The sequence below is a fragment of the uncultured Winogradskyella sp. genome, assembly GCF_947501905.1.
Classification (GTDB): domain Bacteria; phylum Bacteroidota; class Bacteroidia; order Flavobacteriales; family Flavobacteriaceae; genus Winogradskyella.
Genome location: NZ_CANMXL010000002.1, coordinates 519043 through 576713 on the forward strand (window position 1 = coordinate 519043; position 57671 = coordinate 576713).

Annotated in this window: 47 protein-coding genes (2 of these 47 only partly in view); 24 read left to right on the forward strand and 23 right to left on the reverse strand. The window is 33.8% G+C overall.

Annotation, left to right across the window (positions count from 1 at the left end):
* Together Q0770_RS06030 and truA are read right to left on the reverse strand one after the other, a co-directional pair.
* Window positions 1–1045: the 5' portion of an ABC transporter ATP-binding protein gene (locus tag Q0770_RS06030; RefSeq protein WP_299115355.1), read on the reverse strand. It extends 725 nt beyond the left edge of the window; only the first 1045 of its 1770 coding nucleotides appear in the window; its start codon is at window positions 1043–1045; the stop codon falls past the left edge of the window.
* A gap of 33 nt (window positions 1046–1078) precedes the next feature.
* Window positions 1079–1822, reverse strand: coding sequence for a tRNA pseudouridine(38-40) synthase TruA (gene truA, locus Q0770_RS06035; RefSeq protein WP_299115076.1), 744 nt, complete (start codon window positions 1820–1822; stop codon window positions 1079–1081).
* Between the two features lie 103 nt (window positions 1823–1925).
* On the opposite strand from truA, the gene Q0770_RS06040 reads away from it, so the two are divergent.
* The gene (locus Q0770_RS06040; RefSeq protein ID WP_299115077.1) at window positions 1926–2420 is read left to right on the forward strand and encodes a metallophosphoesterase; all 495 of its coding nucleotides are present in this window, start codon (window positions 1926–1928) and stop codon (window positions 2418–2420) included.
* Window positions 2421–2494: 74 nt separating this feature from the next.
* Here the strand turns inward: Q0770_RS06040 and Q0770_RS06045 are convergent, their stop codons facing one another.
* Entirely contained in the window at window positions 2495–2905 is a 411-nt protein-coding gene (locus Q0770_RS06045; RefSeq protein ID WP_299115079.1) for a DUF4293 domain-containing protein, read from the reverse strand.
* Between the two features lie 214 nt (window positions 2906–3119).
* On the opposite strand from Q0770_RS06045, the gene rho reads away from it, so the two are divergent.
* Window positions 3120–4769, forward strand: coding sequence for a transcription termination factor Rho (gene rho, locus Q0770_RS06050; protein WP_299115081.1), 1650 nt, complete (start codon window positions 3120–3122; stop codon window positions 4767–4769).
* A 79-nt stretch (window positions 4770–4848) separates the two neighbouring features.
* On the opposite strand, the gene Q0770_RS06055 is transcribed toward rho, so the two are convergent.
* The 3 genes from Q0770_RS06055 to Q0770_RS06065 form a co-directional block, all read right to left on the reverse strand.
* Window positions 4849–10047 carry a T9SS type B sorting domain-containing protein gene (locus tag Q0770_RS06055; protein WP_299115083.1) on the reverse strand — a complete coding sequence of 1733 codons (5199 nt, stop codon included), beginning with the start codon at window positions 10045–10047 and terminating at the stop codon, window positions 4849–4851.
* Window positions 10048–10058: 11 nt separating this feature from the next.
* Window positions 10059–10514, reverse strand: coding sequence for a hypothetical protein (locus Q0770_RS06060; protein WP_299115085.1), 456 nt, complete (start codon window positions 10512–10514; stop codon window positions 10059–10061).
* Window positions 10515–10706: 192 nt separating this feature from the next.
* Window positions 10707–15086, reverse strand: a complete 4380-nt coding sequence (locus tag Q0770_RS06065; protein ID WP_299115087.1) for a T9SS type B sorting domain-containing protein — start codon at window positions 15084–15086, stop codon at window positions 10707–10709.
* 181 nt (window positions 15087–15267) lie between these two features.
* Here Q0770_RS06065 and folE point away from each other — a divergent pair, with 181 nt between their 5' ends.
* From folE to Q0770_RS06095, 6 genes are all read left to right on the forward strand, one after another.
* On the forward strand, window positions 15268–15942 hold the full coding sequence (gene folE, locus Q0770_RS06070; RefSeq protein WP_299115089.1) for a GTP cyclohydrolase I FolE: 675 nt from the start codon (window positions 15268–15270) through the stop codon (window positions 15940–15942).
* 38 nt (window positions 15943–15980) lie between these two features.
* Window positions 15981–17462, forward strand: coding sequence for a cysteine--tRNA ligase (cysS, locus tag Q0770_RS06075; protein WP_299115091.1), 1482 nt, complete (start codon window positions 15981–15983; stop codon window positions 17460–17462).
* Between the two features lie 3 nt (window positions 17463–17465).
* On the forward strand, window positions 17466–17702 hold the full coding sequence (gene yidD, locus Q0770_RS06080; protein ID WP_370454714.1) for a membrane protein insertion efficiency factor YidD: 237 nt from the start codon (window positions 17466–17468) through the stop codon (window positions 17700–17702).
* A gap of 68 nt (window positions 17703–17770) precedes the next feature.
* Window positions 17771–18595, forward strand: coding sequence for a prolipoprotein diacylglyceryl transferase (lgt, locus tag Q0770_RS06085; RefSeq protein WP_299115093.1), 825 nt, complete (start codon window positions 17771–17773; stop codon window positions 18593–18595).
* Window positions 18595–19092 (forward strand): DUF192 domain-containing protein, encoded by a 498-nt coding sequence (locus Q0770_RS06090; protein WP_299115095.1) that lies wholly within the window; start codon window positions 18595–18597, stop codon window positions 19090–19092. The genes lgt and Q0770_RS06090 overlap by 1 nt, the downstream gene beginning before the upstream one ends.
* Window positions 19093–19170: 78 nt before the next feature.
* Window positions 19171–19599: a hypothetical protein gene (locus Q0770_RS06095; RefSeq protein ID WP_299115097.1), complete on the forward strand. Its 429-nt coding sequence runs from the start codon at window positions 19171–19173 to the stop codon at window positions 19597–19599.
* 51 nt (window positions 19600–19650) lie between these two features.
* Here Q0770_RS06095 and secDF read toward each other — a convergent pair whose 3' ends face one another.
* From secDF to asnB, 9 genes are all read right to left on the reverse strand, one after another.
* Window positions 19651–22665 carry a protein translocase subunit SecDF gene (gene secDF, locus Q0770_RS06100; protein WP_299115098.1) on the reverse strand — a complete coding sequence of 1005 codons (3015 nt, stop codon included), beginning with the start codon at window positions 22663–22665 and terminating at the stop codon, window positions 19651–19653.
* Between the two features lie 176 nt (window positions 22666–22841).
* The gene (locus tag Q0770_RS06105; protein ID WP_299115100.1) at window positions 22842–23438 is read right to left on the reverse strand and encodes a hypothetical protein; all 597 of its coding nucleotides are present in this window, start codon (window positions 23436–23438) and stop codon (window positions 22842–22844) included.
* A 69-nt stretch (window positions 23439–23507) separates the two neighbouring features.
* Window positions 23508–24158 carry a hypothetical protein gene (locus Q0770_RS06110; protein WP_299115102.1) on the reverse strand — a complete coding sequence of 217 codons (651 nt, stop codon included), beginning with the start codon at window positions 24156–24158 and terminating at the stop codon, window positions 23508–23510.
* 73 nt (window positions 24159–24231) lie between these two features.
* The gene (locus Q0770_RS06115) at window positions 24232–25158 is read right to left on the reverse strand and encodes a malate dehydrogenase (RefSeq protein ID WP_299115104.1); all 927 of its coding nucleotides are present in this window, start codon (window positions 25156–25158) and stop codon (window positions 24232–24234) included.
* Between the two features lie 134 nt (window positions 25159–25292).
* Window positions 25293–27242: a DNA topoisomerase (ATP-hydrolyzing) subunit B gene (gene gyrB / locus Q0770_RS06120; RefSeq protein WP_299115106.1), complete on the reverse strand. Its 1950-nt coding sequence runs from the start codon at window positions 27240–27242 to the stop codon at window positions 25293–25295.
* Window positions 27243–27511: 269 nt separating this feature from the next.
* Window positions 27512–28315 (reverse strand): CPBP family intramembrane glutamic endopeptidase, encoded by an 804-nt coding sequence (locus tag Q0770_RS06125; RefSeq protein ID WP_299115108.1) that lies wholly within the window; start codon window positions 28313–28315, stop codon window positions 27512–27514.
* A gap of 30 nt (window positions 28316–28345) precedes the next feature.
* A complete protein-coding gene (locus Q0770_RS06130) occupies window positions 28346–28915 on the reverse strand; it encodes a helix-turn-helix domain-containing protein (RefSeq protein ID WP_299115110.1) in 570 nt (189 codons plus the stop codon).
* A 116-nt stretch (window positions 28916–29031) separates the two neighbouring features.
* Window positions 29032–30444 (reverse strand): amidohydrolase family protein, encoded by a 1413-nt coding sequence (locus Q0770_RS06135; protein WP_299115112.1) that lies wholly within the window; start codon window positions 30442–30444, stop codon window positions 29032–29034.
* A gap of 230 nt (window positions 30445–30674) precedes the next feature.
* Window positions 30675–32336 carry an asparagine synthase B gene (gene asnB, locus Q0770_RS06140; RefSeq protein ID WP_299115114.1) on the reverse strand — a complete coding sequence of 554 codons (1662 nt, stop codon included), beginning with the start codon at window positions 32334–32336 and terminating at the stop codon, window positions 30675–30677.
* A 237-nt stretch (window positions 32337–32573) separates the two neighbouring features.
* Between asnB and Q0770_RS06145 the strand changes: the two genes are divergently transcribed.
* Complete coding sequence (locus tag Q0770_RS06145; RefSeq protein WP_299115116.1) at window positions 32574–33113, forward strand: DUF2911 domain-containing protein; 540 nt, start codon at window positions 32574–32576, stop codon at window positions 33111–33113.
* 49 nt (window positions 33114–33162) lie between these two features.
* Here the strand turns inward: Q0770_RS06145 and Q0770_RS06150 are convergent, their stop codons facing one another.
* Both Q0770_RS06150 and Q0770_RS06155 read right to left on the reverse strand, forming a co-directional pair.
* Entirely contained in the window at window positions 33163–33795 is a 633-nt protein-coding gene (locus Q0770_RS06150) for a 7-carboxy-7-deazaguanine synthase QueE (RefSeq protein ID WP_299115118.1), read from the reverse strand.
* A 51-nt stretch (window positions 33796–33846) separates the two neighbouring features.
* Window positions 33847–34293: a Rid family detoxifying hydrolase gene (locus Q0770_RS06155; protein WP_299115120.1), complete on the reverse strand. Its 447-nt coding sequence runs from the start codon at window positions 34291–34293 to the stop codon at window positions 33847–33849.
* A gap of 57 nt (window positions 34294–34350) precedes the next feature.
* Between Q0770_RS06155 and Q0770_RS06160 the strand changes: the two genes are divergently transcribed.
* From Q0770_RS06160 to Q0770_RS06195, 8 genes are all read left to right on the forward strand, one after another.
* Window positions 34351–35886 carry a helicase HerA-like domain-containing protein gene (locus tag Q0770_RS06160; RefSeq protein WP_299115122.1) on the forward strand — a complete coding sequence of 512 codons (1536 nt, stop codon included), beginning with the start codon at window positions 34351–34353 and terminating at the stop codon, window positions 35884–35886.
* Window positions 35887–35912: 26 nt separating this feature from the next.
* Window positions 35913–36470 carry a hypothetical protein gene (locus tag Q0770_RS06165; RefSeq protein ID WP_299115124.1) on the forward strand — a complete coding sequence of 186 codons (558 nt, stop codon included), beginning with the start codon at window positions 35913–35915 and terminating at the stop codon, window positions 36468–36470.
* A 10-nt stretch (window positions 36471–36480) separates the two neighbouring features.
* Window positions 36481–36849 (forward strand): cupin domain-containing protein, encoded by a 369-nt coding sequence (locus Q0770_RS06170; RefSeq protein WP_188375137.1) that lies wholly within the window; start codon window positions 36481–36483, stop codon window positions 36847–36849.
* Window position 36850: 1 nt separating this feature from the next.
* Complete coding sequence (locus Q0770_RS06175) at window positions 36851–37678, forward strand: alpha/beta fold hydrolase (RefSeq protein ID WP_299115128.1); 828 nt, start codon at window positions 36851–36853, stop codon at window positions 37676–37678.
* 21 nt (window positions 37679–37699) lie between these two features.
* Window positions 37700–38467, forward strand: a complete 768-nt coding sequence (gene rluF, locus Q0770_RS06180) for a 23S rRNA pseudouridine(2604) synthase RluF (protein WP_299115130.1) — start codon at window positions 37700–37702, stop codon at window positions 38465–38467.
* Window positions 38468–38470: 3 nt separating this feature from the next.
* Entirely contained in the window at window positions 38471–39349 is an 879-nt protein-coding gene (locus tag Q0770_RS06185) for a LytTR family DNA-binding domain-containing protein (RefSeq protein ID WP_299115132.1), read from the forward strand.
* A 104-nt stretch (window positions 39350–39453) separates the two neighbouring features.
* Window positions 39454–40029: a hypothetical protein gene (locus Q0770_RS06190; protein WP_299115133.1), complete on the forward strand. Its 576-nt coding sequence runs from the start codon at window positions 39454–39456 to the stop codon at window positions 40027–40029.
* A 38-nt stretch (window positions 40030–40067) separates the two neighbouring features.
* Entirely contained in the window at window positions 40068–40490 is a 423-nt protein-coding gene (locus Q0770_RS06195; protein ID WP_299115134.1) for a VOC family protein, read from the forward strand.
* On the opposite strand, the gene Q0770_RS06200 is transcribed toward Q0770_RS06195, so the two are convergent.
* From Q0770_RS06200 to Q0770_RS06215, 4 genes are all read right to left on the reverse strand, one after another.
* Window positions 40491–41201: a TIGR02206 family membrane protein gene (locus tag Q0770_RS06200; RefSeq protein ID WP_299115135.1), complete on the reverse strand. Its 711-nt coding sequence runs from the start codon at window positions 41199–41201 to the stop codon at window positions 40491–40493.
* An 8-nt stretch (window positions 41202–41209) separates the two neighbouring features.
* Window positions 41210–42091, reverse strand: coding sequence for a bifunctional 5,10-methylenetetrahydrofolate dehydrogenase/5,10-methenyltetrahydrofolate cyclohydrolase (locus Q0770_RS06205; protein ID WP_299115137.1), 882 nt, complete (start codon window positions 42089–42091; stop codon window positions 41210–41212).
* A gap of 26 nt (window positions 42092–42117) precedes the next feature.
* Window positions 42118–43449 (reverse strand): signal recognition particle protein, encoded by a 1332-nt coding sequence (gene ffh / locus Q0770_RS06210; protein WP_188375145.1) that lies wholly within the window; start codon window positions 43447–43449, stop codon window positions 42118–42120.
* Window positions 43450–43622: 173 nt separating this feature from the next.
* Complete coding sequence (locus Q0770_RS06215; RefSeq protein ID WP_299115140.1) at window positions 43623–45899, reverse strand: hypothetical protein; 2277 nt, start codon at window positions 45897–45899, stop codon at window positions 43623–43625.
* Window positions 45900–45998: 99 nt separating this feature from the next.
* On the opposite strand from Q0770_RS06215, the gene Q0770_RS06220 reads away from it, so the two are divergent.
* The 4 genes from Q0770_RS06220 to Q0770_RS06235 all read left to right on the forward strand — a co-directional run bounded on the left by Q0770_RS06220 (window position 45999) and on the right by Q0770_RS06235 (window position 50558).
* Window positions 45999–46514: an RNA polymerase sigma factor gene (locus Q0770_RS06220; protein WP_299115142.1), complete on the forward strand. Its 516-nt coding sequence runs from the start codon at window positions 45999–46001 to the stop codon at window positions 46512–46514.
* A 51-nt stretch (window positions 46515–46565) separates the two neighbouring features.
* Window positions 46566–47453, forward strand: coding sequence for a FecR family protein (locus Q0770_RS06225; RefSeq protein ID WP_299115144.1), 888 nt, complete (start codon window positions 46566–46568; stop codon window positions 47451–47453).
* A complete protein-coding gene (locus Q0770_RS06230; protein WP_299115146.1) occupies window positions 47443–49746 on the forward strand; it encodes a FecR domain-containing protein in 2304 nt (767 codons plus the stop codon). Before Q0770_RS06225 ends, Q0770_RS06230 begins: the two co-directional genes overlap by 11 nt.
* Window positions 49747–50015: 269 nt before the next feature.
* Window positions 50016–50558: a YfiT family bacillithiol transferase gene (locus Q0770_RS06235; protein ID WP_299115148.1), complete on the forward strand. Its 543-nt coding sequence runs from the start codon at window positions 50016–50018 to the stop codon at window positions 50556–50558.
* Between the two features lie 4 nt (window positions 50559–50562).
* Here Q0770_RS06235 and argS read toward each other — a convergent pair whose 3' ends face one another.
* On the reverse strand, window positions 50563–52365 hold the full coding sequence (gene argS, locus Q0770_RS06240; RefSeq protein ID WP_299115150.1) for an arginine--tRNA ligase: 1803 nt from the start codon (window positions 52363–52365) through the stop codon (window positions 50563–50565).
* A 459-nt stretch (window positions 52366–52824) separates the two neighbouring features.
* Between argS and Q0770_RS06245 the strand changes: the two genes are divergently transcribed.
* A complete protein-coding gene (locus Q0770_RS06245) occupies window positions 52825–54867 on the forward strand; it encodes an ATP-binding protein (RefSeq protein WP_299115152.1) in 2043 nt (680 codons plus the stop codon).
* A gap of 40 nt (window positions 54868–54907) precedes the next feature.
* On the forward strand, window positions 54908–55549 hold the full coding sequence (locus tag Q0770_RS06250) for a chromophore lyase CpcT/CpeT (RefSeq protein ID WP_299115154.1): 642 nt from the start codon (window positions 54908–54910) through the stop codon (window positions 55547–55549).
* Here the strand turns inward: Q0770_RS06250 and ctlX are convergent.
* Window positions 55546–56478 (reverse strand): citrulline utilization hydrolase CtlX, encoded by a 933-nt coding sequence (ctlX, locus tag Q0770_RS06255; protein WP_299115359.1) that lies wholly within the window; start codon window positions 56476–56478, stop codon window positions 55546–55548. The genes Q0770_RS06250 and ctlX overlap by 4 nt on opposite strands.
* Window positions 56479–56590: 112 nt before the next feature.
* Between ctlX and Q0770_RS06260 the strand changes: the two genes are divergently transcribed.
* Window positions 56591–57671: the 5' portion of a M14 family metallopeptidase gene (locus Q0770_RS06260; protein ID WP_299115156.1), read on the forward strand. Its footprint extends 656 nt past the window's final position; only the first 1081 of its 1737 coding nucleotides appear in the window; the start codon lies at window positions 56591–56593; the stop codon falls past the right edge of the window.

Genomic DNA, 57671 nt, shown 5'->3' on the forward strand with positions numbered 1-57671 from the left:
TAAGCGAAATAGCACCTTTAAAATTTTTAGCTTCAAGCTTACCATCATCATTAATTTGAGATTCTGTATCTAATACCTTAAACACACGGTCAGCTGCAACCATACCCATTTGCAACGTATTAAACTTGTTTGCTATTTGGTTTAATGGTCTAAATAGCATAGGTATAAACATAGTAAATGACACGAGCTGACCTATTGTTGTCATCGAACTTTCTGCAACAATATTATAACCACCAACAAGAATTATTGTAGCTAATGTTACAGATGATAAAAATTCTGCAATTGGGAAAAAAATAGAATTATACCATACTGTTTTTAACCATCCTTTTTTATGACGCTCATTAATTTTTGTGAAGTTTTTATATTCTGTTTTCTCTCTTGTAAAAAGTTGAAGGATTTTCATACCCGTAACACGCTCTTGTACAAAAGAATTAAGATTTGATACTTCTGTACGCACATCTTCAAAAGCACGTTTCATATATCTTTGAAAAATCTTAGTAGCAAAAACAATTACTGGTAATGTTACAAAAACAATCAGACTCAATTTAGTATTTATGTAAAGCATCACACCTGCTACCACAGCCATCTTAAGAATATCGCTAAAAATCATGAACAGACCTTGACCAAAAATATCAGCAATGCGCTCCATATCTGTCACAGCTCTTGTAATTAAAACACCTACAGAAGAGTTATCATAGTAAGTCATTTTAAATTTAAGCATGTGCTTAAACAATTTGACTCTAATATCTTTTACAACAGATTGTCCTAACCAACTTGCATAATATATAAATAGTAATTGGCAAATAACTTCAAGGACAAGAAGCCCAAGCATCAAGACAATATAAAACAAAAAGCCATCGTACTTTTTAAGTGAAATTTGAGTGTCTATAGCCTCTTTTAACACATAAGGTCTTGTAGCTCCAAAGACAGCCAAACCAATAACGCAAATTAAAGACACAATGAAAATCAAACGATACGGCTTAATGTAATTAAGCAATCGTTTGAATAAACTTATATCAAATATTTTCTTTTGGTTGTCTGCCATGTTTACTTTTCTCAAAAGCGGAAATCTTTTTATTTACATTACTATACCATTTGGATAAAGAACTTCAGTCAAATATAAGCCTTTTGCTGGCACAGAAAATCCTGCCTCTCCTCTATTTTTTGACGCAATAATTTTATGCATATCATTGACTTCACACTTTCCCAAACCTATAGTTATTAATGTGCCCACAATTGCTCTTACCATGTTTCTTAAAAAACGGTCTGCACTTATGGTAAAAATGAGCATATCATCTTCTTGTTTCCATTGTGCATATTCAATCTTACAATTATACGTTTTTACGTCAGTGTTACTTTTTGAAAAACATTGAAAATCTGTATACTCAAGCAATATGTTCGCAGCTTCATTCATTCTATCAACATCAAAATCTTGATGCAAATAGTAAGCGTAATCAAACTGAAACACATCTTTTTTCAAAGCAATCTTATACTCATAACTTCGTTTTATAGCATGAAATCTTGCATGTGCATCATCATTAACCTGAAAAACAGATTGTATAGCTATATCTTTTGGCAAAAAAGAATTGAGTTTGAATCTCAAGGTATCCGTATCAATAGTTTCATCAATATCAAAATGCGCAAACATTTGTGACGCATGCACACCTGTATCTGTTCTTCCAGCACCAGTAATACTTAATTTAGTATTCAATAATTTTGAAAGCGCATCTTGTAGGGTTTCCTGAATAGTAACTGCATTAGGCTGTATCTGCCAACCATGGTAAGCACTTCCGTTATATGACAATTGAATAAAATACCTCAAAAACCTTATTTTTGCTTTTAAAAGCAACAAAGATAACTGTTTTTACTGCTAAAGAAATCCTAAATATTTTTAATTCAATTTCTGATATTTTCAAAATATAGTCATGAAAAAAATCCTACTCCTATCTGACACCCATAGTTACATTGATAAAAACATTTTAAAACATGTAAAACAAGCTGATGAAGTTTGGCATGCAGGTGACATAGGTGACTTAAAAGTGACGGATGAAATTAAAAAGCTAAAACCGCTACGATCAGTTTACGGTAATATTGATAATGCAGAAGCCAGAGCTGAATTCCCAGAACACAATCGTTTTATGTGTGAAAATGTCGATGTTTGGATAACTCATATAGGCGGTTATCCTCCTAATTATAATATTAGAGTAAGAGAAGAATTACGATTAAATCCACCAAGACTTTTTATTTGTGGGCACTCGCATATTTTAAAAGTAATGCCAGATAAAAAATTAAATGTTTTGCATATGAATCCTGGAGCTGTTGGCACACATGGCTTTCATAAAGTGAGAACCATGTTAAGATTTACAATTGATGGAAAGAAAATTGACAATCTCGAAGTTATTGAGTTTCCAAGAAGGTAAAGGCTAAATAAAATAAAAAGCCCGAAGTAAAAACTTCGGGCTTTTCGCACTAATACTACTAAGATTTTAGGTGTTTATCGTAATCTATCTACAGATTTTACAAGATCTTCGTCCTTTTTAATTGCCTTATTTGCTAAGACTAAAAACACGATAGAAAAAATAGGAAGAATCAACCCAATACCTTTCTCAGAAACCAAAGTTTCTCCAGATAAATTTAGAGACTGATACACGAACACTCCTAGTAAAATAAAGTTTAATATTATATTAAGTCGTCCCAAAACAAACTGAGACTTTCTATTTTTAAAACTAAATATCGAAATCAAAGATAACAAAGCTGAACCTAAAAACAAGCCTAAATACATGTAGTTATCTTTAGCAAATACAAGTACTTGATTTTTATCGGTATACAAATCGAACACAAAAATTAACCCCGCAGAAATTGCTACTGCGACTAATAAATAAAGTGTCTGTATGCGTTGAATCATTACTATTCTTTATAATTGAAGCACAAAATTAGTAGTTTATTTTTAAATGATATACCTATTTTTAAATAAAAATTGTATTATTGCACTAGTGCTATGGAAATCAAAATATTCAAAAGCACTTCTTCCGATTTAATTTCTCATTTTCTTTTATTTTATTTCATTAGAAAATTTTAATTAATCAAAGCCATTATTATAATTCTATACACACATATTAATGTTTGAAATTTCACAGTTAAAAGCAAAAAAACTACCTGAATTACAGGAGATTGCAAAACAACTTAAAGTCCCAAAGTATCGTTCTTTAAAGAAGCTAGATTTGGTATATCAAATCTTGGACTATCAAGCTGCAAATCCAAGTGCAGTAAAGGCTGTTGCAAAAGAAGACAATAAACCTTCTGAAGAGAAAAACACACAAAACAAGCCACAACAACGCCAAAAAAGAGAGCGTGTACAAAAACCTCAGCAAGAGAAAAAAGAGCAACAAAAGATAGATTTTGATAACAAATCTTCAGAAACTAAAACTGAAGACAAATCCAATCCTAAGTCTCAACAACACTCTAACGATTCTAGAAAAGACCAAAAGCAACCTCAAAGAAAGGATGATAACCGTCGTAACCAGAATCAAAAAAACGATAACAAACGTGGTAACGATAACAACCACAACAAAAACAATCAGAACAAAAATCAGAATCAAAAAAACAATGGTAATAAGGATAACAGAAACCGTTACCGTGAACCAGATTTTGAATTTGATGCTATTATAGAAAGTGAAGGTGTCTTAGACATTATGCAAGATGGCTATGGTTTTTTAAGATCTTCGGATTACAACTACCTAACATCTCCTGATGATATTTATGTATCACAATCACAGATTAGATTATTTGGGCTTAAAACAGGAGATACAGTTCTAGGACATGTACGTCCTCCTAAAGAAGGCGAGAAATATTTTCCTTTAATTAAGGTGAGTAAAATTAATGGTCAGAGTCCACAAGTTGTTAGAGATCGTGTAGCTTTTGAGCATTTAACACCATTATTCCCAAAAGAGAAATTCAACCTTGCAGAAAGACAAAGTACAATTTCTACTCGCATTATGGATTTGTTCTCTCCTATAGGAAAAGGACAGCGTGGTATGATTGTATCACAACCAAAAACAGGGAAAACAATGTTACTCAAGGATGTTGCTAATGCTATTGCTGCAAACCATCCTGAGGTATATCAAATGATATTACTTATTGATGAGCGTCCTGAGGAAGTTACAGACATGCAACGTAATGTACGTGGTGAAGTTATTGCCTCTACTTTTGATAAAGAAGCACATGAACATGTGAAAATTGCTAATATAGTTTTAGAAAAAGCAAAACGTTTAGTAGAATGTGGTCATGATGTTGTAATCTTATTAGATTCTATTACACGTTTAGCACGCGCATACAATACTGTTCAACCTGCATCAGGTAAAATTTTATCTGGTGGTGTAGATGCAAATGCATTACATAAACCAAAACGTTTCTTTGGTGCTGCTCGTAATATAGAAAATGGTGGGTCTTTAACTATTATTGCTACAGCATTAACCGAGACAGGTTCTAAAATGGACGAGGTTATCTTTGAAGAATTCAAAGGAACTGGTAATATGGAACTACAATTAGATCGTAAGATTGCTAACCGTCGTATTTTCCCAGCTATTGATTTAACATCGTCAAGTACACGTCGTGATGATTTATTATTAGATGATAACACAATACAGCGTATGTGGGTGATGCGAAAGTATTTAGCAGATATGAATCCTGTTGAAGCAATGGAATTTATTAATGATCGCTTTAAGCAAACTAGAAATAACGAAGAGTTCTTAATCTCAATGAATGGTTAAAGCTCTCAAATAGATTAAATAAAAAAAGCCTTTGAATTTCTTCAAAGGCTTTTTTTATTTATCATAATTTAAGTCAAAATTACCGTTTCAAAGCAAAGTGTGCACTAAATGTTCGTCTTTCGTCACTTAATGGCTCATTGTATTCTAGCGTAAACCAATAATCGCTACTTGGCATTCTATTACCATTATAAGTTCCATCCCAACCTGGGCTTGTTGGACTTAATTGTTTTATTAGTTTACCATAACGATCATGAATGTATATTACTGCTGATGGTTGTGAGTTAATACCTCTTATATTCCATGTATCGTTGGTTCCATCTCCATTAGGCGTAAAGAATTTTGGGTAATCTATTACAGTAACATTCCTAAACAAAATACCACAGCCTAAAACATCTCTAACTGCGACCACATGATCTCCGCCAGATACATTTTCGAATTCTCCACTTAATTGCCATGGTCCATCATCCAAACTAAATTCATATTCACTATTTCCTGTAGCTGTAGCAACAAGCATATTATTTCCTGTAAAGGTTTGAGAGCTTACTTCAACATCAAATGTATCAGGGATACCTCCTTCAATAACTTCGGTCTCATCAAAATTAGTACACATAGTCACGGTAGAAGTTGATGTGTCTGTAACAAGCACGCTGTAAGTACCACCTTGAGTAGGAATTAAACTAGAACTCGTTTCTGTAGGAATAACATTTCCATTAAAACGCCACTCAAAAGAATAGTCAGCATCTGGAAGTCCAGTATTTATTACTGGAGGAATCGGAACTACAGCTTCATTATTACTAGTTAAGCATAAGGTGTAAGATTCATCTAAATTCAATATTGGAAGTAAATTAGTTTGAAGCGTGACTTCTGAAATTTCAAAACACTCGTCTGGTCTTATATTACTACTCACTCTAGCATATATAATTTGAGGGTTTGTTAAGTTTTCATATAATAACGGCAAAGGCTCTTCATCATTCATCGCATCATCTTCCGAAACGTGAAAACTAATACTTACATCAACTAGATCTTGAGTTCCAATAATATTTGGAATTCGAGAATTTAAATCAAACTGTGTCGAACCGTTATTGTCACCAACAACATCACATTCTTCATAAAAATCATCTAGTGCGAAAGCGCCATCTAGCACTTCAATATTAAATGATTGTGTACTCACAAAACAGCCAGTCACATTATTTGAAATCGCAACAAAAATAGTTTGCGGATTACTTATATTTTCGTAAGGACTAACTAAAGCATCAATTAAGTTTTCGGCATCAGCCTGAGAATCATGATAAGTTACCGTGAACATTGTTGGGTCTTGACCGTTTAAAATCTCGGCATCCTTAATTTCTAAATCAAAATCGAATAGGAAATCTGTGTTATTTTCACATTCTAAAAAATCTGTAACCATAACACTATCATCTGGTAATGGATTTGCATTAAACGATACTACACTACTATTTGGGCAAATATCAGTAACAGCGTATTCTATAACATAAGTTTCACCTGGAGTCCCGTCTGTTACTTCTCCAGTAACAGCATCAATTACTGCACTATCCGTAGGTGGAATATTAAAAGTAAAGGTTCCTCCCATCAAACCAGTAATTGTTACTACACCGCCATCACATGTTGGGGCTACTGTAAAGCTAGCATCATCTTCAGTAATCACAGTAATGTCTTGAGTTGAAGATTGAGGGCAAATACCAGCCGTAGTATATTCTACTGTGTATGTTGCTGCAGATGTTCCATTTGTGACTTCACCTGTAGATGCATCTATTACTGCGCCATCTGTTGGCAAAGGATTAAAAGCAAAAGTACCACCAATATCGCCTGTAATTGTTACTGTACCACCATCACAAGTTGGCATTACTGTAAAACTTGGGTCATCAGCTGTAAGTACCGTAACATCTTGTGTCGATGTATCTGGACATGAACCAGCAGTTGTATATTCTATGGTGTACATTGTAGCAGATGTACCGTTAGTAACCTCTCCAGTAGATGTATCAATTACTGCGCCATCAGTAGGCACAGGATTAAAGGCAAATGTTCCGCCAGTATCTCCTGTAATAGTTACTGTACCACCATCGCAAGTTGGTGTTACTGTAAAACTCGAATCATCTAAAGTTAACACCGTTAAATTCTCTGAAGTTGTCGTTGGACAAGTACCAGAAGTCGTGTATTCAATAGTATACGTAGCACCAAACAAACCTCCTGTAACTTCACCTGTAGCCGCATCTATTACAGCACCGTCAGTAGGTAAAGGATTAAAAGAAAATATTCCTCCAGTAGCACCATTTATAGTTGCCGTACCACCATCACAAGTTGGTGTTACTGTAAAACTCGAATCGTCAGCAGTGATTACAGTTAGGTTTTGTGCTGAAGTTTGTGGACAAATACCTACTGTTGTATATTCTATAATATATGTTGTGGCTGAAACACCATTAGTCACTTCACCTGTTGCTGCATCTATTACTGCTCCATCTGTTGGGACTGGATTAAAGGCGAATGTACCACCAGCATCTCCTATTATTGTCGCAGTACCACCATCACAAGTTGGTGTTACTGTAAAACTTGGATTGTCAGCTGTGAGTACAGTTACATCTTGAGTCGAAGATTGAGGGCAGATACCTGCCGTGGTATATGCTACAGTGTATGTAGCTGCTGATGTACCATTAGTAACTTCACCAGTAAATGTATCTATTACAGCACCATCAGTAGGCATGGGATTGAAAGCAAATGTTCCTCCAGCATCGCCTGTAATTGTTACTGTACCTCCATCACAACTTGGTGTTACTGTAAAACCTGGGTCATCAGCTGTAAGTACCGTAACATCTTGTGTCGATGTATCTGGACATGAACCAGCAGTTGTATATTCTATGGTGTACATTGTAGCTGATGTACCGTTAGTAACTTCCCCTGAGGATGCATCTATTACTGAGCCATCAGTAGGTAAAGGATTAAAGGCAAATGTTCCGCCAGTATCTCCTGTAATAGTTACTGTACCACCATCGCAAGTTGGGGTTACTGTAAAACTCGCATCATCTAAAGTTAATACCGTTAAATTCTCTGTAGTTGTTGTTGGACACGTACCAGAAGTCGTGTATTCAATGGTATACATAGTACCAAATAAACCTCCTGTAACTTCACCAGTGGCAGTATCTATTACAGCACCATCAGTAGGTAAAGGGTTAAAAGAAAAAGTACCACCAGCATCTCCTGTTATGGTTGCTGTACCACCATCACAAGTTGGTGCCATTGTAAAACTCGAATCGTCAGCTGTGATTACAGTAACATCTTCAGTTGAACTTAATATACATGTCCCTGAAGTTGTATATTCTACAGTATAGGTGGTACCAGAAGTTCCATTGGTGACCTCTCCGGTAGCTGTATCAATGGTGGCACCATCTATTGGTACTGGATTAAAAGCAAAAACACCACCTGTATCTCCTGTTATGGTTACTGTTCCTCCATCACATGTTGGTGCTATTGTAAAACTTGGGTCTACATCAGACACTAAAGTTGTAAGGTTTTGAGTGCTCGTTTGCGGACAAACACCTGCAGTTGTATACTCAACAGTATAGGTTGTGGCAGACCCTCCACCTGTAACTTCTCCTGTTGTAGGATTAATTATAGCACCATCAGTAGGTACTGGGTTTAAAGCAAAAGTCCCTCCTGTGTCACCTGTTATCATTGCCGTACCGCCGCCACAAGCAGGAGTTACTGTAAAGCTTGGATTATCTAAATCAACAACATCTATACAAACTTCTTCTGTATACTCACAACCAAAATCATTAACTGCTCTGTAGGTATAACAATGCTGACCTAATGTTGTTGGCTCAACTGTTATAGTATTACCAGTTGTATTTGTAATAGATGGATCAGTATCCCAAGACTCAGTAACTATTATAGGTGTAAATGAAAGTTCTGCAGGAACTATACTTGGGTCAAATTCAATATCCCATGAAAAAATAGTACCATCATCTTGAAAAAAATTGTCTCTGACAAGTATAGTCCAAGTCCCATTTAAAGGACTTCCTATTAAATTGTTAAAACTCTCTACTGGCAAATATGTCCCAGGTTGAAAAGTATCTACTGGAGGAGTACCTGCAGTAATTATTGGCGCTTGAGTTAAAGGAACAGCTGCTCCATTTGAAAAGCAATAATCACTCCCTATACCGGGGACACCATCATCAGCTCCATTTGACTCACCAACTGATTCTCCAAATGCAAGACTGCTTTGAAATAAATCTGCTTCTAATCCACTCGGGGAAATAATAGTAATATCTAAATCACCAACATAAGAGTGTTCCATATTTATACAAATACTCAATATCTGAGAAGCATCGGTTAACACAGCACTTGAATCAAAACAATCTACATTAGTTGGAGTTTGGTACTCTGCACCATTACCGTCAGGCAAATCAACATTATTATCAAAAGGAGGTGTACAGCTATCTGGTTGCAAAACACCGACTACTTGTCCTGTGATTGTGGTTGATTCTCCTATACATATTTGAGTTTGTGTAGCTTCAGTTCCTGAAAAATCTGGTTCATTACTTACTTGAATTACTTGGTTGATAAGGTTATTATTTTGGCAACCTAAAGGATCAATATCTGTGTTAGTATCTCTTATGTTTAAATTGACTATATAAACTCCTGGGTCTGGGTAAGAGAATGTTGCTGTTTGACCATCAATAGTATTTCCATCTCCCAAATCCCATTGATATGTTGCTCCTGTACCATCATCAGAAAAAGTTCCACTACCTGTTAATATAATCTCTTCGTTTGGGCAAACTCTTATATAGCCATCTCCATTAGGCAAAGGAGACGCAGTATCTATTTGAGAATTTATAATTTGACAATTTGTAATACATGATATATCAGCAGCCCAACCCGTTGTATTTCCAAATCCATTGGAAACAAATTGAATAGTTATACAACCCGTCGTATTGTCTTGAGTTGCTTGGACTGTATTTGGGCTTGTAGTACCTGTAAAATCTCCAAAGGGAGTTGCTGTTTCATCATCTCCATTAAAAATAGTCATGATATCAACACCATCCTCAATATTAAAATCTGTAAATTCTAACCTAACTAAATCTCCAGGAGTATCTGGACAAATTGTAATAATTATGTCTTCATTACTAGAATAGTTTCCACCTATTCCACCAGTATCATAAAAAGTACCTGTACATTGGTTAAATGTGCCAGCTTGCATATTTAAATCTTGACTAAATAATAAAAAAGAATTCAGTACAAAAAAGAGCGTAATAATTTTTTTCATATGATTCTACTTTATTGGTACTGTGATTTAATTATAATATAGTAATTTGTATCATCAACACGATAAATTGCTCCAGTGTCACCGTAAAATTTTAAATTATACTTTAATGGATTGAAGGTAATTGGATTAAAAATTTTATCCCGTTTTAGATTTGAGACAAAACCTGTTTGTAATGGAACATTCGATAATTGAGTATATTCTTTCTTTATGTCCGATGAATTTACTTTTTCAATTACTACCCTATTCCTGAGAATATGCTTAATTGCTTTAAGTCTATGAGAGCTACTGTAAACAAACTTGTTAGCCTTATCTCCATAAACCTCATCAATAAAAGCGCGTTCTTTTGAAGATAATGGTTCACTTAAATTGTCGCCATATTTAGCCAGAGGCAAAATCTGTTTTTGAGATTGTGCATAAAGACTCATTCCTATGCAAACAAAAAGCAGTAATAAAATTCTCCTAGTCATAATGAATACTTAAATAATCTCGGAATTTAATAAAATTTTAACTAAAAGATGCCGTTTCTAATAAGTTCTCGTTATAAGAGCATATTTATATATATGATTTGCAGATTAACAATATTTTTTCTCCTCTCATACAAAATAAAAATGCCTATGAAAAAATTCATAGGCTTTTTGAAATATCAATTTTAAAATAGATCAGCGCTTCAGTGAAAAGTGTGCACTAAAAGTTCGAGGTTCATTATTTGTAGGTTCTACATACTCTAAAGTAAACCAATAGTCGCTACTTGGCATTCTATTACCATTAAATGTGCCATCCCAACCTGGACTGGTAGGACTTAATTGTTTTAATAGCTTCCCATAGCGGTCATAAATATATATCGTTGCAGATGGTTGCGTATTAATACCTTCAATATTCCACGTGTCATTATTACCATCTCCATTTGGTGTGAAGAATTTAGGATAATCAATCACTGTCACATTTCTAAATACAATACCACAACCCAATACATCTCTTGCTGCCACAACATGGTCTCCACCATTAACATCTTCAAATTCTCCTGTTAATTCCCATGGCCCGTTATCTAGACTGTACTCATAAGTACTGTTTCCAGTAGCTGTTGCAATAATCATATTATTCCCTGTAAATGCTTGTGAAGTCACTTCTACATCAAATGTATCTGGTATTCCGCTTTCTGTAACTAACGCCGAATCAAAATTTTGACACATAGTTACCAGAGATGTACTAATATCTGTAACTGTTACATCATACACACCTCCTTGCGTTGGTATTAAACTAGAACCTGTTTGTGCTGGTAATACTATACCATCAAGGCTCCATTCGAATGCATAATCTGTATCTGACAATCCCGTATCTAAGACAGGTGGTACATCTACCACAGCTTCATTATTACTTGTTAGACATAATATATATTCGTCTTCTAAATCAAAAATTGGAAGTAGATTAACCTGTAAAGTTACCTCAGCTATTTCAAAACATTCTGTTGGTCTTATAACATTACTTACTCTAGCGTAAATGACTTGAGAGTTAACTACAAAATTTTCATACAGTAGTGGCAACGGGTCAACATCATTAAAAGCATCATCAAAACTAAAGTGATAAGAAATACTAAATGCCATTGGGTCTTGACCATCTAACACAATTGGACTTCGGGATGCTAAGTCAAATTGAGTAAAACCATCGTTATCACCTACAACATCACATTCTTCATATAAGTCATCTACCGCATCAGCACCTTCATTGATTTCTATATTAAATGAAATAGTACTTATTGAGCATCCTGTTGTATTATTAGTAATAGCTACAAAAATTGGTTGAGGACTACTCGTATTTGTATATAGACTTGGTAGTGGATTTGTTAAGTTATCTGCATCTAGTTGAGTCTCGTGGTAGGTTACCGTAAACTGTAATGGGTCTTGTCCATTTAAAATCTCTAGAGTTTTAGTATCTAAATCAAAATCGAAAAAGAAATCTGTGTTATTCTCACATTCAAAAAAATCTGTAACCACAGCACTATCATCTGGCAATGGATTAACCAGAATCTCTAGCTCTACTATAGCATAACATGTAGTCGAAGTATTAGTTACCCGAACAAAAATGGTTTCTGAAGGGTTTGTGTTATTATAAGCTGCTGGAGTTGGAATAGAATTATCACCTGCATTTGCACCAGCAAAAGTGGTATGGTATGTTGCGACAACATTTGGGTCTCCGTTAAAAATAAAAGCTTCTCTAATTGTTAAATTAAACTCCTCAGACAAATCTCCAACAGTAATATCATCACAAAGAACAATTGGATCTGGATTTAAATTTGGTGTTGGGTTAATCGTTCTTAAGCGTACATGAATACCTAAACCAACACAGGCATTATCTACATCACTATCTACTCTTACATAAATCTCTTGTTCAAAAGGTGAAGCGTCATTTCTATGATTTGAAATATCTGGAATAGCATTTAGTTCGGCTAATGCATCGGCTTGAGTTTCAAAATAGCTAAATGTTAAATTCTGTCCTACAGGCAATGCAGCTTGAGCTCTAATCTGAGCTTCAGCATCACTAAAATCAAAAGCTGTAATACCATTTGTAATATCAGTATCTATACCATCGACAACATCACATTCTTCATATAAAATCTCAATATTCGCAGGAATTTGAGTGGCAGAAACAAATAAATCTAGTTGTGCTACTCTAAAACATGTGTCGGCATTTTCTACTCTAACAAATATCGTATCTGGATTTGATGATGGATCTGTATTTGTATAAATTGTTGGGGCAACAATAGCATTTGTTCCAGCAGCAGCGTCAGCAGCATTTAAATAATAGGTAAATGTATGAGCCGTTGGATTAGTAGAAATTAAAACTTCAGATTCAGTTAAATTAAAGTCAGAAATACCATCTGTATCATTATCACATTGTAATAATTCTACCATATCGGTAATTACAGGAAGTGCATTAACTTCTAAATCTACTGCAACAGTTTCATAACAGTCTATATTGTCATTATTTTCAACTCTTGCAATAATTTGTGTATCGTCAGTATATAAATTCGTAATTGCGGATTGGTCATTATCAGCATCAGTTTGATTTAAATGGTAACTCACAGTAAACTGCATTGGATCTTGTCCATTTAATATAAAACTATCAATATCTGCTGGTGTTAAGGAAAAATCAACAAAACCATTAGTATCATCTCCATCTAATGTATCATCACATAGCTCATAAGTATAAGTTGAAGGTGTTGGTTGTTCGAAAACATCAATATTAAAACTAGTAGTATCAAAACAATCATCACGATTATCAACATTTTCTATTCTTACCCAAATCGTATCTTCATCGTAGGCTATAAGGTTTGTAAAATTATTTGGTAGTGGATTTGTTGTTGAGCTTGTCATTGCTTCCATTTCTTCTAAATGAAAAGACACCTCAAATTGCATCGCGTCTTGTGTTCCTAATACTGTTGCGCGTAATGCATCCAAATCAAAATCCCAAAAGCCGTCATTATTATCATCACAGATTAATTGTGGTAAAACAGCGTTAGCAGTTGGGTCATCAAACACATCAATATTAAAACTAGTGGTATCAAAACAATCATCGCGATTATCAACATTTTCTATTCTCACCCATATCGTATCTTCATCGTAAGCCACAAGATTTGTAAAAGTATCTGGTAGTGGATTTGTTGTTGAGCTTGTCATTGCTTCCACTTGTTCTAAATGAAAGGACACTTCAAATTGCATTGGGTCTTGTGTTCCTAATACAATTGGCCTTAAAGCATCTAAATCAAAATCCCAAAAGCCGTCATTATTATCATCACAGATTAATTGATCAGGCACTGCATTAGCCACTGGAGAATCAAACACATCAATATTAAAACTTCCTGTATTTGCGCAATCTGTATTTATAGTATTCTCAATTCTAATAAAAATAGTTTCTGCAGTGTAAGCTGTTGCGTTTGGATACAACCCAATAATAGGATTCATATCCATCTGAGCATCATTTAGCGTGTTGTGATAACTGACTTCAACATCTGTTTGAGCACCAATTACTGTAGCATTTAATAAACTAAAATCAAAATCCCAAAACCCATCATTGTTGTCATCGCATCTAAATTGTGGTGTAACAGCATTGGCTGTTGGTATAACCGTAACTATCACCTCAATAATATCACTATCAGAACTTCCTACGTTATCAGTAATTGTGACTTGATACTCTCCTGCATTAGAGACAGAAATCATTGACATCCCATCTGTCCCGGGAATCGGCGCAAACCCAGTGCCATCATCAAATTCCCATGCATAGTCTACAAAAGTAGGATCGTTACCAGGGTTGGCATCTAATGTTGTAGATGTCATATCACATATGTTTTGGTCAGGTCCTAAAATACCATCTACATTTATAATACTACAATCTGTAGAACCACCTCCTGGGGTTCCAAAATTGGTTTGTACTATTTCCACCAGGCCTTCAAATCCAACTCCAGTTGGACCAGGTGTCCAATTGGTTACTAGTAATAAATAATAATCTCCCGCTTGTGCATTTGGTATCGTCAATGTTTCAGAAGCTGAACCAGACCAACTGCAATCAATTATATTTGAATTATCGAGATTATTAAGATAGAAGTTAGGTTGATCTACGTTATCTGGACAGCCTACAGGAACTCCAGAACTATCAACACATTGAGAATCTAAATTAGTACAATTTCCATTTTCAGAAGCAAAAGGTCCCCAAGCAACAAAATCTACATCTAGTTCACCTGGAACACCTTCATTATTAATGCCATCTCCATTAAAATCTTGCCATTGATTAATTTGAAAAGCCAAATCTCCTGTTTGATCAACTCTTAAAAAAAACCAGCCTGGTCTAGGCGCGTCCTGTAGGCATGCTATAGCGCCTAAATCAAAATTAGTTCCAAAATTATTTTGAAAAACAAAACTACCTGTATTATCTGCACAAATAGGTCCAGCTTGATTACATGTAGCTCCTCCTGGTGTATTAATTTGCGAGTACGTGGCTATTGATATGGCTATAAACAACAAACAGAGAATGTATTTTTTAAGCATAGTTTTTCAAAAATTTAAGTCACGAAAATTAATAAATTCTTAACGAACATCTTATAAATTAACATAACATATCATTGTAATAACGTATTTACTTATATAACAAGTATATTTAAGAAATCCCTAACCTATTTATACTATTTTATTTAGTTATCTTTGCAATCTCATTTTACACACCATATAAATGAAAATAGAAAACGATTTTGATATCGATGCCATTGGCGATGATCACATTAGCTCTTCGAGTGAAACACCTCTTAGAGACGATGCTTTTGAATTAAGTAATTCTGAAAAGATTGATAGTATAAAAGCAGATGTAGAACACATCCTTGAAACTTTAGGATTAGACCTTACAGACGATAGTCTTAGTGGAACACCTAAGCGTGTTGCAAAAATGTTTGTTAACGAGATTTTTAGTGGTCTGCATCCAGACAATAAGCCTAGTGCATCAACTTTTGAAAATAAATACAAATACAACGAAATGCTTGTTGAGAAAAATATTACCGTATACTCAACATGCGAACATCATTTATTACCAATTGTTGGTAAAGCCCATGTGGCCTATATTTCTAATGGCACTGTTGTAGGTTTATCTAAGATGAACCGTATAGTAGATTATTATGCTAAGCGCCCGCAAGTACAAGAGCGATTAACAATTCAAATTGTAAGAGAACTTCAAGAAGTTTTAGGCACCGAAGATGTAGCTTGTGTTATTGATGCTAAACACCTTTGCGTAAACTCTAGAGGTATCAAAGATGTTGCTAGTAGTACAGTGACTTCTGAATTTGGCGGAAAATTCAAAACCAAAGAAACACGTCGAGAATTCCTAGATTATATTAAATTAGATACTGAATTTTAGTTCTCAATCTATCTTACAAACCACATAACATAAGTATAATGTCACTATACGACAATCAACACATAAAGATTTACAATTCTCTTTCGGGCGAAAAAGAAACTTTTACGCCTATTAATCAAGGTTATGTTGGCATGTACGTTTGTGGCCCAACAGTTTACAGCAATGTACATCTAGGAAATGTGAGAACGTTTATGTCTTTTGACATGATTTTTAGATACTTAAAGCATTTAGGCTATAAAGTACGTTATGTTCGTAACATTACTGATGCAGGACATTTGGAAAATGATGCTGATTTGGGCGAAGATAAAATCACAAAGAAAGCACGTGTTGAAGAAATAGAACCTATGGAAGTGGTGCAACGCTACACTGTTGATTTTCATAATGTTTTACAAACACTCAATTTCCTACCACCGAGCATAGAACCTACCGCTACTGGTCATATTATAGAACAGATAGAGCTTATTCAGACTATAATAGATAATGGGTTTGCATACGTAGTAAATGGTTCTGTGTATTTTGATGTGCATAAATACAATGAGTCTAATGAATACGGTATTTTAAGTAAACGTAAGCTCGAAGACCTTATACATAACACTAGAACTCTAGATGGACAAAGTGATAAAAAAAATCCACAAGATTTTGCACTTTGGAAAAAAGCAGAACCTACACATATTATGCGTTGGCCTTCGCCTTGGAGTGATGGCTTTCCTGGTTGGCATTTAGAGTGTACTGCTATGAGCACAAAATACTTAGGTGAGTTTTTTGATATCCATGGTGGCGGAATGGATCTTAAATTCCCACACCATGAGTGTGAGATTGCACAAAACCAAGCTGCCAAAGGTCTAGCGCCAGTAAAATATTGGATGCATGCCAACATGTTAGAGCTTAATGGTGCGCGTATGAGTAAATCTTCAGGAAATTATATAAATCCTGCTGAGTTATTTTCTGGTGAAAACGATAAAATGTCTAAAGGATTTTCTCCTGGTGTTATTCGTTTTTTTATGATGCAAGCGTCATATAGAAGTATTTTGGATTTAACCAATGATGGCTTATTAGCAGCAGAAAAAGGGTTTAATAGATTACTAGAAGCTCTTGGTAATCTTGATAATTTAAATACGAGTAGTTCTTCATCTTTTGATGTTTCTGAATGGCAACAGAAGTGCTACGATGCTATGAATGATGATTTTAATACACCTATTTTAATTGCTCATTTATTTGAAGCTGCAAAGTTTATAAATCAAGTTAATGATGGTTCTGCTACAGTCTCTAATGAAGACTTAGCCACTTTAAAAACAGTACTACATACATTTACATTTGATGTTTTGGGCTTATTGAATAGCCAAGCTTCTGACGGCGGAACTGAGAAACTAAATGCTGCGATTGAGTTATTAATTAAGCTCAGAAAAGAAGCACGTATTAATAAAGATTTTGCGTTGTCTGACCAAATTAGAGATGAATTAGCTGAAGCTGGAATTGAATTAAAGGATGGTCGAGAAGGCACTACTTTCTCCATTAAATAATTGATTATCAAAAAACTTCTGACATACCCGTTTTTGTTTTTAATTAAGGTATATCAGACGTTAATATCTCCATTTACCCCAGCTAGTTGTAGATACCAACCTACGTGTTCTCAATATACAAAAGAAGCTTTAGAAACACACGGTTTTTTAAAAGGTGGTAGATTGGCTATAAAACGAATTTTTAGTTGTCATCCATGGGGCGGAAAAGGTTACGACCCAGTTCCTCCTAAAGAAGATTAATATTGCGTTAATGCTATTTCCATTACTATTGAAAATACTATATTTACCACTTAAACAACAATCAATTTATGCACGCTTTAGAAATAGTTTGGGACCCAATTAAATTTTTAGATTTAGGTTTTTTTAAACTTCACTTTTACAGTGTGATGTGGATAGTTGCCTTTATTCTAGGTTTTTATATCACAAAGCGTATATACAGAAACGAAAATCAATCGGACGAGTCTTTAGATTCTTTATTTATATATTCGGTTTTAGGGATTATGCTTGGCGCACGTTTGGGCCATGTTATTTTTTACCAATCAGAGTTGATTACCGAAGATTTCTTTAGCATCTTTTTGCCTTTTAGCTTTAGAGATGGCATCAAGTTTACTGGATTTGCTGGACTAGCGAGCCATGGCGCAGCTATTGCTATGATTATATCTATGTACCTGTACAATAAAAAAGTACTTAAAAAAACTGTACTTTGGATTTTAGACCGTGTTGTTGTTGCTGTAGCCTTAGGCGCTGTATTTGTTAGAATTGGAAACTTTATTAATTCAGAAATTATAGGAAAATATACGGGAAGTGATTTTGGTGTAGTATTTAAGCAATTAGGAGAAACTGCTCCGCGTCATCCTTCTCAATTATATGAGGCATTCTTTTACATTTTTGTATTTTTAATTTTGTTTTTCACTTATTGGAAAACTAAAAAGTCTCAACAACAAGGCTTTTTATTCGGTTTATTTTTAGTTCTCTTATGGACTGTTAGATTTTTCGTTGAGTTCTCAAAAGAAGCTCAAGTTGAAGAACGTGCAGATTGGTTATTAAATACTGGACAATTATTAAGCATACCATTTATACTTATAGGGTTATACTTTATGTTTATATATAAGCCAAAGATAAAAGAAGCATAATGATTAACCAGAAGTTCAGATTACTCTTTTATATTGCCATTATGGCTTTTGGTCTTACCGCTTGTAACAATTCCGAAAAGAACACATCTAAATCTTCTGAAGTTACCTTTAAAAAAGAAGGTACGCTTCAACTTAAAAAAGCTTCAAACGATTCGGTTATAAAAACTTTAGATATCGAGATTGCTGATGACGAATACCAGACCCAAACAGGATTGATGTATCGCAATAGCATGAAAGAGTCTCAAGGCATGTTATTTATTTTTCCTAATGAAACAGAACGCAGTTTCTACATGAAGAATACACGTATTGCCTTAGATATCATTTACATTTCTGCAGACAGTACTATTGTAAGTTTTCAAAAAAACGCTAAGCCTTTTGATGAGACTTCTCTACCATCAAATGCACCAGCTAAATATGTCTTAGAGATTAATGCTGGGCTTTCTGATGCATTTAATATTGAAGCTGGTGATAAAATATCTTTCTTAATTGACAAGTAATATTTATTAAGGATAGCTTGTCTAATTACATTTTTAGATAATTAATTTTATATTAGGCTTTAATCAACAAATTCTAATATGAAGTTTTTTAAAAGATTCTTATTATTTCTTGGTGCATTTCTCATTTTTTGTTCTTTCTCTATTGAGGCCGATAAAAGTTATATAGGTGTATGGAAGGGCAAAGACAAAGGCGATATTGGCCTTTTGACTTTGACAAAAGACAGGTATGCTACTTTTGAATTTGATGGAGAAATTATGGGTGGAAAGTCCTATAATCATCAAGGTATTTCTGCTGCTTTAAAGTACAGAGTCAATACCAGAAAAGACCCTTACAGAATAGACTTTATCATATGGGATAAAAAAAAGGCCATTGAAGTTGGTAAGCTCAGAGGAATTTTAAAAATGAATAATAATGACGAAATGGAAATGGCTATAAATTTTAGCGGAAGTAATAGTAGGCCAACAGATTTCTTAATAGATAGTATAACATTCGTACGTGTTAAATAGAAACAAAAAAGACTGCCAATTGGCAGTCTTTTTTGTTTAATAGATTAAAGATTAGGCGTCTTCCTCCTCTTCTTTAACTTTCTTCTTTAAAGATTCCGCGGCATCACCTTTCTTAGCTGTATCGTACATTATTGGTGTTGCAATAAACACTGACGAATATGTCCCCACTAATACACCTACTATTAATGCGAATAAGAATCCTCTTAACGAATCTGCTCCTAAAAAGAACATCGCTAATAACACGACTAAGGTTGTTAAAGACGTATTTAATGTTCTACTCAATGTACTATTTACAGATGCATTAATGGTCTTTCCTAAAGTCCACCCTGAATGTTCATTGAGATATTCTCTAATTCTATCGAATACAACCACGGTATCATTCAAAGAGTAACCAATTACCGTTAAGATTGCTGCAATAAATGCTTGGTCAATTTCCATACTAAAAGGCATCCATTTCCATGCGATTGAGAATATACCCAATACAATTAATACATCATGGAAAACCGCAGCAACAGCTCCAAGAGAGAATTGCCATTTCTTAAAACGAATTAAGATGTAAAGGAATACAACCACTAAAGAACCAAGTATAGCCCAGAAAGATGACTTCTTAATATCATCGGCAATCGTAGGACTTACTTTACTAGATAACATTTTACCAATCTTATCATCTCCAGAACCATCTAAGAATTCATCATAAGTGATTCCGTCTGGTAAGTATGTTTTTAAAGCTTCAAATAAGGTAGACTGTACTTTCTCATCAGCTTCAGTAGAGTTATCTTCAACTAAGTATTTTGTTGAAATTTTTAATTGGTTATCAGCACCAATAGTCTTAACCTCTGCACTACCAAAAACAGCAGGGTCATTTAATGTTTTAGATACTTCCTCCGTACTTACAGATTGTGCAAAACGCACTTGGTATGTTCTACCACCAACAAAGTCAATACCTTGATCTAAATTGTTTGTAAATAAAGATGCTATACCAGCCGTAATTAATAGTCCAGAAATGACATAAGCAATCTTACGCTTTCCTAAGAAATTAATATTTACATTTTTTAAGAATCCTTTAGTTATAGCTGTAGAGAAATCTAATTTTCCACCACGGTTTACATACCAGTCGATTAGTAATCTTGTAATAAAAATTGCTGTAAATAATGATGTCAAAATACCAATGATTAAAGTCGTTGCGAAACCTTTAATTGGCCCTGTACCAAAAATAAATAAGATTAACGCTGTTAAACCTGTGGTTATATTGGCATCTAAGATTGAAGATAATGCATTAGCAAAACCATCTTTAATGGCCATTTTCTGGTCTTTTCCTTTAGCTAATTCTTCCCGGATACGCTCAAAGATAAGTACGTTGGCATCAACCGAAATACCTATAGTTAAAACGATACCAGCAATACCTGGTAATGTTAATACAGCTCCTAACCCAGATAATACACCAAAGATTAAAAGGATATTAAATAATAAAGCAACATCAGCAAATCCACCAGCTTTACCATAGTAAAAAATCATCCATAGTAAAACAAACACTAATGCTAAACCAAAAGATATTACACCAGAATCAATAGCTTCTTGACCTAAAGATGGCCCCACCTCATCCGCTTGAACAATCTCAGCAGATGCAGGTAATTTACCAGCTCTTAAAACATTAGCTAAATCGGTAGCTTCTTCTACAGTAAATGTTCCTGAAATCTGAGAATTACCACCAGCAATTGGCCCGGTACTTACTCCAGGTGCAGAATACACAATATTATCTAAGACTATAGCAATATTACCTCTTGTTTCATAGGCAACTTTGGTCATGTCCTCCCAAACCTTAGCACCCTTTGCATTCATTTGCATGCTAACTGCTGGGCGATTAACTTGGTCATAATCTTGTCTTGCATCTGTAATAACAGCACCACTTAACTGAGGCTCATCATCTCTGTTACTCTTAAGACCATACAATTCTACAAATTCAGAGTCTTTATTCGCAGGTTTCCCCCATGCAAAACGCGCATAACGCTGCTCAACAGGTAATAAGTCACGGTTAGCATTAAGCTTCTCAAGAACATCATCTTTATCCTTAGCTAAGAAAATACCTATCACTGGACCACCTGTTCCTAAGCTCTGAATCCCTAATGGGTTTGTATTTTCTTGCACAGCAGTAGAATCATTTTCTATCTGACCTGTTAAGTCATCAATTACGCTTGATGTGGTATCTACTTCTTCAGTAGCTTCGGTTTGTTCAGTAGTGTCTTCTGTAGTTTCAGTAGTCTCTTTTTGAGCTTCGAGTAAACGTTGGTTAACTTGCAATAAGTAACCTGCTAAATCTTGAGTTGTATAGGTTTCCCAAAACTGTAATTGTGCAGTTTTAGTAATAATGTCTACTACACGCTTCTTGTCTTTAGCTCCTGGTAACTCAATTAAGATACGACCACCATTTCCTAAACGCTGAATATTTGGAGAGGTTACCCCAAAACCATCGATACGATTACGTAATACTTCAAAAGCTGAAATAATAGACTCATCAACTTTTCTTGAGATAATACTCTTCACCTCTCCATCAGTCATGTTAAACGTAATATCATCACTCAATGTACGGTTAGCAAAAATATCTGGAGACGCTAGTTTGGTATCACCTTTAATAGCATCAAACGCCGTGTAAAAAGATTCTAAGTAAGAATCCTGAGAATCTTTTTGTAACTCATCAGCATCTAAAAGTGCTTGATTAAAAATTGGGTCTTTACTATTATTTGCAAGTCCTTTTAAAATATCTTTTACAGAAATTTCTATAATAGCGTTAATACCACCTTTAAGATCAAGACCTAAATTCATGGCATTATCTTTTACATCGCTGTAAGTATACTTGCTTACTCCTAAGCTATAGACTTCTTGAGTATTTAATGAATCTAAATAACGTAACTCAGCAGTACTGATATCATTGCTCTCTGTGTACTTAGATTGTGCAAATTGCTTTGCATCTTTTTCAAGCTGATTGGCTTTAAACGTAAATGATAATTGGTAAATACTTACCAATCCAAATAGTATAGCAAACAGCTTTACTAATCCTTTGTTTTGCATTGTTTTTGGTTTTATGCTGAAAATTTCAGCAATTGTTTAATTAAATTATGAAGAGTATTTCTCCGGATTGTCATGCTGAATTTATTTCAGCATCTAAATTTTTATCGTATGAAATTATGAAAGACACTTCGACGAGCTCAGTGTGACAGTTCAAAATGACATAAATATTGAGAATATTAAGCTAATGGTCCTGCCCTAACTTCAGGTATGTTATGAGAGGTATTATCTGATACAAACACTACCAATTGGTTAGCATTGTATGCAACTTTTAAATCAAAATAGGTTTTGGAAGTCTCCACTAAAACAGGAAACTTAAGTACATCTGGATTAAAAGAGCGGTCACTCTTTAGATTAAACGTATAAACTTGCTGACCTTCAAAATCCCAAGGTGTATTATTTCCTATTTCAATTTGAAAAATATCAAGACTATAGTCTTTAGTTTCTTTATCTGAAGGCACTTTTGATTCGCTATCAAAAGTAATTTCAGCTTCTTCAGAAAGCATCTGTTTTACATTACTGACAGCTTTATCGCTATGATAAGAAATACGAAAAAATCCATCATCACTTGAGGTAATTTCAATACGATCTGCTCCAATAAGCTCAAGTGCATTTGAAATTTGTGCTAAAGAATCTTCTGTCTGCGAATCTGAAAGTTGCTCATCTGCAAAGTGAATTACAATTTCTTGATTGGCAGAAGGTTTCTGATACTGCTGCACTACACCTAACAATGTTAGGCTTAATACAAAGCTAAATAAGTACCATTTTATTTTCATGCGCCAAATATAAAAAATAAAGACTGCAATATTACAGTCTTTATCATAGAATTATATTAGTCTTTTAATTTACATTTTTGTGTATCCTTCAGGAGGCGTTAAATTAAACTTATTGTCATCAACAGGTTTAGCTTCCATCTTAGTCACCTCTGATTTAATAATAATTTCTGACCCCATCTGATTCATTTTAATTACCATATATAAAGGATAACCATTTACCTTGTCACCTAACATAGCTGTTTGCTGTGTTTTTACTCCCTGAATTTTATCAGTAATAAACATTTCCATAGTCATTTCTGTACCATTTTGGTTAATGCTTATTATATACTGTTTTAAATCATAACCAAGGACATTCTTGGTTTCGGTTCCTTCAGTTACAGTTATGTCTTTCAACATTTCTTCAGTAACTTCAACCTTTTGAGATGTATATTTTTTTCCTAATCCTGGCATATCCATAAGCTGCAATAACTCATTTGATTCAGCATCAATTATAATAGTTATATCTCCTGACATTGGATTTGAAGATTCAGTCCTAGATTTAGTACCATCTACATAAGTTGTTGTTATCATTTCACCTATTGCAGACAAACTTGCGTTAACTTGTTCATTTGGAGATGTCATATTTTGTTTCATAGTAATAACACCTTCAGTAAATTTTTCCTGAGCTATTACAGAAAATGAAATCCCCACAGCTAGGAGAAATAATAAAATATTTTTCATAATTTTTAAAATATAAAGCCTCATTAGTGATAACTAATAAGACTTTGTTAATAGTTATTTAATTTATTGTGAACTAAAGCTCTAAAAGACCATTCGTCTTTTTAACACCTTCAGCACTTGCTTTCATGTGTTCTTTTTCAGCATCACTTAATGATACATCAACAATTTTTTCGATTCCGTTTCTACCTAATACTACTGGTACACCGATACATAGGTCACTTAAACCGTATTCGCCATCTAATAATGTAGAACATGGATAAATTTTCTTTTGGTCACAAGCAATAGCTTGCACTAATCCAGATACCGCAGCTCCAGGTGCATACCAGGCAGAAGTTCCTAATAATCCTGTTAAAGTAGCACCACCTACTTTGGTATCAGCAGCAACTTGATTCAGTCTTTCTTCAGATAAAAACTCAGAAACCTTAATACTATTTCTTGTAGCATGAGATGTTAATGGCACCATACCTTTATCACTATGTCCGCCAATTACCATACCATCTACATCACTAATTGGAGCTTCTAAAGCTTCTGCTAATCTATACTTGAAACGTGCAGAATCTAATGCACCACCCATACCAATAATTCTATGCTTTGGTAAGTCAGTTGTCTTGTGTACCAAATATGTCATCGTGTCCATTGGATTACTTACCACAATTAAAATTGTGTTAGGAGAATGCTCTACCAAACTTGCAGAAACTGTCTTTACAATACCCGCATTGATACCGATAAGCTCTTCACGTGTCATACCTGGTTTACGAGGAATACCAGAAGTTATTACACAAATATCACTATTTGCAGTTTTAGAATAATCGCTTGTACTTCCTGTAATTTTAGTATCAAAACCGTTAAGAGATGCTGTTTGCATAAGATCCATTGCTTTTCCTTCTGCATAGCCTTCTTTGATGTCTAACAAAACAACTTCTGAAGCAAAGTTTTTAATCGCAATATATTCTGCACAACTTGCACCTACTGCTCCTGCTCCAACTACTGTTACTTTCATATTTATGGTATTTATTAGTGTTATTAAAATGTGATTGCAAAATTAAGGCTTTACACCTTAAATTCCATGAATAATATCATAGTATTAACAAAAAAAGAGCCACATTTCTGCAGCTCTTTTTAAACTCTTTTGGTTTATGCATCAATATTTGCATAAATAGCATTTTTCTCTATAAATGCTCTACGAGGCGGAACCTCATCGCCCATGAGCATTGAGAAAATACGGTCTGCCTCAACACCATTATCTATCTGTACCAAACGCATCGTTCTAAACTCTGGATTCATAGTTGTATCCCAAAGTTGCTCAGCATTCATCTCTCCAAGACCTTTGTATCGTTGGATTTTAGAACCATCTCCAAAACCTTCTACAATAGTATCACGTTCCTGATCTGACCATGCATACTGCTTTTTAGCGCCTTTCTTTACCAAATATAGAGGTGGTGTTGCAATATAAATATGTCCATTCTCTACCAATTCTTTCATATATCTAAAGAAGAACGTTAAGATTAAAGTTGCAATGTGAGAACCATCAATATCGGCATCACACATGATTACTACTTTATGGTATCTTAATTTTGAAAGATTTAATGCTCTTGGGTCTTCTTCTGTACCAATAGTAACACCAAGTGCAGTAAATATGTTCTTGATTTCTTCGTTTTCAAAAACCTTATGCTGCATTGCTTTTTCTACATTAAGAATCTTACCTCTCAATGGTAGAATCGCTTGGAATGCTCTATCTCGGCCTTGCTTAGCAGTTCCACCTGCAGAATCTCCCTCAACCAAAAACACTTCACATTTTGCTGGGTCTTGCTCAGAACAATCAGATAATTTTCCAGGTAAGCCTCCGATGCTCATCACCGTTTTACGCTGAACCATTTCACGCGCTTTTTGAGCTGCATGACGTGCTTGTGCTGCAAGTATTACTTTCTGAACAATAACCTTTGCATCATCTGGATTTTCTTCTAAATAATCAGTCAACATCTCAGAAACAGCTTGAGAAACAGATGCTGAAACTTCACGGTTACCTAATTTTGTTTTCGTCTGACCTTCAAACTGAGGTTCTTGAACTTTTACAGATACAATTGCTGTTAACCCTTCACGGAAGTCATCACCAGCAATATCAAATTTCAGTTTATCTAACATCCCTGAACCATCCGCATACTTCTTTAAGGTATGTGTTAATCCACGACGGAAACCAGATAAGTGTGTTCCTCCTTCATGTGTATTAATATTGTTTACATAAGAGTGTAAATTTTCAGCATAAGACGTATTATAAATCATGGCCACCTCTACCGGTACGCCATTTTTTTCACCTTCAAAAGCAATAACGTTTTTCATCAAAGGTTCGCGATTACCATCTAAGAATTTTACAAATTCTTTTAATCCTTCTTCTGAATGAAATGTTTCACCCTCAAAAGAACCATCTTCTTTTTTATGACGTCTATCAACTAAATGAACAGTAATACCCTTGTTAAGGTAAGCCAACTCCCTCATACGGCTTGCAAGAGTATCGTAATTATATTCTAAGGTTTGTGTAAAAATCGTTGAATCTGGCTTAAAGGTAACGGTAGTACCTCTCTTATCAGTTTCACCAACAACTTTCACAGGATACATGGTTTTACCACGCTCGTACTCTTGTTCATAGATTTTACCTTCTCTAAAAACGGTTGCTTTAAGATGTTCTGAAAGCGCATTAACACAGCTAACACCAACACCATGCAAACCACCAGATACTTTATAAGAATCCTTATCAAACTTTCCACCTGCACCAATCTTAGTCATTACAACTTCTAATGCAGAAACCCCTTCTTTTTTATGAAGACCAACAGGAATACCACGACCATCATCTTCTGTCGTAATCGAGTTATCCTCATTAATAGTTACAGTTATATTATCACAATGACCTGCTAAAGCTTCATCAATAGAGTTGTCCACAACTTCGTATACCAAATGGTGTAAACCACGTGTACCTACATCTCCAATATACATCGATGGACGCATTCTAACATGCTCCATACCTTCTAAGGCCTGAATACTATCAGCTGAATAATTATCTTTATTAAATTCTTCTCTTTTTTCGCTCATTATTTTGAATAAATTTAGTTCTAATTTATATGCATAAAAAAAGACGCTTTTGCGTCTCTTTTGAGTACTATCAAAGATAAGAAATACTGAAGCTATTTTAAAGCTTTTTGTCAGTTTTAAGTAATAATTATCAACATTTGTTAATTACCTAAAAGTGCTTTAAATTGCTTAAAAAGCATCTTAAATCAAAAATTGAATGTTTTTTTTATTTTCAAAATAACAAAAATTAAAAAAGTGTCTTAAAATTGATTATTTAAGCTTTCTACATTTTAGCTACATTCATTCTTTAGCCTATTTCTGCGATATTTTTCAGTTAAATATATACTCACTACTAGTACACATAATTGTAAAATCACACCTATAGTTTCCGTTTGAGATTGTAGCTCTGGATTTATCGCTTGTGGATATTGCAAACTCCATATTCCTTCTCTATAATCCTTTAATCCCACCAATGCTTGAATAATGTTTAAAGCCGCATGCAAACCGGTAGCTAATGCTATACCATTAGACTTAAGCGTAACAACACCATACAACAAAGCCCAAATTCCAGGGCCTAATAACTGCTGAAAAAATGTTAGCCCAGTAAAATCATGATACCAAGCGAAAAGAATTGCTAGTGAAATTTGAGCGGGCCAAATACCAACACTATTAGTAATTTTTGTAAACGCATATCCTCGAAAAATAACTTCTTCCATATAAGCTAACGGAAAATACGCCAATACCCATATTAACAGTGATGTAATATCAATAGTCTTATTAATCGAGATTTCTAAATTAGAAAAAGAAACCACAATTGCTAGCATTGCAGTTGCAATTACAACACCTAGAACAAAACCTTTCACAAAACGAAGAGGTGTCTTTTTTTCAAAATAAAAACTAATGTCTTTAAACGTATATCCATCTTTGTTAACAAAAACATATGTTAACATTAAAGCAATAGTCGCAACAAGAATTCCTCCAAAACCGTATTTATTCAAAGCAGGTAATGGAATTGTGTTTAATAATATTAATATTATAATAAAAGTTATAGGCAAAATAAGTGCAGAACAGAGCTGTATGAATTTAAATTTCATAATAAAAAAGGTATAAGATTAAGAAAGAGATTAGATAGTTTTTGGTTTTAAAAAAGGAATAGAGAGTGGATAATTACAAACTCCTGAGCTCAAACCTGACATCAAATTTTTAACACTAAAAATGATACCAAAAAGCGCTACTGCTGCTGTACCAAAAAAGTTAAACCCTGGAAACGGAAAAAACAACAATAGTGTTATTATTAATAATAGATTGATTGTACAATGAAAATTAATAACAGCCCTGCCATGAGAATCGTACATTTTATTATCCTCAGCTTTACTTATCCATATAAAAAGTGGAAATAGCACATTAGCGAAAGGAATAATTAAACCAAAAAATGGCGAGCCATGTATCAATAACATCCATTTACGTTGTATTGTTTCTTCTTTTGGATTATCTAATACAATTAAATCGTCTACTTCGACATCTAAACCTACTGCTAATAGCTTTATAGTTTGCAAATGTGGCTGAACCTCACCTTTTTCTATACGTTGAATCGTGCGTACACCTACAGTTGTTTTATCTGCAAGTTCTTCTTGAGTAAGCCCTTTAAGTTTACGCTGGTATAATAAATTATCTTTTAATGCTTGTTGTTTCATTACTACATCATTTTGTCAATACAAATCTATGATGTTATTTCTGTTTTTCTCACGCCATTTATGTGTCACCTATCTGTCAGGTATTAGTATTACAGGTAATTGCGCTATGGCAAGAGTTAATTTAGCCCTACTTGACCTTTTACAGATTCGAAGAGTTTTTTAGAGTCAAAACCTACCCCATCTTTAAAAACAATCTCCATGTTTCTAATATTCTTTATATCTGAATTTAAGTCTCCGTTTATTAGAATTATATCTGCTTGTTTACCAACTTCTAAAGTTCCTAAAAGTTTTTCTTGTTCTAAAAATATTGCGCCATTAAGCGTACAAATTTTAATAGCTTCTTCTACTGTAAAGCCAGCTTCTACTAAAATTTCAACAGTACGCTGATTTGCATAACCTGCCACGGTACGTCCAGCTCCAGTTGGGTCGGTTCCTGCTACTAAAAAACCTCCTTTATCATAAAAACGTTTCACCCAAGTTAAATTTTTATTGAATCTAGCCAAACTAGCAGCATCTCGTCCTTGAGCTCTTTTATAGCCCTCTTTTAAACGTTCTTGAATCTGAGGTGCCAGTGCATCTAAACCATTACCTGGAACAATTTCTCTAGCTGTATAAGGTTCAAAAACATTTGGAGTTGTTGTAATCACTGTTTTGTTTTTAATAAGTAAATCAATGAGATTATTTATGGTCTCACCATCCACTGGCTCATTTGTAAGACTTTGCCTAGCTTCAAATGGGTCGCAGATATTTTCTTCTTTATTCTTCACGAAATCACTAGCAGCCATGAAACCGTGCTCCAAATTATCAATACCAATATTTGAAGCTTCCTCATAAGTTAAAGAACATAAATGCCCTGTAACCTTAAGGCCTCTTTTATGTGCTTCTTCAACACATATTTTTAAATCTTCTTTGGTAATATTATTATAAACTTTAAATGATGTCACCCCTTTATCTGCCCAATAATTAACGATTTTAGAGACTTCTCCCGGATTATCTATAAATCCTAATTCTGGTACTTTTGGTCCTTCGCGCTCTATAAAAGGTCCAGTAACATGCATTTTAGGTCCAGTCATTCTGCCTTCGTTAATCCATTTTTTGACATTTAAATCTGTCTGAGGCTGAATACTTCCTCCTGTTCGCATAGATGTAACACCTCCAGCTAAATACAATCTTGGAAAAGTAAAGGTCATTTGACCAACACTAAACCAATTTTCGAAAGGTTTTGTATAAAACATATGCTCATGTAACATTACCAATCCTGGAGTTACAGTTTTTCCTGTTCCATCTATGGTTTTTATACCAGTAGGAATTTCGACATCGCTTCCAATAGCTTTAATTTTTCCATTAGAAACTATGATTGTTTGGTTTGACTTTGATGCACTTCCTGTACCATCAAAGATGGTCACATTTGTAATAGCGTATTCAGAATCATCAACAGTTATAAATCGTTTCACCTGAGATGAAAATTCTTGAGCATGAATTTGAAAAACGAATAAGATAATGACGATTATAGATAATATTTTCTTCATTTTAATTGTGATTTAGTATGAAAAAACGCTTATGTCAATCCCAATCTGTAGAAAAGACAAAATCCCGCAGAGGCGAGATTTTGAATTTACATTAATTAATATATATAGAAAAATTCTACGGATATTCTTTTCAATATTTGGGAGCTTAATTGATTAGGTACCGCTATGCAACGGCATTAATTCGACTTACCAAATTTTCTTTGATCGCATCTTGAAAATTTGGATTCTCATTAATATGAATCATCATGGACACTGGCAATAGCTCTACCAGAAGGCTCGTTCATATTTTTAAAAGCCTCATCCCATTCTAAAGCAGTTGCTGTGCTACAAGCCACACTTGCTTCTTGAGGTACACTTAACGCTGCAGTATCACTTGGGAAATGCTCCTCAAAAATTGAGCGGTAATAAAACTCTTCTTTGTTTAGAGGTGTATTGATTGGAAATCTAAACTTAGCATTCGTTAATTGCTCATCTGTCACCTCTTTTTCTACAATATCTTTTAGTGTATCTATCCAACTATATCCTACACCATCGCTAAATTGTTCTTTCTGTCTCCAAGCCACACTCTCTGGCAACATATCTTCAAAAGCTTTACGAATCACCCATTTTTCCATACGCTCACCGTTAATCATTTTATCCTTTGGATTGATACGCATGGCTACATCAATAAACTCTTTGTCTAAAAACGGCACACGACCTTCAATACCCCAAGCCATTAAACTTTTGTTTGCACGCAAGCAATCATACATGTGCAACTTATCTAATTTACGTACTGTTTCTTCATGAAATTCTTGAGCACTTGGTGCTTTGTGGAAATACAAATAGCCTCCAAAAATTTCATCCGCACCTTCACCCGACAACACCATTTTAATACCCATCGACTTAATAACTCGAGCCATTAAATACATTGGAGTCGATGAACGTATTGTTGTTATATCATAAGTTTCGATATTATAAATCACGTCCTTAATCGCATCTAACCCTTCTTGGATGGTAAACTTAATTTCGTGATGCACAGTACCAATATGGTCTGCAACTTTTTGAGCTGCAGCTAAATCTGGAGAGCCTTCTAATCCCACAGAAAAACTATGTAGCTGTGGCCACCAAGCTTTTTCCTTATCATCTGCTTCGATACGTCTTTCAGAATATTTTTTTGCAATAGCAGAAGTCACTGAAGAATCTAATCCTCCTGATAATAAAACACCATAAGGCACATCACTCATTAACTGCCTGTGTACAGCATCTTCCAATGCTTGACGTACTTCAGTTATACTTGTTTCATTCTCTTTTACAGCTTCGTACTCTTCCCAATCGCGCTTATACCATTGTACTAACTTTCCATCTTTACTACTCATGTAATGTCCTGGAGGAAATAACTCAATTTTAGAACAAACACCTTCAAGAGCCTTTAACTCTGATGCTACGTAAAATGTACCCTCTTTATCCCAACCCATATACAGAGGAATAATACCCATATGATCACGCGCAATAAAGTATTCGTCTTTTTCTACATCATAAATGGCGAAGCCAAAAATACCATTCATATCATCAACAAAGTCATGGCCTTTTTCTTGGTATAATGCTAAAATAACTTCGCAATCACTTTCAGTCTGAAAGTCATAATCAGGAAATTTAGAACGTAACTCTCTATGGTTATAGATTTCTCCATTTGCTGCTAAAATCAATTTTTTATCAGCACTAAATAAGGGCTGTTTACCTGAAGCTGGATCAACAATCGCTAAACGCTCATGCGCCATGATTACCTTATCATCACTATAAATACCGCTCCAGTCTGGACCACGATGTCTTATAGTCTTAGACATTTCTAAAACTTGAGGTCTTAGAGTTTCAGATTTTTGCTTTATATCAAACGCACATACAATACCGCACATAATGTTTTCTTTTAAATATTATTATGAAGCAAATATGAAATTAAACTTTCAATTATTAAACATAAAAACACTTATTGACTTCAATATGTAACTTTAAATTAATTAATTGAAATAATTTAAAACTTAACTTAATATATTTTACACTATTTACTATCAATCTGTAAATTTTAATAATTCTTTACGACAGATGCCTTTAATTACAAACTACATTTATACTTTAAAACTCAATTATCACTTATGAAAAATTCAAGATTATTTACAACTATCGCTTTTGCTTTTATGATGTTAGTATCATACAATGTCGATGCTCAAAAATTTAGAGGCTTAGACAAAAGTCCAATGGATGCAGCATCAATAGGACGTGGAAACAAACAATTAGCTAAAGTTTATTACAGTAGACCTCAACTAAAAGGAAGAACTGTTGGTAAAGATTTAGCACCTTATGGAAAAGTTTGGAGAACTGGAGCTAATGAAGCTACGCAACTTGTATTAAATGTAGATATGAACCTAAACGGAACAAAAATAAAGGCGGGAACATATTCTTTATTTACTATTCCTGGTGAAAAAGAATGGGAAGTTATTGTAAGTTCTGACCTTAATAATTGGGGGTCATCTGGTTACAAAAAAGATAACACCGTAGCTAGTATTAAAGTACCTGTAACTATGGGAGATGAATCTTTAGAAGCATTTTCTATGGCATTTGCACCATCAGATGATGGCGTACATCTGCATATGGGATGGGATAAGGTAAGAGTTGCTGTACCTTTTACAAAATAAGAAACACCTTCTTAAAAATAAAAAGCCTTGAGAAATCAAGGCTTTTTATTTATGGAATATTTAAATACTTATGCGTCTGTAGGCTGACTTTCCATTTAGGGTTTGCCATCACATAATCTACAATTTGCGGCATCATTTTATCTCGCTTAGACCATTCTGGTTGTAAGTACAAAATGCAATCCTCATTAACTTGTGCTGCCTGTTCTTCAGCAAATCTAAAGTCATCTTTATTATAGATAATACATTTTAGCTCATGAGCCTTAGCAAAAACTTCTTCTGTTGGCAATTTATTTTTCTTTGGCGATAAACAAATCCAATCCCAATCACCGCTTAATTTATAAGCGCCAGAAGTTTCAATATGCGTCTGTACACCTTTAGCTTTTAACTGAGCTGTTAAAGGATTCATGTCCCACATCAATGGTTCTCCACCAGTAACAACTATAGTATTGCTATACTTTACAGCATTCTCGACAATTTTTTCGGTTTCTGTTGGCGGATGTAATTCAGCTAACCAACTTTCTTTTACATCACACCAATGGCAACCAACATCACAACCTCCAATACGTACAAAATACGCAGCAGTTCCCTTATGGTAACCTTCACCTTGAATCGTATAAAACTCTTCCATCAGAGGCAAAAGCAGCCCTTTATCTATCAACTCTTGTCGTTCTCGTCTTGTCATAGCTGGCAAAGATAGTTTAAAAGTTGGAAGTTTAAAGTTCTAATCGACAAGTTACTTGGCTGCTATCACATCAATTTCTATACTTGCACCACCAGCCAATCCAGCAGCTGCAAAAGTTGTTCGTGCAGGTTTCTTAGTAAAGTATTGTGTGTATACAGAATTGAAAGCTTTAAAATCATTGATATCACTTAAAATTACAGTACATTTCACCACATTATCTAATAATAAATTATGATGCTTTAAAACATCTTCAATATTTTTTATAACCTGTTTAGTTTCGGCTTCAATACCACCATCAACCAATTTTCCAGCTTTATGATCTTTACCTATTTGCCCTGTTAAAAACAACAAATTATCAGTTTCTACAGCATCACTAAAAGGCACATTGGCTCGACTAGGTTCATGCGATTTATGAAATTTAATTTCTGAGGTGGAATTAGCACAAGATTGAAACACAAAACTTAAAAAAAGACAGAAAACTATAAGATACTTTGTCATAATATTGATTTTTATTCTTGACTAAAATTACACTATTTTTATACAAATTTTGATGAGATGACGAATAAAGAAACCTTCTTTAAACATATAACAGACGGAAACACTTTTAAAGGCGATTCTATAACCCTTGGAGCCGCAATGTTAGAAGGCGAGACCATAACAGATGCTTACGTTAAAGTACCTCTAAAAACAATGAACCGCCATGGTTTAATTGCAGGTGCTACTGGTACTGGAAAAACAAAAACACTACAAGTCTTAGCAGAAAATTTATCTGAAAAAGGCATCCCTGTTTTACTTATGGACATTAAAGGTGATTTAAGTGGTTTGGCACAACCTAGTCCTGGACATCCTAAGATTGATGAACGTCACGAAAAGATAGGCTTACCATTTGATGCCAAAGCCTTCCCCGTAGAAATCATGACGCTTTCAGAACAAGACGGGGTACGATTAAGAGCTACTATTAGTGAATTTGGACCTGTGCTTATCTCAAGAATTTTAGATGTTACCGAAACACAAGCGGGTATTATCTCTGTAATTTTTAAATATTGTGATGACAACCAATTACCACTTCTAGATATTAAAGATTTCAAAAAGATACTTCAATATGCAACTGGAGATGGTAAAAAAGAATTTGAAGAAGCCTATGGTCGTATATCTACAGCATCAACTGGCGCAATCCTGAGAAAACTAATTGAAATTGAGCAACAAGGTGGTGACCTTTTCTTTGGCGAAACCTCTTTTGATACTCAAGATTTATTGCGTATTGATGAGAATGGCAGAGGATACATTAATATTATTCGTTTAACAGACATTCAAGATAAGCCTAAGTTATTCTCAACCTTTATGTTGAGTTTGTTGGCCGAAATATATTCAACATTTCCAGAACAAGGAGATAGCGGAAGACCAGAATTAATTATGTTTATTGATGAGGCTCATCTAATTTTCAATGAAGCTTCTGATGCTCTTCTAAATCAAATAGAAAGCATTGTAAAACTAATTCGTAGTAAAGGTGTTGGCTTATATTTTGTAACTCAAAATCCAACTGATGTTCCAGAAGAAGTTCTTGGACAGCTTGGACTCAAAGTGCAACATGCATTAAGAGCTTTTACTGCAAAGGATAGAAAAGCTATAAAGCTCACCGCACAAAACTATCCAGACACGGCCTATTATGATACTGCGGAAGTATTGACCTCTTTGGGTATTGGCGAAGCCTTAGTTTCAGCTTTAGACGAGAAAGGAAAACCTACACCATTAGCTGCTACTATGATGCGTGCTCCTATGAGTCGTATGGATATTTTGACCAAGTCTGAGCTCAGTAAATTGTTATCTGATTCTCAGCTAGCAAAAAAATATAATAAAGAAATTGACCGCGAAAGTGCTTACGAAATGCTTAATGAAAAAATTAAGCAAGCCCAAGCTGAAGAAGCAAAAGTAAAAGCTGCGGAAGAAAAAGAAAAACTCAAAAAAGCAGAATCAAAACGTAAAACATCAACTAGACGAAGAAGCTCTAGACAAAATCCATTATTAAAAGTTCTTACGAGTCCAACAGTAATCCGAAGCGTTCTTGGTATTTTAACCAAGATGATTCGCTAATTTTATTACAATTAATTATACATTAAATGAAAAATTACATTGCTCCAATTTTAATCTTACTTGTTCTTGTTTCAAGCTGTAAAAAAGAAGACAAAATCAATCCGTTTGCTGTGTCAAAACATCAAGTAGGTTTTTTAAATGATTCTACTCAAGTCAAAGAAATCAAAGTACTTTTTGCTAATGACTCTATCGTTAACCCTAAAGAAGATGACAGTTTTGCTGGTGGCATAAATACTATTGACATCTATGAAAAAGGTGGCAATCAATTATTAAGTATTTCGCCTACTGAGGCATTAGACTCTACAGCGACAATCAGTTCTATAAGACTTCTAGACCCAAGATATATTACTGATAAAAGCATATCTAGTATTAGTACTTTTAAAGATATCAACGATAATTATAAGATTTCAAAAATCTCAAACCTCATTAACTCTGTTGTTGTTAAAGTTAATGAACTTGATGCTACTTTTACTATTGATAAAAAGGAATTACCTGTAAATATGCGCTTTGACATGGATATGAAAATTGACCCTATCCAAATTCCTGAAGACGCTAAGGTGAAGTTTTTTATCGTTCATTTCTAGTTTAGAATTTATGAGCAAAAAATATAAAATTCAAAATTCACCTTTTGTTGTCCCAACAACTGATGGTAAAATTATAAAAGAACATTTTGGAAATGCAACAGATGGTAATTCTGAAATAAGTATTGCGCATATGGTAGCGCCTCCTGGTTGGTCAGAACCGTTTCAGACTCCTGAGTTTGATGAATACACTTTTATCATAAAGGGTAAAAAACAATTTATTATTGAAGGTGAAACCTTAGTTTTAGAAGCTGGACAATCTATTAAAGTAGAGAAAAATACAAGATTACAATACTCTAATCCGTTTTCAGAAGCCTGTGAATATATTGCAATTTGTCTACCTGCTTTTTCGATAGATGCAGTAAATAGAGAAGCTGAGTAATATGAGTAGTTTTGTTATAAAATCTATCGGAAACGCACTAAACACTGCAAGTTATATTTCCTCAAAATATGCTTCTAACAAAGCGCTTAAACTCTTTGCTACTCCTCGAAAAGGCCGTTATAATGATGAACAATCTCAACTAGTATCTTCAGCAGAAAAACATGTTCTTTCGTATAACAATCAGGACATTGCAGTTTATAATTGGAAAGGAAAGGGACAAACTATATTACTATCTCATGGTTGGGAAAGCAATGCATCTCGATGGAGTTACATCCTAGACGATTTAAAAGCAAAAGATTATAATATTATTGCATTAGACGCTCCTGCACATGGTAAATCTGGCAGTAAACTATTCAATGCCATATTATATTCAGAATTTATTAATGTGGTAGCTAGCGCATTTCAACCAGAAGTACTTATTGGACATTCTGTTGGTGGTATGGCAAGTGTTTTTTGTTTGCATAATCACGATTTACAAAGTGTAAAAAAACTTGTGGTTTTGGGAGCACCAGCACATTTTACTGGTGTGTTTTCTAGATATAAACAGATGATGGGTTACAATAGAAAAATATCTAAAGGTTTGGATAGTATTGTTTTAGAACGATTTGGAAAAACAGTAGATTATTTCTCTGCGGCCAACTTTACAAAAGAATTTAGTGCAAAAGGTTTAATCATTCATGATAAAAAAGATAGAATTATACCTTATGAAGATGCTTTGCTATTTGCTAATCGTTATAAAAACTCCGAATTAATAACTACTGAAGGTTTTGGTCATGGTTTAAAAGACAAATCTATTACTCCAAAGATTATTGAGTTTATAAATGCTTAATCTTTATCGTATTTTTGTCCCATGTCAGAGGATTTAAAAAGACTTAATAAATTTTTAAGTGAAGCCGGTTATTGTTCACGTCGTGAAGCAGACCGCTTAATAGACGCTGGTCGGGTAACCATAAACGATATTGTCCCAGAAATGGGTACCAAAGTAGCCACAGGAGATACTGTAAAAGTCGATGGAGAAATCATAGGTGAGCGTAAAAAAGAATTTGTATATCTAGCATTTAATAAACCTGTTGGCATTGTCTGTACAACAGACACACGTGTAGAAAAAGATAATATTATTGATTTTATTGGCTACCACAAACGCATTTTCCCTATTGGGAGATTAGATAAACCTAGTGAAGGCCTTATTCTTTTAACAGATGATGGTGATATTGTCAATAAGATCCTACGGGCTAGTAATAATCACGAAAAAGAATATATAGTTTCAGTTGATAAACCTATTTCGCAAACGTTCATTGAGCGTATGGCAGGAGGAATCTATATAGAAGAACTAGGTAAACGCACCAAAAAATGTAAAGTCAAAAGGGTAGACAAATTTACCTTTAGCATTATATTGACTCAAGGATTAAATAGACAAATACGTCGAATGTGTGATTATCTAAATTATGATGTACAGACTCTAAAGCGTATTCGTATTATGAATATAAAACTAGACACACCAGTAGGAAAATATCGAGAGCTCACTAAAGAAGAATTTAAAATACTAAGTGATTTGATAAGTGATTCTAAAAAAGTTTTTGAAGCTAAACAGAACATGCAAAGAAAAAGCAGACGTTAAAAAATGTACCTTCTCAATTACATAAAGACCCATAAACGCATTTTATTGCTTATTGTTTCTGTATTATTATTAACGATAACTTTTGAAACTTCTCAGCAACTCTATTACATTAAGAGGTTTAATTTGGGTGGTGATGCTACATTCTTCATTTTATTAAAAAGCCAAGCGTTTAGATGGTTTGTATGGGTCGTATTATCAGCTGTGATTTTCTATTATATTCAATCTACGAAAATCAAAAAAGACTTGACATTATCACATGTTTTAAAATACGCTGGCTTAATATTAAGCTTGGTCATATTAAATGTAATCATCATTTCTATTAGCCAAATGCTAACTTATGATGACACATTCGCAATAAGCAATCTAACTAATGAATACTTACCTTTTTTTATGTTTCAAAAGGCACCTATGTATACTTTGGGTTACATTGCTATTACTATAATAATGCATTTGTACTTTGCTAATGAGCAGCTTCAGATTAAAGTCCAAAATTTATCAGAACTTAAACTAACAAATGCGCGTTTATATGCTCAATTGAAAGACAAAGTAGACGACCGTACTACTGTATTAAATATTAAAATTGGTAATAAAAGAAAGATAATACCTGTAAATGAAGTTTTATGGATAGAGGCAGATGATTATTGTGTTAAGGTCCATACTGTAGATAAAAACTGTTACACCATGAGAAGTAGCCTTAAGGCTTTATTACCAAAGTTAGATACCAATTTTTTACGTGTACACAGGAAGGCCATAGCAAATATGACAATGATTAAAGAGTTGAGCATGTCTAATACGCCTAATCTTATCTTAAATGATAATACCGAAATCCCTATTTCTAAAAGTCATTTGAAAACAGTCAAAGATTTTTTATCGGATTATTAAGAGTTTCTTAACTCGCTTTACTGCAAATAACAACTGCTTCTCTGCAAAACATTATGGTCTTTAACTCTTTTCACGTTGATTTGACATGAACTAAATTTTATATCATGAAAAAAATTATATCCCTTTTTGCATTAGTCGTCTCAACTAGTTTTGTATTTGCACAATATGAAAATGAAGCTTCAAAAGAGTTTCCTTATGGAAAGCCTCACCCTGAATCGCCTGAGCAAATTAAAGATTTTCAACCTCTAATTGGAAAAAGCAAATGCAAATCTACTTCAAGAAAACAAGATGGTAGCTGGAATGAAACTATAGAAATGAATTGGGTTTTTAAATACATAATGAATGGCAAAGCTGTACAAGATGAAACCTTAAAATCTGATGGCGGCCATTCTGGAAGCATTAGACAATTTATAGCAGATAGCAGCAAATGGTATGTGCACTACTATTCCTCAAAAGGACCAACAACTACACTCTCTACTTGGGTTGGCAATAAAACCGAAGCAGATAAAATTGTATTATACCGTGACCAAGTAGCACCAAATGGTATGGAAGGGTTTTATAGACTTACTTTCTATGATATAAAAAATGATAGCTACAAATGGATTGGCGAATGGGTTGATAAAACTGAAAAAATAATCTATCCTACATGGAAAATAGAATGTAGAAAAGAAGAAGAGTAAAATAAACACTAATTTTGGATGTATAAATTACAAATAATATGTCCACACTTTCTCCTTTTCACTTAGCTATTCCTGTTCATGATTTAGAGCTTTGTCGCAATTTTTACACAAACAGTTTAAACTTTGAAGAAGGTAGAAGCAGTGACCATTGGGTAGATTACAACTTTTTTGGACATCAATTGGTCATTCATCTTAACGCTAAAAAACCCGAAGAGGCTCCAACAAATGCTGTTGATGGTAAACATGTCCCAGTACCTCATTTTGGTGTAATTTTACCTTGGGAAGCTTTTCATGAATTTGCAGAACTCATTACATCAAAAAACATAGAATTTATTATAGAACCATATATCCGTTTTGAAGGTTTGGTTGGCGAACAGGCTACTATGTTTTTTAAAGACCCTTCAGGGAATGCATTAGAGTTTAAAGCATTTAAGGATATGACGCAACTATTTGCTAAGTAATTATTTCTTAGCCTTTTTATTCAAAAAATAAAATGGCAGGTAGATTAACAGTAAATAAGGAATAACCATCAGCTCTACTTCTAAGATATAATAAGGCCACTCATCCAGATAGTCTAATAAAGATGCTGAATTAGGTTTACGGTTTAGATATGAATAATTAGAACCCAGAATTGCATTCAGAATCATCATAACTATAATGTAACCTTGTAATACGATAAGGGATTTAAAAACGCTTGTAAACTTTGGCCTCATTTTAAGGACCACTGTTGCATAGGCAATAATAGTGAGTAATCCCATATGCACTATCCAATACCTAAAATAATTTGGATTTGGAAAACCTTCAGGAATATCCGGAGTTATGACACCATGTGTTGTACCACCAATTACCCAAAAAAACAAAATTTCGTACATCCAATATTTTCTTTGAAAAGTAAAAATTGGAGCAACCATAGCCATAAAACTACACAAGAATAGAGGCAAATCTATTCGGAAGTTATAATCACCTTCATATATTTTGAATATGTGGTAAGACACAACGCTTAAAAACACAAAAATTCCAAGACATTTGAATACTAGAGTTTTGTATTTATAGCTTAATTTATATTCTGAAAAAATAATTAAACCTGTTGCAAAAAGTATAGCTATAACAATTGGCAACAAATGTTCTTTACTACCAATACTGACCGAATCTAAGATTAGAGAATTTAACAAGGAGCCAACTATTTAGTAAGTCTGTGCTGCTCTCTCGCTAATAAAGTATTTTTTAGTAGCATAGCTATGGTCATAGGACCAACACCTCCTGGAACTGGAGTAATATAACTTGCTTTTTTACTTACATTTTCAAAATCTACATCGCCTGTAATATAATAACCTTTTTCAGAATCGTCTGCTACTCTGGTGATTCCGACATCGATAATTATAGCATCATCTTTAACCATTTCTGCTTTTAAAAATTTAGGAACTCCTAATGCCGAAATAATAATATCTGCTTGAGATGTAATCTGTGTAATATTTTTGGTATGGCTATGGGTTAAGGTTACCGTAGAATTACCTGGAAAACCTTTGCGCCCCATAAGGATACTCATCGGACGACCAACAATATGAGAACGTCCAATAACCACTGTATGCTTTCCTTTTGTCTCAACACCATAACGATCTAATAATTCTAAAATACCAAAAGGTGTTGCTGGGATAAAAGTAGACATATCCAATGCCATTTTACCAAAATTTGTTGGATGAAAACCATCTACATCTTTATCTGGATTTACTGCCATTAATACTTTCTGAGTATTAATCTGTGGTGGTAATGGTAATTGAATAATAAAACCATCGATATCATCATCTTCATTTAACTCTTCAATTTTATCTAAAAGTTCAATCTCGCTGGTCGTATTAGACATACGTACCATGGTAGACTCAAAACCAACACGTTCGCATGCACGAACTTTACTCCCAACATAAGTTAAACTTGCACCATCATTACCAACAATTACTGCTGCTAAATGCGGTACTTTTTCACCATCGGCTTTCATTTTATCAACTTCTGCCTTAATCTCGTTTTTTATGTCGTTACTGGTTTTTCTTCCGTCTAAGATTGTCATGTTGTTGTGTAGTTGTTAGAGTTATATTAACGTGGCATATTTTTCATCATTTGCATCATACGTTTTCCGCCACCGCCTTGCATCATCTTCATCATTTTACTCATTTGCGTAAACTGCTTTAGTAACTGATTGACTTCTTGTACAGATGTTCCTGAACCTTTTGCAATTCGTTTTTTACGACTTGCATTCATTAATCCTGGATTGGAACGTTCAGTTGGCGTCATGGAATGTATAATAGCCTCGATACCTTTAAAAGCATCATCATCGATATCTACATCTTTCATCATTTTCCCTGCGCCTGGTATCATGCCTATTAAATCTTTCATGTTACCCATTTTCTTAATTTGCTGAATCTGCTTTAAGAAATCATCAAACCCAAATTGGTTTTTAGCAATCTTCTTCTGAAGTTTTCTCGCTTCTTGCTCATCAAACTGCTCTTGAGCACGTTCAACAAGAGAAACAACATCTCCCATTCCTAAAATACGATCTGCCATACGTGATGGATAGAAGACATCAATAGCTTCCATCTTCTCGCCGGTACCAATAAATTTAATTGGCTTGTTAACTACAGATTTAATAGAAATTGCAGCACCACCTCGAGTATCACCATCAAGCTTAGTAAGAATAACACCATCAAAATTTAAGATATCATTAAAGGCTTTTGCTGTATTTACAGCATCTTGACCTGTCATAGAATCCACAACAAACAATGTTTCTTGAGGGGTAATGGCTTTATGAATATTAGAAATCTCAGTCATCATGGCCTCATCCACAGCCAAACGACCAGCAGTATCTATGATAACCACATTATGTCCATTAGCTTTTGCATGGGCAATACCAGCTTGAGAAATGGCAACTGGATCATTATTGTCTCTATCACTATAAACTTCAACGCCAATCTGCTCACCAACCACATGCAATTGATCAATCGCTGCAGGACGATAAACATCACAAGCGACTAATAAAGGTTTCTTAGTTTTTTTGTTTTTTAGATAATTAGCTAGCTTACCAGAAAAGGTGGTCTTACCAGAACCTTGTAGTCCTGACATTAAAATAACGCTTGGAGTACCAGAAAGATTAAGACCTTCTGCATCGCCACCCATAAGTTCGGTTAGCTCGTCTTTAACAATTTTAACCATTAATTGTCCTGGTTGAAGCGTAGTCAATACATTTTGACCTAATGCTTTTTCCTTAACAGTATTTGTAAATTGTTTAGCTATTTTAAAGTTAACATCGGCATCTAAAAGCGCACGCCTTACTTCTTTAAGCGTCTCAGCAACATTCACCTCAGTAATACTACCATGACCTTTTAATACGTGTAACGCTTTATCTAACTTATCACTTAAATTATTAAACATAATCTCTATTCTTATTTAACAAGTTGCAAATTTAAGAATTTAGACGTTAAACGCGAGGAGATAATTGTATTTATAATAACAATACCACAAAAAAAGAGCTACTCAACATTGAGTAGCTCTCCATCAACCAACTGTACTTATTAATCTACTAACTTTAATAAGCGGTTCTATGATTAATCACAAATTTTATCTAATGTCATTTGATCACCTGTTCTATGCAAAATTAATTGCTCTCCTGTGCATTCAACTACTGTCCAAACACCAGCGATAGCTTGAATATTTGGTCCATTAACCCCATCTAAAATGACTTCTACATTACCATCATTATTTGTAGATGTTGACCAAGTACCAGTTACAGTCTCGTTTGTAGTTAAATCAGTAATTAATAGCTCTTGAGTATCTAAAAATGTTAATCTAAAATCTATTAAGTTATCATCACCATTTAATTCTGTGACTTTCCACTCGCAATTCATTAAGATACCATCTACATCGCCTTCTGTACAATCTCCAGGATTAGTACAATCTTCTAACTTTAATTGTAATTCAAAAACTTCATAAGTATCACCAACTTCTGCTCTAACATAAATTGTCTGTGGCGAACTCGTATTTATAAAATATTCTGGGTCTGCAATAGGATTTATATCAGCATCAGCATCAGCTAATGACGTATGATAGGTTACTACATCTACAAATGGTGTACAATTTGAATAAGCAATGGTTAAGTCAAACGCTTCGTAACCATCATTACCTTCATCGCAAAGCTCAATCACAGCATCAAAACTTGCAAAACAATCAAACGGATTTGGCTCATTACAATCTTCGACAATTAACTCTACAGGATAAATTAATTTTTCTTCAGGATTACTTACTAATGCAACTTTTACATAAACAGTTTGAGGATTTGTGACATTGGTATATGCTGTAGCACCTTCTAAGAAATCTGAATTATTTTCTGCACCTTCAGAAGTTGTATGGAATGTAATTGCAACTGACGCTCCTGAATTATCACAAGCTGGTACAGCTTCATAGATATTAAATTGAGCATATCCATCATTATCTTCATCGCATTTTACTAATTCTACACCTTCTTCTGGGTAACATTCAAAAGGATTGTCATCAAAACACTCTTGTTCTAAATGAAGAATATTATCGCCATTAGAGAGACCATAAAAACCTTCATGACACTCTATAACTTCCCATACTCCTGAAAGCACATCGTAATTTCCTGTGAGATTTAAAACTAAAGTCAATGTATCTGAATCTACACCTACATTCCAAGTTCCAACCTCAACAAACTCATTATTTGTATATACTTTTACAGTTCCGTCTTCGGTAAACACAAACTTATTGGCCAAGTCATTGATAAGATTAGTTCCTGCAAACCAATAACACTCTATTAAATCATGAGATAAGTCTTCAGCTGAACAATTTAAATCTGTCTCGCAATACTGCTCAATCAACATTGTTTGATCATTTTTTGTAAGATATAACTCATCATAGTCACATTCTACAATTTTCCAATCTCCTCCAAAATCTTCAAACTCAGTTGTTAATATTAAATAGACTTCTTCTCCTTCTTCAACAACTTCCCAAGTATTTCCTTCAGAAAAAATCTGATTATCATCTATGATTATATCGAAAGTGAAATCATCATTAAACACAAACTCAAAATCTTCGAACTCAGGAAAACTAGAATAGGCTTCTATTACCCATTTACATTCCTTTAATGAAGCTTTAATTTCATCAACATCACAGTTTTCATAATCATCATCATCACAATCGTCTCCAACTGCTTCTATAGCGTTAGACAATTCTTCGTTAGTGTTTACAGTAATAGTATTACCGTCAGCATACTCTAATGTTACAGGAAAGTTTAATGCTACTAAATTAATATCACTATCTTCAAGATCTTCTAAAAAGTCATGAAGCTCTTCATTACTTTCAATGGTTACTGTATCAATAATAACAAACTCTGAATTAAGCACAGAAAATGATATTGGATAAACAAAATCCACACATTCTATTACGTCATTATCCTCAACACAATCTTCTAATAAAGCTTCGAGTTGATCTTGATTTTCGATTACAGTTTCAACATAATCTGCAGAAATAATTGTAATAGGGAAAACAAATTCAGGAATTTCGCCTTCTAGCTCTTCTAACAATTCTTCTAATTCATCTAAACCTTCTTCATTCTGTATTGTAATAGTAATATTACCAACAATAACTGTAACTGGTAGTTCCACCGAAAAACAGTTTGAATTATCTAAAACATTATCATCAGAAACTGCATTTGCTGAAGTTCTGAGCATAAGATTAGACAAAGCAGAATTAGGTAATATAGCTTCTTGCTCATCTGGATTAATTATTTCTACAGATTCATCTTGACATGAGGCAAAAAAGAGTGCTATCAAGAATAATAAAAAGTAGGATTTAATGTAGGATTTCATGATAAATTGATTTTTATGATTTCTTATAAAACAAGTCAATCTTATTTATTCCTACCTAAGTTTTAATTTTTTTTAAATTTACTGCAATAGAAAACCCCTATGTCCAAACCATTACACCAAAATAGTTGTGAAGAACATATTTATTCTGCGCTCTTTAAAAAGCACTCGAAAAATTTACATGACTTCTTATATTACAAGTTTGGTTCTTATCTAAATCCTAAAGATAAAGTACAAGATGCTTTTATAAAACTATGGGATAATTGTGCAAAAGTACCCCCAGAAAAAGCCAAGAGTTTTTTATTTACCACAGCAAACAATTTGATGCTTAATGCTGTTGCACACCAAAAAGTGGTGTTAAAGCATCACCAAAAGCCTCAAAAAAATAGCACTAACGAATCGCCAGAATTTTTACTAGAAGAAAAACAATACAGCGAAAAACTGCAAAATGCATTAGAAAAGTTAACTGAGGCACAACGTGTGGCTTTTATGATGAATCGTGTTGAAGGTAAACGCTTTAAAGAAATCGCAGAACTACTAGACATATCTGTAAAAGCAGTTGAAAAACGGATTTATGGTGCGCTAAAAAAACTTAGAGAAGATATAAAAGAATTATAATGTAGGTAGGGATTTTTAAAACTTGCATGTTATATAAGTAGAATACACAAAATGGAAAGAGAAGAATTCATAAAAAAATGGCTTGACCATAATCTTAACCCTGAGGAGCAGAAAGCTTTTGAGGGATTAGATGATTATGCAGATTTACATAAGCTTTCTAAATCATTAGAAGGTTTTAAATCGCCTGATTATAGTATAGACAATGAGTACGATAACGTTAAATCTCACTTAAAACCTAAAACATCCAACAATTGGATACGACCATTACTTAAAATTGCTGCAGTATTGCTTATTAGTTTTAGTGTCTTCTATTACAACTCTACTCTAGATACCAAGGTAAAAACACTCATAGCACAAGACACAACAATTAGTTTACCAGATGCTTCTACCGTTAATCTCAATGCCCAATCTACTATAGTATATAATAAAAATTCATGGACTAATAAACGTGAAGTCTCTCTTGATGGAGAAGCCTTCTTTAGTGTTGCCAAAGGTTCAAAATTTGATGTCATTACATCTGATGGAAAAGTTAGTGTTTTAGGTACACAATTTAATGTTATACAGCGTCTAAACTATTTTGAAGTGACATGCTTTGAAGGTTTAGTTGCTGTTAACTACAAATCAAAATCACTAAAGCTTAACCCTGGAAATCGCTTTGTAGTTATTGACGGTATTATTAAAAATGAAAAAGAAAATAGAACTCAACCTAGTTGGCTATCTAATGAAACTTCATTTACAAGTGCACCTTTAAAATATGTATTGGATGAATTAGAAAGACAATATGATATTTCTGTAGATGCAAGTAAATTAGATGGCCAACAGTTGTTCTCTGGTAGCTTTACTCATGATAACTTAGATTTGGCATTAAAATCAATAACCTTACCTTTAGGTATAACTTACACTAAAAGTAATTCTGTTATTGTTTTAAATGGTGAATAATTTCAAAAGTTTTTTACTAATTCTTCTATTTGGAGTCTCTTTTCATTGTTATGCCCAAACAGATAACGAGAAGAAACCTCTTTCAGAAATATTGAAACAACTTGAAGCTAAGTTCGACATCAGATTTTCTTATGCAGATGAGACTGTAAAAACAATTAATATAGCTTTTGATGATGCTTTAAGTTTAGAGGATGCGTTGACATATCTTGAAGAAAAAACAGGCTTAACATTCAATAGACTTAATAATCGATTTATTTCTGTAGAGCTGCGGAAGCCAGATTACAATTCTAGTAATAACAATTTACAACAACTTGACGAGGTATTTATACAAAACTATCTTACTAAAGGTTTGGCAAAAACTATTAATGGTAAGATTGAAATCACTCCTCAAAAATTTGGGATACTTCCTGGTTTAAGTGAACCAGACATCTTACAAACCATACAAACGCTTCCAGGAATTATTAGTGTTGATGAGCGCATATCGAATATTAATATTAGAGGTGGTACTAATGATCAAAATCTTATACTATATGAAGGCATCAGAATGTACCAAACCGGTCATTTTTTTGGTCTAATCTCGGCATTTAACCCTTATTTAACTGAAAAGGTCGATGTTACCGTTAATGGCACAAGAGCCAAATACGGATCTGGAGTGTCAAGTGCTATTAGCATAGAAAACTCAAATGAAATTGGTGATAAACCTGAATCTGGTGCTGGTTTTAATCTATTAAGTGTTGATGGTTTTTCTAAATTTCAACTATCAAAAAAAACCGAATTGCAATTATCTGCACGACGCTCATATACTGATGCTCTATTAACACCTACCTACGACACTTATTTAGAACGGATTTTTAATAATACTCAACTAGAGAATCTATACGCAACTCCAGGTTCTGATGTACAACAAAATGAGCGTTTCTTTTTTTACGATGCAAGTCTTAAGTTCTTATATGACATCAACAAAAACTCATCAATAAGAGCAAACCTACTTACTATTTTTAATCGCCTAGACTACGACATTATTTCCCCTAATAATAGTTTAGCTACAACAGAAAGCCAACTAAGTCAAAGAAGTTATGCGGGCAACATAAACTATAATTATAAGTGGTCAGAATCTACAAACATGTCTGCACAATTAAGCTGCTCTAACTACCGCCTATTTGGCGAAAACACCCTTACTACTCAAGAGCTGATTCAAGAAAATGAAGTTGTTGATGTAGGAGCGCGTGTAGATTTTTTAAGAACTGTTGATAAACATCTTAACCTTAATTTTGGCTACCAGTTTAATGAAGTTGGTGTATCAAATCTAGAAGATGTTTCCAATCCTCGTTTTAGAAGTTCTGTAAAAGAAGTGATAAGAACTCATGGCATATATACAGAGGCCGAATTTACTTCTAACTCAAAAAACACTTATGCAAGAATTGGACTAAGAGGTAATTACCTTGATAAGTTTAGTACTGTTTTATTTGAACCTAGGTTTGTTTTCTCTCAAAAATTCCTGAATCATTTTAGACTAGAGCTCTTAGGTGAAGTAAAAAATCAATCTATTAATCAAATTATAGATTTACAGCAAGATTTTTTTGGTATTGAAAAGCGTAGATGGCAATTAGCTAATACCAGTGATGTTCCTATTTTAAAAAGCAATCAATTTTCAGTTGGATTAAATTACAAAAAGAAAGGCTGGTTGATTAGCGCAGAAGGTTATATTAAAAATGTTGATGGTATAAGCACACGTTCGCAAGGCTTTCAAAATCAATTTCAATTAGCAAGAGCCATTGGAGATTATAATATTAAAGGCATTGATATCTTATTTAACAAACAGTTTAAAAACTTTGGTGCTTGGTTAAGCTATTCTTATAGCAAAAATGATTACGAGTTTGAATTTTTAAATAACAACCAAGCTTTTCCCAACAACCTAGACATCACACATATTCTTAATTTTTCAACCACATATGAGATTGAAAATTTAAAACTCTCAGCTGGTCTTAATTGGCATTCAGGAAAACCTTATACAGTGCCATCCATAAATCAACCAAATAAAAATACTATAGAATACAATAGCCCAAATGCTGAGCGTTTACCTAGTTATTTAAGAGCAGATGCCTCAGCCCGTTATAGCTTTCAGGTAGCAGATGACGTGTTCGGAGAAGTAGGTGCATCAGTATGGAATTTACTCGACAGAGAAAATGTTATCAATAGGTTTTATACCTTAAACTCTGGTAGTCAAATTATTGAAAATAATGAACTTGCTCTAGGGTTAACTCCTAATTTTAGCCTTAGATTAAAATTTTAGTGACAAGGACCTATTTTAGTATTCCCTTAAACAATTAACTCTCAAAAATTTATTTTTGAAATTTTCACAAAAATTTAAATCTTTTTTGTTTAATAATTTTTAATTAAACAAATTAACTTAATCATGCTTCTTCCCCCGATGAAGCATGATTAGATTTATTTTTGAGTAAATCGTAAAAGACCGTCAATTGACGGTCTTTTATTTTATATATAATTACGGCTAAAAACCCTACTTTTATAAAAGAATTTTTAATCCAAAATACTACTATAATGCTTCCGACAGAATTGCAAAAATTAAAATACCCTATTGGCGAATTTCAAGCCCCAGATATCATTTCTAAAGACCAAAAAGAAAAGTGGATAACTGATATCGAAAATTTCCCTAATTCTGTAGAAGAAGTAACAAAAAACCTATCTAATACTGAACTAAGTTATAGATACAGACCTGATGGATGGACAATTAAACAAGTGGTACATCATTGCGCTGATAGCCATATCAATAGCATTATAAGATTTAAATTATCATTAACAGAAGACACACCAACTATTAGGCCTTATTATGAAAATCGCTGGGCGGAACTTGTAGATTATGAGTATGATATCGAAACAGCATTATCTATTTTAAAGGGCATACACGCTAAGCTAGGCATATTGCTCAGAAACTTATCTGATGAAGATTTAAAACTAAAATTTATTCATCCAGAACATGGTAAAAGCTTTACTTTAGAAGAAACTATTGGCACGTATGCATGGCATAGCAACCATCATTTAGCGCACATAAAACAAGCTTTAAAGTACAAAGGAGAATTCTAATACTTTACATTCGATTAGGGACTTCAATACCTAGCACATTAAATGCATTCTTAATGGTCTCTCCTACTTTTCTAGATAAGGCCACTCTGAACGATTTTTCATTGACAGAATCTGCACCAAGGATAGATACATTTTGATAAAAAGAATTAAAATCTTTTACCAAATCGTAAGTGTAATTTGCAATCAATGCAGGACTATGCTGCTCAGCTGCATTTTGGATGACTTCAGGAAATTGTTCTAACTGTTTTAACAACTGCTTTTCTTTTTCATGAAGAGATATCTCAGATGCTTTAAAATCTTCAGATGAAGATTTTCTTAAAATAGATTGAATTCTAGCATAGGTATATTGAATAAAAGGCCCTGTATTTCCTTGAAAATCGATAGATTCTTTTGGGTCAAACAAAATTCTCTTTTTAGGGTCAACCTTTAATATATAATACTTTAATGCACCTAGGCCAATGATTTTATAAAGTGATTTCTTTTCATCTTCAGAATAGTCATCTAACTTTCCTAATTCTTTAGAAATCTCCTCGGCTGTATTTGCCATTTCTTCAATTAAATCATCAGCATCAACAACAGTGCCTTCTCTACTTTTCATTTTACCACTCGGTAAGTCTACCATACCATAGCTCAGGTGAAATAAGTTTTTGGCCCAGTCAAAACCAAGTTTTTTCAATATTAAGAACAATACTTTAAAATGATAATCTTGTTCATTTCCAACAGTATAAACCATACCACCTACATCTGGGTAATCTTTAATACGTTGAATAGCCGTTCCTATATCTTGCGTCATATAAACCGCTGTGCCATCAGCACGAAGCACAATTTTTCTATCTAAACCATCTTCAGTTAAGTCACACCAAACCGAACCATCTTCATCTTTTTCAAAAACATCAGTTTTTAAACCTTCTGCAATAAATTCTTTTCCTAATAAATAGGTCTGACTTTCATAATAATATTTATCAAAATCGACACCTATACTTTTGTAAGTGGCATCGAAACCTTCATAAACCCATCCGTTCATTGTTCCCCAAAGTGCTACAACCTCTTCATCTCCTGCTTCCCATTTTCGGAGCATCTCTTGGGCTTCTAACAATATTGGCGCATTCTTTTTGGCATACTCTTCAGATTGGCCCTCTGAAATCAATGTCTTTACTTCTTCTTTATATTTTTTATCAAAAATTACATAGTAATTCCCTACAAGCTTATCCCCTTTTCTTAAATCTTGATTTAAAGTTGTTAAGGGAGTTTCTTTTTGCCCATCACTCCCATTGGGAGCAAAACGTTGCCATGCTAGCATACTTTTGCAAATGTGTATACCTCTATCGTTGATGATTTGGGTTTTATACACTTTTTTACCTGAAGCTTTTAAAATCTCAGCAACACTATAACCTAAAAGCACATTACGAACATGGCCTAAATGCAAAGGTTTATTTGTGTTAGGCGAAGAATACTCCACCATCACAGCCTTATCATCTTTGACTTTAGAAATACCGTAATTACTATTATCGTTTATAGAATTGAAGAATTCTAGATAATATGCATCTTCAATTTCAATGTTCAAAAACCCTTTTACGACATTAAAAGCCTTAACTAAAGACACATTATCTACTAAATATTGCCCTATTTGCTCACCAATAATTGCAGGGTTTCCTTTTACCACACGTAACATCGGAAAAACCACAACAGTAATATCACCAGCAAACTCTTTTCTTGTTGCCTGGAATTCAACAGATTGCAAATCAGCTTCAAATAAAGATTTTACAGCAGCTTTTACATTTAATTCTAATGTCTCTTGAAGATTCATAAAAAGTCTTTTTACTTCTTTAAACGCCAGCAAAGGTAGACCTTTTTATTATTTTATAATAAACCAAAGCATGGTTTAATTTTCATTCTTAGCCAGTCTAAAAAAAGCTATTGAATTTAGTCATGCAGTTGGATAGCAAATTTCAAATTATTAAATTAACATTTTGGTAATCAGTAATTTATATTAAAAGTGCATTTCATCGATAAAAGTGTAGTTCTACCAAGAATTTTACCTTTAATCGATTGGTCTGTTTTTTTGAAAATTTCAACGTTCACTTTGTCTGATTTTTTGGTCGTAAGGCTTAAAAATTAGCAAATCCAATTGCATTTGACCATTTTTGGGCTGCTATTAATTGAATTGTTAGAAGCATTGTAAAAATGCATGATAACACATCTTTCCTATCCCTCTCAGAAAGTTGGCAAACCACAATATAAAACTGTGCCCTAAAGTTAATGCTTTATGAAGCAATTATTGATGACATTCGCCATCTGCCTGTGTGCCCTAACTAGCTTTGCTCAAAATGCAAAGATAGATAGCCTTACTGTGCGTTTAGCGTATCAAAACCAAGACTCTACAAAAGTGGAGACTTCGTTATTGCTTATCAATGAATTGTATTCTATTGAAGATTATACTAAAGCATTACTCTTCATTGATCAGACTTCTGAGCTTTCCAAAACACTTAACTATCAAAAAGGGCTAGCAGAAACAGATTATATCAAAGCACTTATTTTCAATAACCAAAACGATCAAAACAATGCTGTTGCAAACTTTGAAAGTGCTCGTAGCTATTTTGTAGCTATTAAGGATACGCTCGGTATTGCTAAAGTGAATAATAATCTCGGAGTTATAGAAATACAAAGAGGTAATTACAAAAAGGGATTACAAAATTCACTATCGGCAATATCTATTTTTGAAGAAAAAGATTTAAAAGACGATTTAAGCAAAGCCTATAATAATCTAGCCGAAGCTTATTACAACACTAACAAATTAGACAAAGCATTACAATACAACAAAAAAGCACTTAGTGTCAGAGAAGAACTAGATGATTTGGAAGGTATGAAGTATTCCTTAAAAAATCTAGGCTTACTTTATGCACTTAAAGATGACCATAGACGCTCTATAGATAATTACGAAAGAATGTTAACGCTTCTCGACCCTCAAGAAGATAAAGATATTCGTGGCGAAATAATGCCAAGTCTAGGAAGGTCTTATTTAGCTATTGACGACAATGACAAAGCTGCTGATTATTTGAGAGAAGGTTTGCGATACAGTAGAAGTCAAAATGACGATTTGGGTATTTTAAAATCTCTAAATGCTTTTGGTGAGCTAAACACCAAAAACCGAAACCTTAAGCTTGCCGAAAACCAATTACTCGAAGCTCTTAAAATTGCAAGAAGATTGGATAACGATGAAGAGTTGCTTTACAATCTTAAACTTAATAGAGATTTAGATTCTAGAAGGGGTTTTTACGAAGATGCCTTTAACTGGCAAAATCAGTATTATGAGTTAAAAGATAAACTTGATAAAGAAAAGCTTGCTGCGATTCCAGTACCAGATAATTCTACAGAGGAAGCACAAATAGAAACGCCACCACTTATTGAAAGTAATAATACCGAAGAGCCTGAAAAAGAAGTTATATCAAGTGAGAAAAAACAGGATATCCTTCTTGTATATGGTTTAATAGCTGGTCTTGTATTTATTACGGCGTTACTCATTTTCAGCTATCTAAAGGGGTCTAAGGATAGTAAAACAGCTAAGACTCTTGCTAAGAGCAACAAAGAATTATCGCTTAAAAATCTTCAGCTAGAGGAAGTTAATCAAGTTAAAGACAAACTGTTCTCAATTGTATCTCACGATTTAAAAGATTCCATCTCTTCTATTAAAGCTTTTTTAGATTTACTAAAAGATGGCGGGATTAGTAAAGACGAATTTAATGACCTTATTCCTGAGCTTAGCGAAAATGCAAACAATGCTTCTTCGCTTTTATTCAATTTATTGAATTGGTCTAAATCGCAAATGCAAAACTTACAACCTAAGCCAGAGCTCTTCAATATCCAAGAAGTCTTTCAGATTAAAATGTCTTTAATTGAGAAGAAAGTAAATGACAAAGGCATTATTCTTATTGACGAATCTAGACGCGAGTTTGTATATGCAGATCGTAGCATGCTAGAAATCGTTATCCAAAACTTAATTACCAATGCTGTTAAGTTTACTGGTAAAGGAGACGTTATTACAGTATCTAACCAGGATTATAACGGTAAAGTATTAATCTGTGTTGAAGATACTGGCATTGGTATTTCTGAAGAAAATCAGAAAAAACTATTTAATGCCAAAAAGAACTTTACAACGATTGGCACTGAAAATGAAAAGGGTACTGGTCTTGGTCTTACTATTTGTAAAGATTTAGTAGAGCTTAATAATGGCCGCATCTGGGTTGAGAGTACGCCTAACATTGGTAGTAAATTCTTTATCGAGTTACCAAAGGCCGCACTTTCTGAATAATTTTTCTATATATTTAAGGCTAATTATATCTGGTCTTAAAATGAAAAAAATCACTATACTTTTATGCGTCTTTGCATTATGTTTCTCTTGTAAGGACAAATCCGAATCACATACTGAAACTACCGTAACTACCGAAAATCATTTGGATGAATTATATGCTTTGATGCAAGGTTCTTATAATTCTGAAGTACAAGCTCAAGTAGACTCTACATATTATAACATCTCATTACACATGTACCCAATTTGGGAAGGCAAAGGTCATTATCTCTATGTAGAGCAAGCTCTAAATAGCATGCAAAACAAACCCTATAGACAACGTGTTTATAAACTTAATAAATTAACAGATAGTACCTATACCTCGGAAATTTACACATTACCAACTGCCGACTCTCTGTGGATTGGCAAATGGAAAACTCCAAAAGCGTTTGACGCTATATCTCCAGAAAACATTACCTTAAAATCTGGATGTGAGGTGGTTTTAAAACGACTAGCTAAAAATCATTATCAAGGAAAAACAGGTGATACGACATGTGTCAGTACAATGCGAGGTGCATCATTTGCCCGAAGTGAAGTAGAAATTTTAGAAGATAAAATTATCTCTTGGGATCGTGGTTTTGATGCTGACGGAAACTATGTTTGGGGTGCCGAAAAAGCTGGCTATATTTTCAACAAGCTAGATTAAACTTTAGGTAAAAACACTTCAACCATCATACAGCGAGCACTTCCGCCACCACAAGTTTCAATAGTTTCTAAAGAACTCGATATAATTGGGCAATGCTTTTCTATTGCTTTTATTTGTTGCGGTGTTAAACTATCATAAGCTGCTTGACTCATAATCAAATAACGCTGATTATTGCTACCTCTTAACTGGAGCATGTTTCCTGCAAATTGATGCATCTGTGCTTCGGTAATAGAAATAATTTCTTTACCATCTTGCTTTAGATGTTTCACGACATTTTTTCGTTCTTTTTTATCATCAATACTATCTAAACAAATGACAGCAAAATTTTCTGCCAAACACATCATCACATTGGTGTGATATATTTCTAACCGTTTACCATCTACCGTTTGGTTGGCTGTAAATACAACTGGCGTGTATTCAAAATCTTCACAAAACTCTATAAATAAGTCTTCATCTGCACGAGGAGATAGTGCGCAATAGGCCTTATTATTTACTCTATCTAAAAGTAAACTCCCTGTGCCTTCTAAAAATACGCCTTCGTCTTCTGCAGATGTGTAATCCACAATATTCTCAATTTTAAAACCTTCAGTCTCTAGGCGCATAAAAACTTCTTCACGTCGTTCTTTACGCCTATTTTCCGCAAACATTGGATAAATTGCAATATCACCATTACTATGAAAGCTTACCCAGTTGTTCGGAAAAACAGAATCTGGTGTATCCATTAATTCATCATCACTCTCAACAATAACAGTAATACCTACGGCTCTCAATTTTTCAACAAATACATCAAACTCTTGCTGTGCTTTGCTATTAATTTCAGTATTTTTTATATCTAATTCTTCCTGAAAGTAATTGTTCACCGCTGTTTGCTCATTCATCCTAAAATTCACTGGACGTATCATTAATATGGTATCTGTAGTTTGCTGCATATCTAGATGTATAAAGTGATGCAAAATTAGTCATTTTTATAATCTGATATTTAGTAGCTGAACTATTTTTCTGCATTAAAATGCCTAAGTTTGACTGTCAATAATTTACACTATGAAAAAACTTCTATTTCTTCTACTTATAATAGTTTCTTGTAAAGAGAATTCTAATACATCTGACTTTGATTTTACTACAGTCTTTGAAAAAAGTGAAGGTCTTGAAACTGCAACATACCAACAAACAATCACTTATTATACTGAATTAGCCAATACGTATTCTGAAATTTCGATTGAAGCTATTGGACAAACTGACTCTGGCAAACCACTACATATAGTTACACTTAATCCAAGTGCTTCAGGAAGTAATTTTGAAACACTTAGAAAAGACAACAGAATTATTCTAATAAACAATGGTATCCATCCTGGAGAATCTGATGGTATTGATGCCACGATGATGCTCTTTAGAGATTTGGTCAATGGCAAGATAGATGCTCCAAATAATACTGTTTTAGTTACTATTCCTATTTATAATGTTGGCGGAAGTCTTAATAGAAATACTGGAACTAGAACTAATCAAAATGGTCCAAAAGCTTATGGGTTTAGAGGTAATGCTAGAAACTATGATCTAAATCGTGACTTTATAAAAACTGATACTAAAAACGCAAAGACGTTTGCTACAATTTTTCATTTGGTGCAACCAGATGTTTTTATAGATAATCATGTAAGTAATGGTGCAGATTACCAATATACACTCACACACTTATTTACCCAACATAATAAACTAGGTGGCGTTTTAGGCGATTTTTTACATACTGAAATGATGCCACAACTTGAAGAAAAACTAGAAGCCAAAGATTGGGATATAACACCTTATGTTAACGTTTTTAATCGTAAGCCAGAATCTGGTTTTTCACAATTTAAAGACTCACCAAGATATTCAACTGGTTATACGACTTTATTCAACACATTAGGTATGATGGTCGAAACCCACATGCTTAAACCATACAAACAACGCGTAGAAGGCACCTACGAGCTTATGAAAAGCATGATTGAAATTACTGAAACAAAAGGCGATAAAATTTCTGAATTACGTAATGCTCAAGGCAAGACTTGGTCTATTGGAGACCCATATCCAATCGCTTGGCAAATTGATACGTCTAAGTTCTCGACCCTACAATTTAAAGGCTATGAAGGCC

Bases quoted from the DNA above. Each gene is read 5' to 3' on its own strand.
- Q0770_RS06040 (WP_299115077.1), top strand. From the start codon at position 1,926: ATGAAAAAAATCCTACTCCTATCTGACACCCATAGTTACATTGATAAA.
- Q0770_RS06045 (WP_299115079.1), bottom strand. From the start codon at position 2,905: ATGATTCAACGCATACAGACACTTTATTTATTAGTCGCAGTAGCAATT.
- rho (WP_299115081.1), top strand. From the start codon at position 3,120: ATGTTTGAAATTTCACAGTTAAAAGCAAAAAAACTACCTGAATTACAG.
- Q0770_RS06055 (WP_299115083.1), bottom strand. From the start codon at position 10,047: ATGAAAAAAATTATTACGCTCTTTTTTGTACTGAATTCTTTTTTATTA.
- Q0770_RS06060 (WP_299115085.1), bottom strand. From the start codon at position 10,514: ATGACTAGGAGAATTTTATTACTGCTTTTTGTTTGCATAGGAATGAGT.
- Q0770_RS06065 (WP_299115087.1), bottom strand. From the start codon at position 15,086: ATGCTTAAAAAATACATTCTCTGTTTGTTGTTTATAGCCATATCAATA.
- folE (WP_299115089.1), top strand. From the start codon at position 15,268: ATGAAAATAGAAAACGATTTTGATATCGATGCCATTGGCGATGATCAC.
- cysS (WP_299115091.1), top strand. From the start codon at position 15,981: ATGTCACTATACGACAATCAACACATAAAGATTTACAATTCTCTTTCG.
- lgt (WP_299115093.1), top strand. From the start codon at position 17,771: ATGCACGCTTTAGAAATAGTTTGGGACCCAATTAAATTTTTAGATTTA.
- Q0770_RS06090 (WP_299115095.1), top strand. From the start codon at position 18,595: ATGATTAACCAGAAGTTCAGATTACTCTTTTATATTGCCATTATGGCT.
- Q0770_RS06095 (WP_299115097.1), top strand. From the start codon at position 19,171: ATGAAGTTTTTTAAAAGATTCTTATTATTTCTTGGTGCATTTCTCATT.
- secDF (WP_299115098.1), bottom strand. From the start codon at position 22,665: ATGCAAAACAAAGGATTAGTAAAGCTGTTTGCTATACTATTTGGATTG.
- Q0770_RS06105 (WP_299115100.1), bottom strand. From the start codon at position 23,438: ATGAAAATAAAATGGTACTTATTTAGCTTTGTATTAAGCCTAACATTG.
- Q0770_RS06110 (WP_299115102.1), bottom strand. From the start codon at position 24,158: ATGAAAAATATTTTATTATTTCTCCTAGCTGTGGGGATTTCATTTTCT.
- Q0770_RS06115 (WP_299115104.1), bottom strand. From the start codon at position 25,158: ATGAAAGTAACAGTAGTTGGAGCAGGAGCAGTAGGTGCAAGTTGTGCA.
- gyrB (WP_299115106.1), bottom strand. From the start codon at position 27,242: ATGAGCGAAAAAAGAGAAGAATTTAATAAAGATAATTATTCAGCTGAT.
- Q0770_RS06125 (WP_299115108.1), bottom strand. From the start codon at position 28,315: ATGAAATTTAAATTCATACAGCTCTGTTCTGCACTTATTTTGCCTATA.
- Q0770_RS06130 (WP_299115110.1), bottom strand. From the start codon at position 28,915: ATGAAACAACAAGCATTAAAAGATAATTTATTATACCAGCGTAAACTT.
- Q0770_RS06135 (WP_299115112.1), bottom strand. From the start codon at position 30,444: ATGAAGAAAATATTATCTATAATCGTCATTATCTTATTCGTTTTTCAA.
- asnB (WP_299115114.1), bottom strand. From the start codon at position 32,336: ATGTGCGGTATTGTATGTGCGTTTGATATAAAGCAAAAATCTGAAACT.
- Q0770_RS06145 (WP_299115116.1), top strand. From the start codon at position 32,574: ATGAAAAATTCAAGATTATTTACAACTATCGCTTTTGCTTTTATGATG.
- Q0770_RS06150 (WP_299115118.1), bottom strand. From the start codon at position 33,795: ATGACAAGACGAGAACGACAAGAGTTGATAGATAAAGGGCTGCTTTTG.
- Q0770_RS06155 (WP_299115120.1), bottom strand. From the start codon at position 34,293: ATGACAAAGTATCTTATAGTTTTCTGTCTTTTTTTAAGTTTTGTGTTT.
- Q0770_RS06160 (WP_299115122.1), top strand. From the start codon at position 34,351: ATGACGAATAAAGAAACCTTCTTTAAACATATAACAGACGGAAACACT.
- Q0770_RS06165 (WP_299115124.1), top strand. From the start codon at position 35,913: ATGAAAAATTACATTGCTCCAATTTTAATCTTACTTGTTCTTGTTTCA.
- Q0770_RS06170 (WP_188375137.1), top strand. From the start codon at position 36,481: ATGAGCAAAAAATATAAAATTCAAAATTCACCTTTTGTTGTCCCAACA.
- Q0770_RS06175 (WP_299115128.1), top strand. From the start codon at position 36,851: ATGAGTAGTTTTGTTATAAAATCTATCGGAAACGCACTAAACACTGCA.
- rluF (WP_299115130.1), top strand. From the start codon at position 37,700: ATGTCAGAGGATTTAAAAAGACTTAATAAATTTTTAAGTGAAGCCGGT.
- Q0770_RS06185 (WP_299115132.1), top strand. From the start codon at position 38,471: ATGTACCTTCTCAATTACATAAAGACCCATAAACGCATTTTATTGCTT.
- Q0770_RS06190 (WP_299115133.1), top strand. From the start codon at position 39,454: ATGAAAAAAATTATATCCCTTTTTGCATTAGTCGTCTCAACTAGTTTT.
- Q0770_RS06195 (WP_299115134.1), top strand. From the start codon at position 40,068: ATGTCCACACTTTCTCCTTTTCACTTAGCTATTCCTGTTCATGATTTA.
- Q0770_RS06205 (WP_299115137.1), bottom strand. From the start codon at position 42,091: ATGACAATCTTAGACGGAAGAAAAACCAGTAACGACATAAAAAACGAG.
- ffh (WP_188375145.1), bottom strand. From the start codon at position 43,449: ATGTTTAATAATTTAAGTGATAAGTTAGATAAAGCGTTACACGTATTA.
- Q0770_RS06215 (WP_299115140.1), bottom strand. From the start codon at position 45,899: ATGAAATCCTACATTAAATCCTACTTTTTATTATTCTTGATAGCACTC.
- Q0770_RS06220 (WP_299115142.1), top strand. From the start codon at position 45,999: ATGTCCAAACCATTACACCAAAATAGTTGTGAAGAACATATTTATTCT.
- Q0770_RS06225 (WP_299115144.1), top strand. From the start codon at position 46,566: ATGGAAAGAGAAGAATTCATAAAAAAATGGCTTGACCATAATCTTAAC.
- Q0770_RS06230 (WP_299115146.1), top strand. From the start codon at position 47,443: ATGGTGAATAATTTCAAAAGTTTTTTACTAATTCTTCTATTTGGAGTC.
- Q0770_RS06235 (WP_299115148.1), top strand. From the start codon at position 50,016: ATGCTTCCGACAGAATTGCAAAAATTAAAATACCCTATTGGCGAATTT.
- argS (WP_299115150.1), bottom strand. From the start codon at position 52,365: ATGAATCTTCAAGAGACATTAGAATTAAATGTAAAAGCTGCTGTAAAA.
- Q0770_RS06245 (WP_299115152.1), top strand. From the start codon at position 52,825: ATGAAGCAATTATTGATGACATTCGCCATCTGCCTGTGTGCCCTAACT.
- Q0770_RS06250 (WP_299115154.1), top strand. From the start codon at position 54,908: ATGAAAAAAATCACTATACTTTTATGCGTCTTTGCATTATGTTTCTCT.
- ctlX (WP_299115359.1), bottom strand. From the start codon at position 56,478: ATGCAGCAAACTACAGATACCATATTAATGATACGTCCAGTGAATTTT.